The sequence below is a fragment of the Spirillospora sp. NPDC052269 genome (assembly GCF_040679435.1).
GTDB lineage: Bacteria > Actinomycetota > Actinomycetes > Streptosporangiales > Streptosporangiaceae > Spirillospora.
On sequence record NZ_JBFAUU010000003.1, the window covers coordinates 1 to 53,964 of the forward strand.

Consider the following 53,964-nt stretch of genomic DNA (forward strand, 5'->3'; position numbering starts at 1 on the left):
CAAGCTCCGCTGCTGCCCACACCGAGCCGGCCACCTCGCCAAGGCCATCCACGTCCTACAAACCCGCGAAGCCCAAACTCACTGAAAAAGGCTCAGTGCCTCCCCGGCGTTGGGAGCAGGAGAGGTCAGAAACGAGACGGGATACGGCTCGTCCAGCAGTCGGCCGCCATCGTCGCGGTGCACGGGAACGTTCGGGGACCAAATGACGCGGTGACTATAGAACAGGTCGGGAGAGTCGCGGTGGGCGGCGTAGTAGTCGGGAGCCTGCAGGAGGCAGGGATAGAGAAGGGCGTTGCGGCAGAGGTCCTCTTCTTGGGCCTTGGCACCGCCGAGATAGCCACCTCCGGGATTACGCGCAGAGGCGAAGTTCAAAACGGCGATCCGGTCGGCCCCGGCAAGATGCAGCCGTCGCGCGGCCTGGAGGCTGCCCTCAGAGGTCACCTCGAACGACGTCTGGCGATCGGTCGCCATGTGGGACACATCGATCGGCCCGTAGGGCGGATAGCTGACGGTGCCAGAAATCGCGGCCTCCAACGCCCGGCCCACGACGACTATCGCGCCACCGTCGGTCGCGTACTCGCCTTCGGCGACGATCTGCGCGTTGACAGCCGCGATCCCGCGCAACCTTCTGCTCACACGCCGCATGCTAGGCCGCAATCGCCCCGTCGGCCCAACGGGTTTCCGCCGGTCGTTCGCCACCAAAGCGATTCAGTCTTCGGACGGTGTCTGTACTGATCACTATGGTGCGGTGTCCGTGTGGCTAGCCTGACCGAGAAATAGCAGAGGGCGAAGGTTGAGTGGGGACTTTCCCGGGGCCGCGCGCCGGCACATCCGTGAATGCGCCTGCTGCGGCCGCCGCCGCCAATTCGCCGCACGCTGGCCTGACGGTAGTATCCGCCGGACCTGCGAAAACAAGGCGCTGCGCACCCGCGGCCCTGGCCACAGGCCGCGTTCCCCTCGCCCACGAGGAACCGCGACTCCTCCGGCGACCGCACCACGTGACCAGCGAGGTCAACTGGTCTCAGGCTCCCAAAGCCAACCTCGAGCAGGAAACGCGCGCAGGAACTCGGTGAGCGATCCCGCTTGGAAGATCGCTTCAGACCAGTCGTTGGCGCTGGCCTCCAGCAGGAGCAACGGCGGCGCTGGTTCCCCGAAGTCATAGACGAGGAGCTCGCGGCTTCCATCACCACCCACCGCGACCGCACCCGGGAACCGCGCCTGGATCTCCCCAGCGGTGTTGACGCCCACGACGTCACCGATCGCGAACAGCTCCAAGAAGTCGTTGGCGGGGCGAAAGAAATCCTTCACCTCGCTCTCGCCGATCACATGATGGCGATCGTGGTGCCGAAGTGCATCGTGCCGAGAGCCATCCTGGGCGTGATCACGAGCCCCACCCTCGTTGCTCGAGCGCACTCGAGGTCAAACCGCGAGCCGGCTGCAGAATCCCGGACGCCGGGGGCGGGGTACTGGGTTCGCGGTGGCCGTACTTCCCGACGGTCCAGAGTGTCTGGATTCGACTTCGAGCTTTCCTCCGGGGAAAGCTACTGCTACTTTCCTTGCAGGAAAGCGTGACATTCGGGAGGGTGGCATGGACGTTGAGCGGGCTGAGCGGGCGCTTCAGGAGGTACGCGTCCTGCAGGAGCGGGCGTTGCGCGCCGCCTATCCCCGGTTGCCGTGGTGGTCGGTGACCGGCCGCGGTGCGATCATCGCCGCGATGGGGCCGGTCGGGGATCTGTCCCCCAGCGGGATGGCGGTAGGCATGCCGGTGACGGGAATGTTGGGCGTTGCCGCCTTCAGCGCTCTCGGCGAGTTCACCGAGAGGCGGATCGGGGCCAAGGTCCGGACGTCCCGGCATTCGGTCCGGTCGGTCGCCGTCAACGTCGGAGAGATCGTGGCGATCCTTGTGGTGTTCGCCCTGGCCGCGTGGGGGACATCGAGAGCGGGTACGCCGATTCCGGTGACGTTGGCGTGTCTGGTCACCGGACTCTTCGGCATCGCCATTGCTCAGCCGGTACAGAAGGCGCGCTCTGCGACGATGCGATACTGACGGCCGATGGTCGAACCGTTCTTCAACGAGTACATCCATGTGCCAGCCAGGCTCTCGCTCCTTGCGTTGCTCGCGCCCGTCCAGTGGATGGAGTTCCGCATCGTTCGCGAAAGCCTCGACACGAGTGATTCCGCGCTGTCCAAGCAGATCAGCTCATTGCAGGACGCCGGTTATGTAGAGGTGAGCAAGGACCGCCTCCACGGAAGGCGCAGCACTCGCGTTCGCCTCTCCGAACAGGGGCGCGTCGCCTTCGGAGCGCACGCGGCGGCGCTGGAACAGATCGTCGCCGCCGCGCATCAGCGCCCGCAGAGCAGGCCGACCACCCCGCAGGAAGGTGCCTTCGTTTCCCACAAGGAACAGCGTCTCTGACCCGCCACCGCCTTCAACCTTCACCACACCCGGCGGCCCACGCCCAAGGAAAAGGTCCGCAAGCGGCGCTGATCGTGATGTCTCGGCCCAGGTCCTGGCGCGGGCTTCCCCGTAGCGTGAGGGCGTCGACGGACATCGGCAAGCCGTGTCCCGTGGCGCTCGATCCACAGGGTGATGAAGATCCAAGAAAGGGTGAAGGGGAATGGTGGAATCTGTTGCCGATCGTTTGCTCGACGCCATCAACAAGCACGATATCGATGCCCTCGAGGCATGTTTCGCGCCAATGTTCGAGTGCGACTGGCCAGCGCACCCCGCGCGCTCCTTCACCGGCTCGAAACAGGTACGTCGCAACTGGGAGGCGATCTTCGCATCCCATCCCACCGTCCAGGCCAGAATCTTCGGGCGAGCGCGAACGCACGATGACCTCTGGGCGGAGTGGGAGTTCATGAGTGACGTGGACAACGGGGTGAAGTTCTGGCAGCGCGGGGTCATCATCGTGAAGGTCGAAGGAGATCGCATCGCGCAGGCGAGGTTCTACATGGAGCCGGTCGAATGGCCACGGGAAGCGGATGGTGTGGGCGGTCCGTCGGATCCGCCTCGATAGGTGGACGCCGCGCCACCGGCTTCAAAGGAAGGGCTGTGACAGTGAAGGCCGGACGTACCTGAACATGCTCGGCGACCGCTTCCATGAGCGGGCCATGACCCGCGTGCCGGCGGACGCTGGACGGACTCGGAGCCAACACCGTTTCGTTCCGAAGCAGCGGTCGTCCATGTGCAGGCGGGTCGTCGGTGGCGGAAACCGCCGACGACCCGTCCGCATCGTGGGCCTCTACGTGGCAGTCCTCCAGCTCGTACCGTGCTGGGGCTACTTGTTGGGCCTGGTGAAGAACGTCTCCCAGGCGTAGGGGTCCTCCGGGAAGTCCTCCATCTTGACGATCTTGCCGCCCTGGACGGTGTAGTAGAGGCTGGCCGTGACCGGTTCGACCTTGCCGTCCCACGAGCGGTTCATGCGGGTGAACTCCTTCGCGAAGAAGCCCTCGCCGTCCGCGGTCATCGCTTCGACGTCGAGCTTGTAGCGGTCGCCCGCTGTGGCCATGACCTTGGCGCGGAACTTCTGGAAGCCGTCGAACCCGCGGTAGGTGCCAGAGATGTCCGACTTGCCAGGGATGGTGATGGCGATGTCCTTGCCGATCACCTTGCGGAGGCCTTCGAGGTCTCCCTCCCAGAACCTCTTGTAGAACTCCTTGCCGAACGCCAGGTTCTTCGCATCGGTGGCGTCACTGATGTCGATCCGTTGCGGCTGCCCCGCGGCGGGCGCCGTCGACGCCTTCTTCGGAGCAGCGCTCTGGCCTGCAGGGGCCGTCCAGTACGCGTCGTAGTACCGCTGGTCTTCCGGGATCGTCCACGCCTCGGAGAGCTTTCCTGCCTTGAACTTGTAGTTCATGGTGAACCGCAGCTGCCACATTCGGTCCGGGTCGAACCGGCGGTTGAGGTCGATGACCTCCCGCGTGAAGCCGTCGCCCCCGTTGACGGAGACGTGCGGTACCTGCAGGGCGAACCGTCCACCGTTCCAGGCCAGGATGTTCTTCATGAACGTGGACAGGCCGTCCGGCCCCCAGTACTCGCCCGCGTTCTTCCCCTTGCCGGGGACATGCATGATGAAGTCGGCCGTGACGAACCTCTTCGCCGCGTCGATGTCGCCCAGCGCGAAGGCTGCGTAGAAGTCCTGAAGCACCTTCGCGTTCTCCCGCGAAAGGCTGTCGACGGTCGTGACGCCGGCCGGTGCCGAGTCGGCCCCCTTGGGGGCGCGGACGTTCCGGTGCGAACCGTTGCTCGCCACGGCAGTGCCCATGGGTGCCAGTACGCCACCGACGATGGCAACACCTGCGACAGCGGAGATGAGCTTCTTACGCATGATCGATCCTCGGAGTCCTTGTTCTCTTTGGGGAAGGTGGGCCGGGGTGCGCACGGTCGGAGCACCGGAGCCGGATCTTGATCCCGACTCCGGTGATCACAACGTGCGCCACCACCGGACATTCCCTCCTCAACCTCGCCGCCCGGAAATCGGGGACGGCGACAGGGAGACAAGACGGCCCGTTCAGATGTGACCGATGTGAGTGAACTTCTCGAGGTCGGCCGGTCTCCGCAGGTCGTGACCCGGCCGTCGACAGTGGCGTCAGGCCCTGGGGCGGCCCGGAGCCATTCGGCTCGATCAGCCGATCGGTGGTGCGAGGTATTCCAGCGCATAGCCGTCGCCGGAGGAGGTCACGCGGGCGATGCCTGGTGAGTCGAGGTGGGCACCGGCGACGAAGTGGTGTGGTCGGGTCAGTTGCTCGAGGAGCCCCGCCCGCGCGGCGCGGGCCTGGGACTGGTCGCCGTCGAGCTCCCAGGACACGTTCGGCTGGTCGAACTGGAGCGTGGGGACGTGAACGGTGTCGCCCCAGACGAGAAGGTGGCCGGTGCTGCTCCTGACCTCGTAGACGGTGTGACCGGGTGTGTGGCCCGGCGTCGGGATCGCGGTGGTCCAGTCGTTGATCGCGACCTTCTCCGACACGGGAACGACCCGCCCGCGGACCGGCTCGAGCCGCCCCGTGAACACCGAGGTGTCGCCCACGCCGATCCACACGCGCTCGAGTTCGCTGAACGCCTCGGAACCGTCCGGCGCGATCAGGCCGCTCACGTGGTCTTCGTGGTTGTGGGTGATGGCCACATCGGTGACCCGCGCGCGGTCGATCCCCGCTTCGTCGAGCGCGTCGTAGATCAGTCCCATGGTGGGGTCGTGCCAGGCGTTGGACGCGCCGGTGTCGATGAGAACCGACCGCGTGCCGTCGGTGACGAAGAAGGCGTTGACCGACAGCCGCAGGTTGTCGCCCACCAGCGGGACGACGTCCGGCAGCTCATCGAGCGCGCACCCGTCCTCGTCGCGGAGCCGCGTCGGCGGCATGTCGATGTACCCGTCCCGCAGCGAGACCACCTGCAGGTCGCCGAATTCGAACGTGGCATGGTGCCGGCCACCCGAGATCAAACGCATGGAACCTCCGTCGTGTCGGGCGCACATCGCCTGTCTTCGATAGAAGACTTAGTCTTCTTTAGGAGAAACCGTACACTGTCGACGGCAGACACGCATCGATCGAGGAGCACGGTGGTCCAGCAAGACGGAAGCGCGGCCGAACCGCAGCACGGTGACGATCTGGCCGGCGCGTTCGGCGGCAACGTGCGGCGACGCCGCGAGGAGGCGGGCCTGACGCTGGAGCAGTTGTCCACGCAGTCGTCGGTCAGCCGGGCGATGCTGTCCAAGGTCGAACGCGGTGAGAAGAGCCCGACGATCGGCGTCGCGTCCAGGATCGCCCACGCGCTCGACGCGTCGCTCTCGGACCTGATCGGTGCGCCGGCCGCTGCCGAGTCCGCCGTGGCCATCGTCATGCGCAAGAACGACCGCCCCGTTTTCCGCGACCCGGAAACCGGCTTCGAGCGGCACATGGTGTCAGCGGCCCCGGGGGCGGGTGGGGCCGAGATGATCGTCCACTACCTCCCCGCGCAGGTCTCCACCGGCCTGCTGCCCGCGTATCCGCCGGGCGCGGAGAAGCAGGTCGTGGTGCTCGACGGCACCCTCACCGTCTTGATCGGCGGGATCAGCGAAACCCTGAACACAGGCGACTCCCTGTTCATGCAGGCCGACACGGCCCACGGCTTCGCCAACCGAACGAACGCTCCCTGCGAATACATCATGGCCATCTCGCGCAGAGCCTGATCGGCCGCAGCCTGCGCACCTGGGCGAAGCCGCCGGCCCGGGCATCGCCGGGCTCGGGCCCGTGGGCGTCCCGGAATGTCGGGCAGAACCGGCCAGGTTAGTGCGATACTCACTGTGTTCGCGCACTAATACCGGGCGTACGATCAGGCCTGTGCAGCTTCGCTATCAGTTTCGCCTGTACCCGACACAGGCCCAGTGCATCGAGCTGGCCAGGGCCTTCGGGTGTGCGCGGGTGGTGTTCAACGACGCTGTCGGCACCCGCCGGGCCGCGCACGAGGCGGGACTGCCGTTCGTCTCCGACACCGAGCTGTCCAAGCTGCTGATCACCGAGGCGAAGAAGACTCCTGAGCGGGCATGGCTGGGGCAGGTGTCGGCTGTGGTTCTTCAGCAGGCGCTCTCCGACGCGTGCGCTGCCTACCGCAACTTCTTCGCCTCGATCTCCGGCAAACGACGCGGCCCGAGGATGCGGCCGCCTCGGTTCCGGTCCCGCAAGGACAACCGGCAGGCGGTGCGGTTCACTCGCAACGCCCGTTTCAAGGTCGGTGTCAAGCTGACCCTCCCCAAGATCGGCGATGTCGCGGTCAAGTGGTCACGGCCGCTGCCCGCCGAACCCAGCTCGGTCACCGTGATCAAGGACGCCGCGGGCCGGTACTTCGCCAGCTTCGTGGTGGACGTCGGGAACGACCCCCTACCGGCCTGTGGAACCGAGGTCGGCATCGACCTGGGCCTGTCGCACTTCGCTGTGCTTTCCGACGGGACGAAGGTGTCCAACCCTCGGTTTCTGCGCCGAGCCGAGAAGAAGCTCCGCAAATTCCAGAAGGCACTGTCACGCACGCAGAAGGGATCCAGGAACCGGGCCAAGGCCCGCACCAAGGTCGCACGCCGGCACACCAAGGTCGCCGATGCGCGCCGCGAGTTCCACCACCAGCTGTCCACCCGGTTGATCCGCGACAACCAAGCGGTCTACGTGGAGGACCTGGCTGTCAACGGACTCGCCCGCACCAGACTCGCCAAGAGCGTCCACGACGCCGGATGGTCGGCGTTCGTGAACATGCTGGAGTACAAGGCGACCCGGCACGGCCGAGGGTTCGCCAGGATCGGGCGTTTCGAGCCGACGTCCCAGGTCTGCTCGGCGTGCGGGATCAAGGACGGCCCCAAGCCCCTCCACATCCGGGAATGGACCTGCCCGGCCTGCGGGGTGTGCCATGACCGTGACCACAACGCAGAAAAGAACGTACTGGCCGCCGGACAGGCGGACAGGATAAACGCCTGTGGAGCCGAGGTAAGACCAGCGTCCACGCTGGCACACGGCCACGAAGCAGGAAGCCAACGTGGTGCTGCATGACCCACACGGGACATGCCGCACGGACGAAAATCCCCCTCCATCAGGACGGGGAGCATGTCAATGGGTGAAGGTTCGCACCTCCGGCACCGAAACGCTCGCCGAGGCGCTCGACCGCATCCGCGCGATCCCGAGCGTGGCCGGCACGAGAACCACGATCGTGCTGCGCACCGTCCTCGAGCGGCCGCTGGGCCCGGACGCCGGACGGCCGCCGATCCCCGACAGCCCGTGAACACCGGGCAGGACGGCGCGTGAAGGCCGGGCCCGGCCGCCCCGGGGCACCGGTCCGGTCCCCGGCGCTCCGTCCCCTCTGAAGATTTCCGACGCATGAACACATGGAGGAAGCCGATGTTGCCGTGGTCAGCCGATCTCGCAGGCCGGTTCGAGCATCCGACGTTCGACAGCAAGGTGCTGCGGGGCAACCCTCTCGGTGACCCGCACGAGCGGCCACTGCACGTCTACCTTCCGCCCGGCTACGACGCCGAGCCCCAGCGCCGCTACCCGGTCGTCTACTGGCTCCCCGGGTACACCGGCCACGTCGGGATGGTGTTCAACCGCCCCCCGTTCCGGCAGGCCTACCCCGAGATGGTCGACGCGGCCTTCGCCGCCGACGGCACTCCCCCGGCCATCGTCGTCTACTTCGACGCCTGGACCTCGCTCGGCGGCAGCCAGCACCTGGACTCCCCCGCCACCGGCCGCTACCACACCTACCTCTGCGACGAGGTGGTGCCGTGGATCGACGCCAACTACCGCACGATCCCCGACCGCGACCACCGCGCGATCGCGGGCAAGTCCACCGGCGGGTTCGCCGCCATGGTCACGCCGATGCTCCGGCCGGACGTGTTCGGCGCGCTGGCCACCCACGCCGGTGACGCGCTCTTCGAGACCTGCTACCGGTCGGGGCTCCCCCAGGTGTTCCGGCTGCTGCGCAACGAGTACGACGGCTCGTGGGAGAAGTTCTTCGCCGACTTCCGGAGCCGCGTGCCCGGCACCAAGTCCAGCGACGTGGATCTCATCGAGATCTACGCCTACGCCGCCGCGTACTCCGCCGACCCGGACGGCACCGTCCGCATGCCGTTCGACGACATCGGCGCGCTCGTCCCCGAGGTCTGGGAGCGCTGGCTCGCCTGGGACCCGGTGCTCATGGCGGCGCAGCCGGAGCACGCCGAGGCGCTGCGCTCGATGCGCGCCCTGTGGATCGACTCCGGGACCCGCGACGAGTTCTTCCTGGACTCCGGGGCCATGGCGTTCCGGCGGGAGGTGGCCGCCGCCGGGGTGCCGGACGACCGCGTCCACTTCGAGCTGTTCGACGCCGGCCACTTCGGCATCGAGTACCGCTACCCGCTCTCGATCACCTGGCTGAGCAAGATGATGTCCGACTGACCGACGCCGGACGTCTGCCCGTCGAGCCGCGGGTTCGGCGTCCAGGGGCTCGTCGGCGGCCTGCCGGATCACGGCGGAGGGCTCGAGGTCGTCCGGGGGCGGTGTCACACCTGGCGCGTGTAGAGAAATCGCTTCCGCCGGGATTATTGGACACCCCGACTTTGCAACATGTATCTCCGACACTCGTAGGCCCGTCCGGCGGCGCGCGAGGGGTGTCAATTTCCGAAGCCGCGTGCACAGATGTCCAAAGTCCTCTGCACTATGCGCTGTGGGAGCCACCGCTGTTCAGCTGTTGGGTGCAGCGGGCATACACGGTGGCTTTCAGCTCCTCGATGGAGGGGCCGCAGTCTTCGTCCCAGCAGTCGGCAACGTCGTACATTCGGCCAAGCGGCAGCGCGATGACGCCTGACCTGTACGCGGTGAGCAGGTGCGGAGGTAGCGGTGCAGCGAGGTCTTCGGGATGCCGGTCGTGGCCGCGATGACGCCGAGGGAGTCGCCCTGAGGTACCGGCTCGTCGCCGTCGGACTGGCATAGTCGTCGGGTGGATCATCGCTCTCGGTTGTGGATACAGCGGCGGTTGCGCTCGTTGGCGTGGCTGGAGCTGTTGAACGTACCCCTGCAGGCGGTGGTGTGGTTCGGAGTGATCGGTCTGCCGTTGACCATGGCGAACGTCGTCGGGTTCGCGTTGTTCGTGCTGCTGCTCCTTGAAGGGGCCTGGTACTGGACGGCCAAGGTTCGGCAGATCGCAGCACCGGGCTCGTGTCTGCGCGGTGCTGGAGCCTTGGCGCTGGCCCGCGTGGGAAACGTCGCTGTGCTCGTCGCCGGGCTGCTGCTCATTGGCTGGGCAGCGGTGGCCGAGCCTGGGGCCGGTAGCTGGCCGGGTCTGGGGTTCGCTCTGTTCGCTGTGCTGGAGCATGTGAACTATTTCCACGTCCAGCTCATGTACGACACCACCGCGGACCTGCGATACCTGCGCGCGCATGGTCTGCGCCGCGCGCACCTGGCCCGCGATCTGGCTCTCCATGCGAGAACCACCGAGCGATACCGAACTCAAGGTGCCCGCCGCTTAGATCGCATTGAGGTTCCCCCCGTAGCGCGGCCACCTGGGGTGAGATGGGTCAGCCGGTGGCCTGCTGGGCGTGGTGAGGTGGCAGCCTCCATGTGCCGGGCCACGGTCAACAGGTCGCGGACACGGAAGTAGTCCGCTTGGTTGTCATGCCACAATGCGGGCTGGAGGCGTGTGATGAACTCGCTGAGGCACCGGGCCAGCGATTGACGCTGGTCGGGAGTGATGTCGCCGTCGAAATCAAGGCACACCTGTACGCATCGTCCCAGCTCCAGCGACGCCGGGTCGTCTTCGCGGATCAGGTTCGCGAGTCGACTCCGGTGCCAGAAACGCACGGCGTGCAGTGCCGCCTCCTGGCGGGCACCGTACCAATGCGCCGGAACGTAGGGGTTGGTGCCGTTGGGGTGAGGGCTTCGTTCACCCCGCCGCTTGGCCTGGCGACGATTGGCCGCGTAGGCCTGCTTCTCAGCGTTCCAGGCCGAACGGCTGACCTCCAATGCGGCCAGTGCGCGAAGCAGAGCGGCCTCGTCGGTGCTGAACGCTCCGGCCCTGGCCTCCAGGAAACTCAAGGTCGCCTCGAAGCCGAGAGGTCGGTACAGCTGCACGCAGGAGCGCAGCGCTGATACTCGCCGCCCGTACGGCAGGGCCGGATCGCGCACCTTGCGCGCGAAATTGCCAAAGCTCATCTGGCCGCGTCCCGAGCCCGCTCCAGCACCCGGTAGACCGTCGAGTCTCCGAGGAAGGACGCCTCCAGGAGTTCGCCGATGCCGTTGTCGTCGGCAGTGTGCTTCCGCATCGACGGCGCCTCCAACGTCACCACCAGCCCGACCGCGCAGCGGGACGCCACGCGCGGCCGTGGCTCGCATCCGGGAGCTGGGCCGTGGTCAGGTGGATGACCTCCGCGCGAATCGAAGCGGCCATCGCGTCACCGTTCATCATCACGCTGTTCGCCGTGGCCTCCTGTCGCGGTGGCCGGGTTGGTCGTGGCCGAGTCGCGACGTGACGCGGAAACGCGGTCCGATCGAACAAGGTCACCCGCAACCCCCAGGACCACCGCCAACCCGACGCCGATCACCCTAGCGACCGGCCGTCAGACCGTGGTCCCTTTCTGGCGTATTCCGGAAGTGGCCGCTATTTCATTTGAGGAAACTCGGATCAGCGTGCCTGCGACGGCGGAGTTGCTGGTCACGGCTATGCAGCCGGAACGTGTGGCGATGTCTTGGAGCCTACTGGCTGGCTGCTCGGGTGACTCATACCTGTTCTGACCTGGCAGTGGCGGGCCCGCTTACATCTGATGAAGAGTTCCTTCATCAGATGTAAGCGGCGGAGGGTGACCGAGTGACTCGCCGACTGCCGCCAGGCCGACATCGACGCCTGGTATGCCGACGGCTACACCCGCCGCCGCAACACCCACCAGTTCCTGCGCTGGGCCATGAACGACAAGGCGCTGCCCGCCATCACGATCCCTCACCAGCCCACCGCCAACCCCGCCCCGCTCAGCCAGCAGCGACGCCTTCAACTCCTACGCCGCTTCCTCACCGACGACCAGATCCCGCTGCTCACCAGGGTCGCCGCGGTGATCGTGCTCCTCGATGCCCAACCCGTCACCCGGATCCTGCGGCTCACCATCGACGACGTCATCCGCAACGGATCCGAAGTCGCCCTCCGGCTCGGCGACCCGCCCAGCCCCGTCCCCGAGCCCTTCGCCACGCTCCTGCTGGACTACCTCGACCAGCGGCTCAACCTCACCACCGCGACCAACCCCGGCACCCGCTGGCTCTTTCCCGGCCGCCGCGGCGGCCAGCCCATGACCAGCGACACCATCAGCCGCCGCTTTCGCAACCAGGGCATCAACACCATCAGCGGACGAACCTCTGCCCTGCATTACCTCGTCCTCCAGGCCCCAGCCCCGGTCATCGCCCGCATGCTCGGCTACACCGACCAGCAGGCCAGCCGCACCGCCACCGCCGCCGGAACCCCTTGGAGCCGCTACGCACCCGGCGACCACCACAGACAGTGACAACCGGCAGAGAACACAGACCACTCAATCACCGGGCCTTACCAGGGCCGTCCCCCTGGGACAGGAGGAGCCCGGCGACGGGCCGTTGCGGTAACCGGTAACCGCGCGGGGCCTTACGCCTTGAAGGGGTTGGCGGTGACGTCGACCACGCTCTGGCGCAGGTCCGAGGTGCCGAAGCGGTTGAAGTGCACCAAGGCGGCCAGCACCAGCAGGCGGTCCAGACGGGGGTCGTGGATCTTGACCGTGTAGGTGGCGCGCACGCCGGCGTGGCGGGCGAGCTCGAAACCCTGGGACTGCGCGGAGTGCCAGTGCATCTTGAAGGAGAGCGCGGCGTCCACCACGCCCCAGTCGAGCACCGGCAGCGCCCGGCGGGCCTTGTTGGTCGCGCCGACCGGCTCGCCGTTCAGGGTGCCGAAGCCCTCCTGGGTGACCGTCCACTCGTCCGGGCGCCAGGAGCGGTTCTTGTGCTCCACCCGGCCGATCACCCGGCGGTCGGGGGCGATCGCCGAGAAGTCGTTGACGTAGCCCACCAGCTGACCGAGCCCGGGGCCGGCGAACACCTGGTACGGCGGGCTGTGGTCGTACGCCGCGTCCTTGTGTACCCGAACCACCGGCTCCTGCTGCCCGTCCACGTGGACGAGGAAGGTGGTGTGGGACCGGCCGTAGTCGAGGGTGACCGTGAACTCGGTCAGCTGCTGGATCACCGGTAGCTGTCCTCTCGCTGCTCCTTGCGGCGCCTCGCGTCCTCGGTGGCCGTCCGGCTGAGGTCGTCGATGTCCGAGCCGGCCATGAGCTGCTCGCAGATCCGGCCGGCGATGTCCCGCTGCCGGTCGCTCTGGTTGCCCGGGAACTCCTCGGCGAGCCGGCCCGCCTTGGCGGCGCGCTCCTCGGCTTCCGGGTCCGGCTGCTCGTCGGTCTGGAAGCCTTCGTAGCTGTAGTAAGACATGTCCGTGCTCCGAGTTCTCAGGTCGCCGGGATCATACCGATGCGGGCGGCGCCCAGGGTCGAGGACCAGCCACCGCTCTTCTCGAACTCGAAGCCGCGCTGCTCCACGTCGCCCACCAGACTGCCGAGGGTGGGCATCGGCGAGTTGATGGCGTCCATGATCGCCCGGATTCCCTTGTGAATGCCGTCGATGGCCTTCTGGATGCCGTCGTAGATCTTCACGATGATCCGGATGCCGTTCACGATCTTCTGGACGATCTTGTAGATCTTGTACGCGGTGTAGATGCCCGCGCCCACGTCCGCCGGCGGATCCTCCGGGCCGAGGCCGACGGCCTCGATCGCGGCGTCACCGAGTCCGCCGATGCCCATGCTCCAGCGGAACAGGTACTCGTCGAATGCCTCGCCGGCCTGGCCCTGCCACTGGCTGCCCAGCTTCCAGGAGCCCTTCCGGACGGCGCCGGCCACGGTGTAGAGGCCGCCACCGAGGGCCTCGTAGGCGCACTCCCACACCCGCTCGGGCAGCGCGAGGATCGCGGCGCAGAGGTCGTCGGTCAGGTTGAACCCGATCGAGCACTTCAGCCGTCGACGGGTCACCCAGTCGACGAAACCGCGTGTGCCGCCGCCCGCATCGGTCCGGATCAGGACATGTTTGTGCAGGTGGTCGGGAATCTGCTGCAAGGCCAGACGCCCGGCGGTGATGTGGTCGGCGGCGGTGTTGGACCCGGCGTTCCCGGCCTCAGTAGCAGGGCGACGGCCTCCCCGGTCCCGCCGGGGCCGTGGTCGATGAACGCGGTCATCGGGTGGAACCCGAAGGTGCGCTTCCAGGTCGGGGCCGCCACTCCGGCTCGGCACGCAGGATCGCGATATCGGCCAGGCAGTCCCCGCAGAACGCCAGCATCAGCGCCAGGTCCGCGACGACCTTGCCCGGATCATGGACCGCCCGCGGCTTGCGCCACCGCCCGAGCCCTTCCGAAAGCGCCCGGTCATGCCCGGTCACACGGAGCGTCTCGGTCAGCAGCACCCCACCGGCCTGACCACCGATCCCCGACCCGTCCCAAGACACCGCGAGCCTGGCATGACGACCTGTACTCTTTGAACCGCGCCGGGATTGGTGGAGGCTCTGATACACCCCGTGTTGAGTGGAGTCGCGCGAGGCCGTCCGCAGGTGTCGAACGTGGAAAACGAGCTCCCGTAGCGTGGAATTGACCTCATCAGCCGACCTCATCGCGCTGGTCAGGGAGTTTCGTCAGGAGCCCGCACCGCCACCGCCGCCGGAACCCCTTGGAGCCGCTACGCACCCGGCGACCACCACAGACAGTGACAACCGGCAGAGAACACAGACCACTCAATCACCGGGCCTTACCAGGGCTGCCCCCCTCGAAGGTGGAGCGGGCGTCGGCGACGAGGCTGAGGGCGTCGCTGCCGAGGATGAGGTGGGTCGGCGGCTTCTCGGCGTCCACGACGGCGAGCAGGGCGCGGCCGAGGCCGGTGCTCTCGCTGGTGGTGAGGAATGTGCGGGGCATGTGTCCCTCCATGGAATTCAGAGGTGTCGGACGGCGGGGGCGTGTTCGGTATCGCCGTCAACAGCTGTTCGCGGGCACCTCGTTCGAGGTGGTGGCCTCGTCCGGATCGGCGGGACGTCGCGGCACCGCCGAGCCTTCGACGGACTTGGACCTGGTCAACCACAGGCCGGTGAGCGCGGCGGTGGCCAAGGTGATGGCGCCGGCCGTGACGAAGGCGCTGTTGAGGCCGGCCTCGAAGGAGGCGCCGTCGGACTGCCGGACGTGGACGACGGCTCCGAGCAGCGCCACGCCGAGCACCGCGCCGATCTGCCGGGTGGTGCTGCTGATGCCGGAGGCGAGGCCGCCTTCCTGCGGGCTGACCGCCTGGATGGCGGCGCCCGTGAGTGGGGACATGGTCAGGGCGAAGCCGATGCCGACCACTCCGAGCCGCCACCACACGTTCCCGTAGCCGGTGTCGGCGTGCACCATTCCCAGCGCCAGCAGCCCTCCTCCGGCCAGGGCCAGGCCGGTGGTGACCACGATCCGGAAGCCGTACCGGACGGCGAGCCGGCCCGCGAACGGGCTGACGATCACCATGGCGAGGGAGGTGGGGAGGGTCTGCAGGCCGGCGCGCAGGATCGAGCTGCCCTGGACGTACACGAAGAACTGGGAGAAGAAGAACGTCGAGCCCATGAGCGCGAACCCCACCGCGACCATGGCGGTGTTGGACACGGTGAACAGCCGCTGCCGGAACAGCCGCAGCGGCAGCATCGGCGCGGGGCGTCGCGCTTCGACGGTGACGAAGGCGGCGAGGAGGATCGCCGTGGCGGCGAAGCTCCCCAGGATGACCGGTGAGGTCCAGCCACGGACGCCGCCCTCGATCAGCCCATAGGTCAGTGCCCCCACCATGAGAACGGACAGCACCGTCCCCGGGATGTCGATCGCAGGGGCGCTCGGGTTGCGGGACTCGTCCAGGTGGCGCAGGCCGACCAGGAGCAGGATCACGCCGATGGGCAGATTGACCAGGAAGATGGCGGGCCAGCCGAAGGCTTCTGTCAGCACGCCGCCGGCCACGGGCCCTGCGGCCAGGCCGATTCCGCTGAATCCGGCCCACAGCCCGATCGCCTTGACGCGTTCTTGCGGGACGGGATAGGCGGCGACCAGCAGGGCCAGCGATGCGGGGCTCAGCGCCGCGGCCCCGATGCCCTGGAGCACGCGTCCGACGATCAGCCATCCGACCGAGGGCGCGAGGCTGCACAGCACCGATGCGGCCGTGAACACCACCCCACCGGCCAGGTACACGCGCTTGCGGCCGAACCGGTCGGCGAAAACGCCGCCGGACAGCAGCAGCATCGCGACCAGCAGCACGTACGCGTCGACGATCCACTGCAGGCCGGTCAGCTGAGTGTGCAGCCGGTGCTGCATGTCGGGCAGCGCCGCTCCAACGATCGTGTTGTCGAGCAGCACCATGAACTGGCCCAGACAGGTCACCGCGAGCAGCACGGCCCGGTTCGGTCGACCGCCTACGGACGCCGGTGATGCAGCCATGGGGATTCCTCTCAATCGAAGTCCTGCCTCTCGAGGGCCGTCGCAGGCAGCCTCTGACGCACTAACGCAGTGGATGACTGCGTTAGTGGACTGTAGAGAGGTTCGCCCGCAAACGCAAGTCGCAACTGCGTTAAGGTGGGGGCATGGACGAGGGACAGCGAGCCCGGCGGCCCGGCGGGCGCGCCGCCCGCGTCGGCGCGGCGGTGCACCAGGCCGTCACCGAGCTGATCAGCGAGCGCGGCTACGGCAACTTCACCGTCGGCGATATCGCGACCCGCGCGGGCGTGGCCGACAGCAGCGTCTACCGCCGGTGGGGCAATCTGGAGACCCTGCTCACCGACGTGGCGTTCACCCGCCTCAACACGCAGTCGCCGATGCCCGACACCGGGAGCCTGGCGGACGACCTGCACACGTACGCGGCCAACGTGGCCCGCGAGATCACCGGACCCGACGGCCCGGTGGTCCTGCACATGGCCGTCGCCCTGTCCAACAGTGGCCCGCAGGGGCTGCAGGCGCGTGACGACCTCCTCGCCAAACGCACCCGGCAACTGCAGTCCGTGTTCGATCGCGCCCGCGAACGCGGCGAGGACGCACCCGACGCGCTCGACTTCCTGGACCACGTGCTGGCCCCGATGTACATCCGCGTCCTGCTCGGCGTGGGCCCGCTCACCCCCGACTACGTGGACGGACTGGTCGACCGGTTGCTGTGACCTCAACCCGCCCTGCGGGATCAGAGCACGAAGGCGCCCCTTGTGCACGGTGCCAGGGTTCCGTGAGGTGCTCGCCGACACGCGCCCGCCAGCTCAGGCATCCGACCATTGGCCGACTCGCGCGTCCTGGCTGAATCCGTCGGCCGTCGGGGCTTCGCTGCGGACCGGGGCGAAGCCGACTTCCGACTCCAGTCCCGCGCGGTAGCGCTTCAGAGGTTGACCACGATCTTTCCGTGGACGTGGCGTTCTGCTTGCAGCCGGACGGCGTCCTGGATCCGCTCGATGGGGAAGGTGCCGGCGATCGGCACGGTGATCTCGCCGGTGACGATGGCGTCGGCGATCCGCTTCAGGTCCTCGGGCCGCGCGTTGAAGCCCCCGGCCGAGCGCACGCCGTCGGGCGGGTTGGGGCCGGCCGCGATCGTGGAGATCCTCTCCGCGGGGACGCCGAGCGCGAGCGCCGTCTCGGCCGTCTCAGTGCCGAAAAGGTCGGTCGCCGCACTCACACCGTCGGGGGCAATCACGCGCACCCGGTTCGCCAGGCCGGGACCGTAGGTGACCGGCTCGGCCCCGAGCCGCCGGAGGAAGTCGAAGGTTCCTTCGGCCGCGGTTCCGATCACCCGCGCGCCGGCCAGCCTGGCGAGCTGGACGGCGAGCACGCCGACGCCCCCGGCGGCTCCCCCGATCAGGACGGTGTCGGCGGCGTTCACGCCGATCGCCGCGAGCGCCGCCGAGGCGGTCAGTCCCGCCACCGAGAGCGTGCCCGCGACCTCGTCGCCGATCCCGTCCGGCGTGTGCAGGATCGAGTCCGTCGCGGGATCGACCACCGCGAAGTCGGCGGCGGCCCGGCCCACCGCGCCACCGTGGACGCGGTCGCCCACGGCGAAGCCGGAGACGCCCTCACCGACCTCGTCCACGACGCCGGCGAAGTCGGTGCCGAAGCCGGACGGAAGGGCGATGCCGAACCGCTCCGCCACCGCGGGCATCGAGGTGAGGATCCAGTCCATGGGATTGAGGCCGACGGTGGTCACCCGGACGCGGAGCTCGCCCGCCTTCGCGTGCGGTTCCGGGACCTCGCGCAGCTCCAGTACCTCGGGACCGCCGAACGTCTCGTGTACAACGGCTCGGCTCATGGCGTGCCTCCACGAAGAGTGATGGGACTTGGTCTCATCACCGTACATGATGATGGGACCAAGTCCCGTAAGCTGTCCTCATGGCCCGCTGGGAACCCAACGCATCGCAACGACTCGCCGACGCCGCCCTCGAACTGTTCGCGGAGCGCGGGTACGAGAACACGACCGTGCTCGACATCGCGAAGCGCGCCGGGCTCGCCAAGAGCACCTTCTTCCGGCACTTCCAGGACAAGCGAGAAGTGCTCTTCGGCGAGGACGCGCTGGTCGAGCCGCTCGTCACGGCGATCACCTCGGCGCCCACCGGAGCCACCCCGCTCGAAGCGATGGCGTCCGGCTTCGACGCGCTCGGACGGGACGTCTTCACACCCGATCGCCGCGCGTTCACCGTCCGCAGACGAGCGCTGATCGACGCCCACCCCGATCTCAGGGAACGTGAAGCCCTGAAGACCATGAATCTCACCGCTGCGCTGACGACGGCCGTGGAGCGTCGCGGCACACCCGCCCTCCTCGCCGGGGTGAGCGCACAACTGGGCACCCTGGCCCTGAAGGCGGCCTACGAGCGGTGGAGCGACCTGGGCAACACCGATGACTTCGGCGACATCGCCCGGCAAACCCTCAGCGAAGTGCAGGCCGCCGTCTCGGCCGTGTGAAGAGGCGCCCGTGAGACCGCTACCCGGTTGATCCGGTTGCCGTCCAGGAGTCGGCGAGCAGGCAAAGGTCTTCGAGGGCGGCTTCAACGCGCGCGTGGTCGCCGGTGATCAGCAGGTCGGTCTGCAGGCCGGCGTAGGCGCTGTTGAGGTAGGTCGCCTTGATCAGGGCGTCGTGGGGGCCGAGCCCGCGAGCGGCCAATGCCCTGGCGACGAATTCGGCCCGCTCGGTGAGGAATGTGGGCACCCGGTCACCGAGGCGCCCGGCCGCCGCCAGTCCCTCGATCTCATGGATCAGGCGGGTGTACGCGAGGTTGGCGGGCTCGATGTGGCGGTGCCAGGAGTCGCGGATGATCGACCCGATGCCTCGATCGGTGTCGTCCCAGCCTTCCGTGGCGTCGAGTTGCTCGTGCTGGATCTCGTCCAAGCGTGTCAGCAAGGCGGCCAGCAGGGCGTCCTTGTCGGCGAAGTGATGGGTGAGCACGCGCGTGCTGTGCCCCAACGCCTGCGCGATCGGCCGGAAGGAGAGTCCGGGCATTCCGGTTTGGGCAAGGTGGTCCAGGACCGCGTCGAGGATTTCGGTGCGGCGCTGCGGGTTGCGGGGTCTGGCCACTGCGGCGCTCCTGGGACGTGTCTCGAGGTCTGGTGCGCGGGGGTGCCGCTGTCGGAAAGTGGTGAAGTCTCCGGTAGAGCGGGTTCATCCACCAAGAAGAACCTGAATACCGGAGACCTCGTGGCCACCCTAGCGGTGACCAGCCGGGACGGACGGCCTCCGCGTTCGGCGCGGACGACCACCGGAAGCGTCACGCCGTGGAGTGCGGAATCAGCAGGCCCAGGCGCCACCGTGCGACAGCAACCCGGTTCGACGAACTCGCCGTCCACTGCCAGATCACCGTCCTCAACGACTGGCCCACTTCGCTTCGAATGCGCGCCCCAGTGCGAGCGATCCGAGTTAGGGAAACGTATGTTACGTTAACGCCCTATGGATGCCACACGCCGCCGATCTTTCGTCCAGCCCTGGCTTGTCGCGCTCGCCCTCACCGCCCTCGCCCTGCAGACGGACGACTTCGTCATCGTGGGGGTGCTGCCGTCAATCGCGCGTGAGCTGCAGGTCAGCGAGGCGGCGGCCGGTCAGCTGGTGAGCGTCTTCTCGGTGATGTGCGCGGTGATCGGGCCACTGGCCGCCGTCTTCACCGCTTCATGGCCTCGGAAACGTCTGCTCATCGGTGGCCTGCTGCTGTTCTGTGCCGCCAACTTCGCCGTTCCACTCGCCGGGTCGTACGCCGCGTTGATGGCACTGCGGATCCTGGCCGCACTCGCGGCGGCGGTCACCCTGCCCACCGTGTTCGCGGTCACGGCCGCGCATTCCCCGCCCGAGCGGCAAGGCCGGCACCTGGCCACCGTGATGACCGGCCTGACCGGCGCCGTTGTCATCGGAGTCCCGCTGGGCACCTGGATCGGCGCGGCGTTCGGATGGCACGCCACTTTCGTGCTCGGCGGCCTTCTCGGTCTGACCGCGTTGGTCTGCGTCGGACTCGCTGTGCCGGACGTTCCGCCCTCGCCGGCCGCCGGCCTGGCCGAACGGCTCAGTCCCTTGGCGCGCCCAGCCGTGCTCGGCGTTCTACTCGCGGCGGTCGTCGCCGTGCTGGGCAATCTGTTGTTTCAGACCTATCTCGCGGCCTTCCTCCACGACGCGGCCGACGTGACGCCGGCCATGCTGGGCGGGCTACTGGCGTTGACCGGTGCCGCGGGCATCGCGGGAGCACGCCTCAGCGGTTGGCTTGTCGACCGGTTCGGCCCAGGACGGGCGTTCACTGTCGCCGCGGTGGTCTTCACCGCAGCCATGATCGGACTCGCGTTGTGCTGGTCGCTGCGGCCGGCGTACCTTCCCCTCATCGTCGCCCTCCTGCTGGCCTGGTCGGCCGCCGCCTGGGCGGTTCCCCCGCCCATACAGGCCCGCGTCCTGACGTTGGCCGGACCAGACGCCGGGCCCCAAGCCCTGGCACTCAGCAGTAGCGCGGTCTACGTCGGAGCTTCGCTGGGGGCCGGTCTCGGTGGCTGGCTGCTCAGCACGCACGGCTCCGGAGCGCTCCCGCTCGCCGCTGTTTTGACCGCCCTGGCAGCTTTGGCCTTGTTCAACGGTGCCGGACGCATCGCCAGGGTGGGCATCGAGACAGCAGGGGGCCGGCCCATGGAGTGTCGAAGAACCAGGTGAAAGTCGGGGTGTCCAACAGTCTGGGCGGGACCGTCCTCGCCGGGGCGACTGACTGCTGGCGACCACGACCGCCAGTTGGAGATCAACGACCGTTCGTTCGTCCCATGCCTCACACCAGTCTGGCGGAGAGCGTGCTCGCTGTGCTGGTTTGTGCAGCGGCCAGCAGGCTCAGCGCGGAGGCGCGCGGTGCGGCGTCGGACAGTGCGAGTGCGGCGGGGACGCGGATCGGCGGATCGGGCTGGACGAGGGCGACGGCCGTGGAGTCCTGCGGGACGACGCCGGCGGGGAGCAGGGTCCAGCACTCTCCGGAGGCAACGGGTCCGGCAAGGAGGTCTTGGACTCGGGTCAGAGTCGGTCCCATGCGAGGGGCGAACCCGGCCGCTTGGCAGGCGGCCGTGATCAGGTCGTGGACGCAGGGGTTGTCTGCGCGGGCGGATCGGGCCAGGGGAAGCTCAGCGAGCGCGGCGATGTTGCCGGCGGTGCTGGCGTATGCGGTGGGGACGACCACGAGCAGCGGCTCGTCCCAGAGGTGATGAACCCGCACGCCCGGGGTGTCCGGTGGCGCCGTCACGAACGCGGCATCGAGGTCGTTCGCGGCGAGGGCGGCGAGCTGGCCGGTCGTTGAGGCGGAGCTCGTCACCTGGAGTGTGATGCCGGGGTGGGCGTCGCGGACGGCGGTGAGAGCGGCTTCGATACGAGGGTTGAAGACGAGGTTGCTGCCGATGCGCAGCAACCCGGTGCTGCCAGCGGCGATGTCGGCGGCGGCAGCGGCGGCGCGGTCGATGCCGCGTAGCGCGCGGCGTGCGTGGACAAGGAATGCCTGGCCGTCCGGGGTGAGCCGGGCCCGACGGTGGGACCGGTCGAACAAGGTCAGTCCGAGTTCGCGTTCCAGCCGCGCGACCTGCTTGCTCACCGCGGGTTGAACGATGTGCAGGGCCTCCGCGGCCCGGCCGAAGTGTTCGTGCTCGGCGGCGGCGACGAAATAGCGCAGCTGCCGGACCTCCATCACCACCACCTTCCTCACCTCGATCGATTCCCTTTGGTGATTGTTCCACGTATGGGTTGGCCGTTGATCGGCCCTGGTGAGACCGGCTGGAGTAGAGCGTGCGAGTCGACGTCAGCAGCCAGCGTGAAGGGGTCAATGATGGAACCGGTGCATGTGTCAGGAGAGGACGTCGCGGCCACGGCAACGACGATCGTGAACGCGAAGGTGTTCGACGGGACGAAGTCGCAGGATTGGACCTCGGTCCGGTTCGCTGACGGACTGATCACCCAGTGCTCGGCCACCCCGGCCGCCCAGGAAGGCGACGAAGTGATCGACGCGGCGGGCGGGACCGTGCTTCCCGGCCTGATCGACGCGCACGTGCACCTCGTTCCCGGCGCCCTCGCGCAATCGTTGAACTTCGGCGTCACCACCGTTCTCGACATGTTCAGCAGACCCGACCTGATGGCGGGGGCCAGGGAGCAGGCCGGCTCCCGTCCGGACGTGGCCGATGTGCGGTCCTCGGGTGTCGGCGCCACCGCGCCCGGTGGGCATCCGTCGATGATGTACGCCCCGTTCCCGACGTTGACCGCCGCCGACCAGGCCGAGCGGTTCGTCGCGGAACGGATCGCGGAGGGCTCGGACCATCTGAAGATCATCTCCGGAACCGGGGGCCTATGGCCGTCGCTGGACTCCGAGACCATCAAGGCACTGGTCACTGCCGCGCACGCCCGCGGCCTGGTCGTCGTCGCTCACGTGAGCTCGACGGCCGGTGTCGAGGAGGTCGTGTCCGCCGGTGTCGACGTGGTGGCCCACGTCCCCGCGGACGCCGGGCTGGACAAGGCCCTGGTAGACCGCATGGCCGAGGCCGGAATCGCGGTCGGTCCGACGCTGGCCACCATCGAGAACACCCTCGGTGAACCGGGTGGCGCCGCGGTGGCAGGGGACCCGCGGCTCGCTGAGGCGCTCGGGGACGCCTGGGCACGCCGGTTGACCTCGAGCGCCTCGGGACGGCGTGGCCGGGGAACGCCGCCCTACTCGCGGGCCGAGGACAACGTGCGGCGACTGACCGATGCAGGCGTCACTCTGCTGGCGGGCACCGACGCCCCGAACCCGGGGACGGTGTTCGGAGCAAGTCTGCACCGGGAGCTGGAACTGCTTGTCCGGTGCGGCATCAACCCGGTGCAGGCCCTGGCCGCTGCCACGGCCGAACCAGCACGAGTGTTCGGCCTCGCCGACCGGGGACGTGTCGCGCCGGGGCTACGCGCGGACCTGGTCCTCGTGTCCGGTGACCCACTGAAGGACATCACCGCGACGCGCGCGATCGAGCGCATATGGCGCGCGGGCACAGCCTGCGATCGACGCGCCTTCGTCGCGAGCGCCGCCGAAGCCGAGCAGCTCGACGCTTTCGACGCCCAGGTCGCCAAGGCCGTGGCAGCCGTCCGCGAACGCAGGTCCGACCTCGCCCCGAGGAAAGCCCCCTGAACGCCCGTCCCGCACCTATGGACCACCCAGATGTGGCCGACGGCAACACCTTGCCGTACCCGCCGGCAACGCTGGGGCCGCCCACGCCCGAAGGCCGCGTGATCAACCCGGGGAAGGTCGCGTGTCAGCGCCCTAAAGATGGCCAGGCTCACCGGTATCGACGAAGTGGACGACTGAACGGCGGACCAGGTCGAGAAACTCGCGCAGACTGTCGGTCACCTTGTCGAACTCACTCCCGGTGGAAGCCGCACTGGAGCGGTAGACAGATCCTCCGGCATCAACGGCGAACCAGATACCTGCGCCATCGGAAGCGATCAGCACGCCCTTCGCGTCATCGGCACCACTGAGCGTCACCGGTTCGTAGGAACGCAGGTGATCGAGCACGAGTCCGGCCGAGTGGAAGAAGTACGCGTTCCCGACGTCCGTCAAGACGACCTCGCCGATGGAGCGGTAGAAGGTGACCAGATCGGCAGGAGTCAGGCGCTCTCGCGCAAGCTCCGCGACCACAGACCGACTATCAGCGTCCGGTGGCTTGATCTCGTTGGCGCCTGGCGGATAGCCGTACCTCTCCTCGAACGTGCTCATCAGCGTTTCAAGCGCAGCACCAACCTGCGATTGCCACTGGGACAGCCACCCAGCCGAAAGCGGTTCACCTCGCATCAGCTGATCCTTTCAAACCACGCGACCGCAGCCCCAGCACCGCCTGCCGAGGGCAGGCAACACGATCAGGCAAGGGCCAGGACCATTGCAGGGCCGCCCGGGTTCCGGCGTATCGGAGCGACGGCTGGCGCTATGTCCACGTTCTGCGACTCGCTATCGCCAACGAGCGTGTCGTTCCTCCCGTCGGGGCGCCCCGTTGTTGGCGAATAGCGGGCGGACGGCCGTCCTTGCGGGAGACCTCGTCGGGCCCCTCCGGCGTTGGCTCCCCGATGTTCTTCGCATCCTCTCCCCCATCGCAGCGAAGGGCACAAGAGGCGGCTTGCCCGTCTTCGTTCTGGTGCGTGCACGGCAGAGGGGTCCACGGCCGCCGAGGGAGCGATCAACGAGCTACGGCTCGTCGAGGACGATGTCGTGCGTCGCTTGGAGGGCTAGGAAAGCGCACAACTGTGCAGCCTCGGTGAGCAGCGCGTCGCGGTCCTCTCGGCAGAGCTTGGTGAACGGCTGGATGCGCAGTGATCGGTTCTGGATCTGCCAGGTGCCCTGCCACATGCCGTCGACCAGGAAGGTGCCGGTGGTCGCGCCGTTGCCCGGCGGGAGCGGCACCGGACGGTTGCCGAGGATCACTCGGGTGCGGTCGTTGTGTGACAGCAGCAGGTTGTCGTACTCGGGCAGGAACCGTGGCGGGGCAGGCGTGTGCTCAGAAGGACGGGGTGCCTCGGGCAGGTCGTGCAGCGTCTGCCCGTCCTGTCCGCGGAACGTCCGCAATGGCAGCCGCTCCACCACCTCGCGTAGCCGGGTCAGCCCGGACCACATCTGGATGTCGGCGACCTGCGCCGGGCCGAACGCGCCGAGATAGCGCAGTACCAGCGCGTCCACCGGCACCGACCGCAGCGGCGCGCCGAGCCAGCTCTCCACTGGCGCCCATGCCGCGGGGCCGTTCTTGCCCCAGACGCCCCGCGGTGGCACCTGGCACAGCGGGATGTGATGCGTCGCCGCGTACGCCAGCGCGTTCGGATCGGCGTCCGGCCAGCGCTCCGCAAGCAGTTTGCCCAGCTCGGCGCGAGTGCGCGGCCGCTCCTCCAGCAGCCGCTTCGCCTGCCTGAGCAGTGCGTCCCGGTCCACTCCCTCGGTCCCGTGGCGAAAGTGCCCGCTGAACTGGGCGGCGTGCAGTGGATGGAACAGCAGGCGCCAATCCAGACAGTCGCGCGCGCTGACGAGATGCACGGTGTTGCGGATCAGGTGCAGCCGTACCACCTGGCGCTGCTCGGTCAGCTTCGCGAGCTCGTCCGCCGCGAAGTCCTGGAGCCGGGTCCACAGTCCCACGTACGGGGCGAGCGGCGCCTGGGACTGCATCCCGCCCAGGTGCTCGATCGCGTCGATCGCCGGGGTCGGCGTGCGTTCCAGCAGGTGCTGGCGAGCCAGCGTGGCCCGGTTGAGGCGACGCCGGCTCAGCACGTCGGTCACTTCAGTGGTCCGAAGAACGCCTGCAGGTCCGCGGCCAGCTGGGCCGGGGCCTCCATCGCCGGGAAGTGCTTGCCGCGCTGGAACTCGGTCCAGTGTGCGTCGGACGGTGCGGGGACCAGCTTTCGCACGGTGTCGTCCGCTCCGAAGACCGCGAACGCCTGCGGTACGGCCGCCGGCGCGCCCCAGTCCGAGGAATGCGCCTGCTCGTACAGGGTGTGCGCGGCGGTGACGCCGGAGCCGGTGAACCAGTACAGGCTGACCGTGGTGAGGAGCTGGTCGCGGTCGATCGGCAGATCGGTCCACTCGTGGAACTTCTCGGCGATCCAGGCGAGCTGCAGCAGCGGTGAGTCGACCAGGCCGTAGCCGATGGTCTGCGGCCGGCTGTTCTGGATCGCCAGGTACCCGGAGCCTTCCTTGGCGAACGCGTCCATCCGGTCCAGGATCAGCTTGTCGACCGGGTCGTCCTCGTCCAGCCGGTCCGCCATTCCGGGCAGGAAGGTGGCGACGCTCGCAGCGGTCAGCGGATCGGTCACCACGTGGACGCCGATGACCCGCCCGGCGTCGAGGCCGGCGACCAGGCCGGACACACCGGCGCCGACGTCGCCGCCGTGCACGCCGTACCGCTCGTAGCCGAGCCGGCGCATCAGCTCGACCCAGGCGCGAGCGGTGCGCCCCATCGCCCAGCCCGTCCCGCCAAGCGGGGTCGAGAGGCGTACCCGGGCAGGGACGGGGCGACGACATGGAAGGCCTGGCCCGCAGCCGGGTTGACCAGCGGCTCGATCAAGTCCAGGAACTCGGCGACGGAGCTGGGGAAGCCGTGGGTGATGAGGAGCGGTTTGGCGTCGGGCCGGTCGGATCTGACGTGCAGGAAGTGGATGCGCTGGCCGTCGATCTCGGTCGTGAACTGCGGGTACCGGTTGAGTCGCGCCTCCTGAGCGCGCCAGTCGTACTGCGTGCGCCAGTACTCGGCGAGTTCCTTCAGGTAGGCCAGCGGCACGCCGCGGGCCCATTCGACGCCGGGCGACTCGCCGGGCCAGCGAGCGTGGACGAGTCGGTCGTGCAGGTAGTCGACGTCGGCTTGGGGGATCTCAATGCGGAAGGACTGGATGCCGTCGCTCGTGGCGCTTCTCCTCGTCGACGGGGGCCGAAACGGCTCCCAAGGGGGCTTAGCTGGAAGCTCTCTCGCTCACGTGAAGAAGCCTAGGAATAATCAAGGAAAGGATCGTTCCTGACATCGGTCGGCTGCGCGAGCTGGGCTATCCGGTCGACGCGCGGCCGGGTGTGGCCGGCGGGTACCGGCTCGGAACGGGCCATGCGCTGCCACCGCTCCTGCTGGACGACGAGGAGGCAGTGGCGGTCGCCGTCGGATTGCGTACCGCTGCGAACGGCTCGATCGCGGGCATCGAGGAGACCTCGGTGCGTGCGCTGGCGAAGCTGCAGCAGGTGCTTCCCTCGCGACTGCGCCACCAGGTCAGCGCCCTCCAGTCGTACGCGCTGCCAGTGCCGTCGCGTGGCCCGCAGGTGGATCCGGACGTGCTGACCGTGATCGCGAGTGCCTGCCGGGACCACGAGCGGCTCCGGTTCGACTATCGGACGCATTCCGGCGCGGCCGGCCGGCGCTCGGTCGAGCCGTACCGCCTCGTGAACGACCGGCGGCGCTGGTACCTGATGGCCTGGGACATGGACCGGGACGACTGGCACACCTTCCGTGTCGACCGGATCGAGCCCCGGACGCCGGCAGGCCCGCGCTTCACTCCCCGTGCGCTACCGCCCGACCAGAAGATCGCGGCGCAGGTGGCACGCGGAGTCGGCGAGGCGACCTGGCGGTACCGGGCACGGGTGATCGTGCACGCGCCCGCGGCGTACGTGCGGGATCGGCTGCCGATCCCCATGGAGGTGGAGCCCCTGGACGAGAACCGGTGCGCGTTCGAGCCAGGCTCGGACCATCCGGAGATGCTCGCCCTCTACCTGGGGCTCCTGGACGCGGACTTCACGATCGTGGACTCACCGGAACTCGTCGACGCGCTGCACAACCTGACCAAGCGCTACCAGCGCGCGATCGACGCCAGCCAGCAGACTTCCGCCAGTTGCCCGGACGGAGGCCACCCTCACCGCCAGCACGAGTCTCCACCGTGACCAGAACAGAGCTGATCTTGTCCGCACACGACCAATATGTGGCGTGCCCGACCTGCCTGTGGCGGGGGTAGTGGATCTGTTGGAGGGACCGCGGCAGTGCTGCGCCGTTCCGTGGAGGCGTGGCGGGGCGTTTGGTGTTCTCGCGCTTGGTGGTCAGGATGGCTGGACTTCGTCGAAGACTGCGATGGCTTCGGCGGGGTCCGGACTCACGAGGCGGTTCAGACCGGCCATCGTGATCTCCGCCCACTTGCCGGCCCGTGGCCGCATCTGTTCCTCGAAGGCGCGGACGGCCTCGTCCAGATCGTCAGGACCGGCGGCGATGGCCTCGGCGAGTTCGGCGCCGTCCAGCATCGCGAGGTTCGCGCCCGCCCCAAGGGGAGCCATCAGATGCGCGGCGTCGCCCAGCAGCGTCACCCCGGGGACGTGGGGCCAGGCGTGGGACGCGGGCAGGACGTAGAAGGGGCGGTGGACGAAGGCGGTGCCGTGGCGCAGGAGGTCGAGGACGGGAGCGGCCCAGCCGTCGAACAGCCCCAGCAGCCTCGATAGCACGGCCTCGACGTCGGCCGAGTCCTGGTTCGTGTGCCAGTCCAGCGGCGCGCGGAACTTGGCGTACACCTTGACGTGGCCGCCGCTGTTGCGCTGGGCGACGATGGATCGGTTCGCGCCGTACACGGCCACGGAACCGTCGCCGATCAACCGGGCGAGGTCGGGGTGGCGGGTGTCGACGTCGTCCAGGGAGGTCTCGACCGAGGTGACACCGGTGTAGTGCGGGGTCACCGACGAGACCGCCGGACGGATCCGGGACCAGGCGCCGTCCGCGCCGACCACGAGGTCGAACGTCTCCTGCCGCCCGTCCGCGAAACGGACGAGCACGCCGTCCCGGGTCCCCGGCGCCACCTCCGTCACGCCCCGCCCCCACTGAACGTCGAGGGGGCCGAGTAGCAGGTCACGGAGTTGCCCTCGGTCGATCTCGGGGTTGGCCTGCTCATCTGGACGGGGTCGCCAGTCGCGCACCACGGTCCCGTCCGTGTCCAGGATGCGCATGGCCTGCCCCTCGATGCGGGACAGCGACTGGAACTCCCCCAGCAGCCCCGCCTTGTCCAGCGCGAGCTGGCCCAGCCCTTCGTGCAGGTCCAGCGTGCCGCCCGGGGGACGCGCGTCAGGGCCGGGATCACGTTCGAGGACGGTGACGGGGTGATCATGGCGGTGCAGGACGCGGGCGAAGGTGAGGCCGGCGGGGCCGCCCCCGACTACGGCGATGCGATGTCTCATGTCGATACACTGTATTTGTTCATGACGGCGTATCGCAACAGTACGGTGGTGACCATGACTGTGTGGGACCGGCCGGAGCCGCCGACTCGCCCCGTGCCGCTCGACCGTGAGCGGATCGTCGCCGCCGCCATCGCGCTCGCCGATGAGGGCGGGTTGGAGGCGGTGTCGCTGCGCAAGGTCGCCGCCCGGCTGGACGCCGGCCCGATGCGGCTCTACGGATACATCTCCTCCAAGGAGGACCTGTTCGACCTCATGGTGGACGAGGTCCAGGCCGAGATCCTCCCCGAGGAACCTCCCGGTGACTGGCGGGAGGCGCTGCGCGTCCTCGCCCACCGCACCAGGCGGGCCGCCCTCCGTCACGAATGGCTCGCCGACCTGCTCGGCGGCCGCCCGACCCTGGGCCCGAACGGCTTCGCGGTGACCGAGGCCACGCTGGCCGCCCTCGACGGCCTCGCCGACGTCGACACCGTCATGCGCGCCGTGGAGACCGTCGGCGCCTACTTCACCGGCGCGATCCGGCGCGAGATCGCGAACCTGCGGGCCGAGCGCGCCACGGGCCTGTCCAAGCGCGACTGGCAGCGCGCCTCCGGCCCGCATCTGACGAAAATGCTGGCCACAGGCCGCTTTCCGGCGCTGTCCAAGGCCGTGTACGACGGCACGGACGTGGACGCCGAGACGTCCTTCGCGACCGGCTTGGAGTGGGTCCTCGACGCCGTGGCCGCCAAACTCAACCGGCCGTCCGCGTGACGCTCAGCAATTGCCGAAGGGAGCGCTGTCCACGGACCGCGCTCGCTTGCGCCGCCACCTCTTCATGGTGTGGGCACAAACCCGTTCGGCGTCCGGCCGTGATGCCGGCCGGAGCTGTCTGATACTCGCGGGAGGCGCCGTCAGGGCAGGAGGTTCAGGCGTGCTGCGGCACCTCGTCCTTCAGCATTCCGCGTAGCTGCTTCCGCAGCTCTGGACTGTCGGTGTGCCCGTGCGCGGACACCGCGTGCTCGACGGCTGCCCGCAACACTTCGCTCTCCTCGCCGGAGATGGTCAGCGTGCAGTCGATATCGCTCGGGAAATCCCTGCAGTCGGCTACCTTGCGCATGTCGTACCTCCCTCTCCGCCAGTCTCGATCGACCGACGGACGGCGGTGAACACGTGAAGCCCCGTATGAGGAAGGTCCGGCCGCTCCGCCGGGTCATCTCCCGGGGCCGGTCACGTTCTCCAGCCTAAATGCCCTGGTCAGCAGGGGCAAGGTGGGTGCCCGCCATGTTCCACGGCGAGCCGGGGCCGGCCCGGTGGCGGCACGCGGAGGGAAGTTCCGGCAGGAACATCGCCGAACTCGATGCCGAGATGGCGCGGCTGGCGACCCTGCGCGCTGAGCCGGTCGGCATGCTCACCGAGCCGGATGCGTTCCCGTCCCAAGGCGCCAGGACGGGAACGCAACCACCTGCCAGGTGTGCCCGGGCCCTCCGTGGTCCGCGACGGCGAAGGCTCGGTCGTGCTGTGCTCCGGACATCACCCAGGCCTACTCGCCACCGGGCAAGGCTTCACCAGGTGACGGGTAGTGCGGCGAGGCCGCCGGTGAGGCGGTCGTTGCGGAGGTGCAGTTCGTCTCGCGGGACGGCGAGTTGGAGCTTCGGGAGCCGGGTGGGGATGCGGGTGAAGGCCTCCTGGAGTTCGATGCGCGCGAGGCCGGCGCCGATGCAGTAGTGGGAGCCGTGGCCGAAGGTGAGGTGCGGGTTGGAGGTGCGGGTGATGTCGAAGACGCCGGGGTCGGAGAAGACGCGAGGGTCCCGGTTGGCGGCCTGCGGGGCGAGGATGACGGCGTCGCCGGTGGGGATGGTGGTCTGACCGAGGGAGACGTCGGTGTGGGCGTAGCGCGGCAGGCCACCGGTCGCGTTGAGGCTGGACAGACGCAGGATCTCCTCGACGGCGTTGGGGACCAGGGCGGGGTCTGTGCGGACGGCGTCCAGCTGCTCGGGGTGGGTGAGGAGCATCAGAAGGCCGAGGTCGAGGCGGACGACGGTGGTCTCGTGTCCGGCGAACAGCAGCATGGCGGCCATACGGGCGATGTCGGCGTCGACGAGGCCGTGGTCGTCCTGGCCGGCGAGCAGATCGGAGATGACGTCTTCGCCCGGGTTGTTCCTCTTGTGGGGCAGGAGGTCGTGGACGTAGGCGATGAGGTCGTCCTGGGCGGCCTGGGCCTTGGCGGGATCGGTGAGGGAGGTCAGCTCGTTCGCCCAGTGGCGGAAGAGGTGGTGGTCCTCATAGGGGACGCCGAGGAGTTCGCAGATCACCATGACCGGCAGGGGAACGGAGAACGCCTGGTGCCAGTCGGCGGGCGGGGCGGGCAGTTCGTCCAGCAGATGGTCGACCAGGTCTCCGACGTGGGGGCGGAGTGCGTTCATCCGGCGGGCGGAGAAGGCGGGGGTGAGCAGCCGCCGGTACTGGCGGTGGCGGTCACGTTCGGTGTCGTGGTCGCCGGCGGGGCCTCCTAGGATCACCGAGGCCGACACCCGTGCGGCGCGCTCGGGGGTGGGGTGGGAGCGGCCGAGGCGGTCGTCGCCGAACAGGGCGGTGACATCCTCGTGCCGGGTGACGAGCCAGGCGGGGTCGCCTGCGACGGTGCGCACCTGGGTGACCGGCTGCTCGTCCTGCAGTTCGCGGTAGCGCGGCGCGATGTCGAGGATGTCGTCGGCGGGCGGGAAGGGCAGGTGTTCCATGGACTCGCTCCTCACTCAGCGGGTCGGAGACAGTGCGTCGGGTGGGCCGGGTTCGGTGGGGCGGCCTGCGCGCGGTCGTAGGGTCCATACCCCGAGAGGGGCGAGGGTGAGGCCGAGCAGCGGCGAGATGGTCACCATGACCGTCGCGGGCAGCACATAGGACAGGCCTACCCGCGCGGCGGCCTCCACTAGCAGTGCGATGCCCCAGATCGCGGTGATTCGACGGGCCTCGGTCCGGACGGACGGCGACTGCCAGGTGCGGTCGTAGGCGGCCTGGGCGTCGGGCCGGTCACCGACGAACAGGCGCCGCCTGAGCGTGAAGATCAGCGGCTTGGACGCGAGCAGCGAGCCGAGGAAGACCATCCCCAGCGCGCCCGTGGTCAGGGACTCCTTGACCAGCAGGATCCGTCCGTCGTGGAAGGCGAGCGCGGCGGTCAGGCCGATGGCGATCGACGTCAGCGACAGCACGGCGAACGGATCGACCTTTCTGCCCCGCGCCAGGACGAGCACGCCGCCCGCTGCCGGGAAGAGCGCCGCGACGGCCAGGGCGTCCACGGTGCTCATGCCGTTTCTGGCAAGGACCAGGTAGGCGACCAGTGGCGCCACGATGTTCCACCGCACGGACGAATTCGTCAGCAGCCTGGGCCTGCGCCGGGTGATCTCGTTGGCCACCTCGGCCTCCTTGTGTATACATGGCTGTGTACACTTCGGAGTGTACACATGGCGGGGTGCCATGCATGCGAGGGTGGCGATGTGACTGAAACCGGACAGGCTCCGCACGGCAGACGGCTGCTGCCGCGAAACGAGCGGCGAGCCCAGCTGATCCGCGCCGCGGCCACGGCCTTCGCCCGCCAGGGGTTCGCCGAGACCGGCCTGGAGGACGTCGCCCGCGAGGCGGGTGTGACGCGGGCGATCATCTATCGGCATTTCGCCTCGAAGACCGACCTGTACCAGGCCGTCCTCGATGACACCCAGGAGCGCCTCCGCGCGCGCCTCGGCGCCCCCGACACCTTCGGTGAGGAGACGGTTCCCGCGCTGGTGGACGCGGCGTGCGACGACCCCGACGGCTTCCGCCTGCTGTTCCGGCACGCCCAGCGCGAACCCGAGTTCGCCGCACACATGGAGGAACGGAACCGCGTCGCCGCCCAGGCCACCGAGAACCACCTGCACGAAGCCCTGCCGGACGCCGCTCAGCGGCGCTGGATCGCCGGCCTGATCCCCAAGCTGACCATCGAGCTGATCCTCTCCTGGCTGGACGCGGGACAGCCGACCAGCCGGGACGAACTCGCACGGACCATCCGCGCGACGTCGCGCGCGCTCACCGGCCGATGAGCCCGCACAACCTGTCATGACCTGGGCTCACCGACGCCGACCGGCCGTCCCCGTGCGGGCCCGCCGGTTCTTGATGCCGGGGCTTCGATGTATCGCAGGCGTATCGAAAACCTCATACGCCACAGCAATGGTCTTCCGTCTTCAGTGGAGGCATGGGCCGCGGTAGGCCTCTGCGACGGTCGGTTTGCCGATCGGGAACGGATCGTGATCATGGACTCGAATTCCGCGCGTGGCGTCGACCGGCGGCGGCTGCTCGGGTGGGGCGGGCTGGCGGCCGTCGGCGGGGTGGCGGCCGGAGTGCCACTGGTGGGCGCCCGCCGCGGGCATGCCGTGCCTGCGGGACAGGAACGTGCGGCGCTGACCGACCTCGGTGTCCCGCCGGACACCCGTCCCGGCGGGGCCTACGACCGGTACGTGGCGAAGCTGGCCGCCGAGGGCAAGTTCTCCGGCGTGGTGCTGTTGTCGCACAAGGGTCGGACGGTGCTGTCGCGAAGCTACGGCATGGCCGACAAGGAGAAGGGGATCCGCAACCACGAGGGCGTCGCGTTCAGCCTCAGTTCGGCGGGCAAGCCGTTCGGCGCGGTGGCCCTTTTGCAGTTGGCGCAGCAGGGCAAGGTGAAGCTGTCGGACACGGTGGGCACCCATCTGAAGGGCTTCGCCAACGACATCGCCGAGAAGGTGACCATTCACCACCTGCTCTCCGGCACATCCGGGCTGTCCAGCCCGGATGAGGACGTCAAACGCGTCTTCCGGAGCCAGGGTGAGGTGCACAAGTACTACGAGCGGCGGGCCCGGCAGGCGAAACTGGTGGGCGTCCCAGGCGTTCCCGACACCGCTCACGCGGAAGCGGAGATCACCATTTCCGCGCTGATCGTGGAGGCCGTGGCCGGCACGACGTACTGGGACTACGTCGAGGAGCACATCTTCAAGCGCTGCGGCATGACCGGCTCGGCGTTCTACACCAGGCCGCAGTGGCTCACCGACACCCACATCGCGCACCCGTACGTGACGCTGGCCGGCGGCAGCCAGGTCGACGCCGTCCGCAACCTGGGCAAGAGCAGCCCGAACCCGATGACGCTCGGCAAGAACCCGGGCCGCGCCTTCATCAACGCCCCCGGGGACGGCGGCTTCGCCACCGCGCCGGATCTGGTCCGGTTCGCGCACGCGCTGGGCGACGGCACGCTACTGGACCGGCCCTGGGCCGACGTGCTCACCGGGGCCAAGATCCCTCACGGACCGACGTCGTTCGGCGCGTACGGGATCACGGCCTCCATCTTCAAAGGCCAGTGGAGGTACCAGCGCGGCGGAGGCGACCCCGGTGTCGCAGCCAACTGGGACATCTACCCGTACAACGGCTGGGTCGGCGTCATCCTCGGCAACATCGACGGTGTGCCGCTCCAGGACATGATCGGACGGGAGACGCAGGCCATCACCGGGGCCGCACCCGGCGGAGGGCCGGGCGGCGGGTCAGGCGGCGGCTGAGGTGATCGGCGGCTGACCCGATGAGAAAGGCCCTCCGCCTGCCCGGCATGCCGGGCAGGCGGAGGGCCTTTCTCATCGCCGGCCGGCTACACGAGTCCTACGACACCCGGCATCGATGGATGCACCCGACACCGCGGTGAGGTCGGCGACGGCTCAATGAGGGCATTGTGGATAGTTGATGTCGACAATAGGCTAGTGTTGATCACATGAAGCTCTCCCAAGGCGTTGAGTGGGGTCTGCACTGCGTGGTGCTGCTGGCGCGCATGCCGGCGGACACCGTCGTGCGCCGCGCCGACCTCGCCGACTATCACGGTCTGGCCGAGCCCACTCTGGCCAAGCATCTGCACTCCCTGACGCGGGCCGGGGTGCTGCACGCCGTTCCGGGGCCCAAGGGCGGCTACCGCCTCGGCCGTCCGGCGGCCTACATCAGCGTGCTCGACATCGTCGAGGCGATCGACGGCTCCTCCCAGTTGTTCGTCTGCACGGAGATCCGCCAGCGCGGTAGCGGCGCCCTCGCCCCCGACCAGTGCACCGGCCCCTGCCTGATCAACGCCGCGATGGGCGAGGCCGAACGCGCCTGGCGGGATTCGCTGGGCTCGTTCACCATCGCCGACCTCGCCGCCCGGATCCCCACCCCTGTCAACCACTGAGGAATCCGCATGAAACTCCACTCCGTGCTACCCACGGGGTCGGCCCGCAAGCCGGTCCTGCTGCTGTCGCTGGGCACCTTCGCGCTGGGCACCGACGCGTTCGTCATCAGCGGTGTGCTTCCCGTGATGGGCCGCAGCCTCGGCGTGGGCGTCGCCGAGGCCGGCCAGCTGATCACGATCTTCTCCGGCGTCTACGCGCTGGCCGCTCCCGTTCTCGCGGTGCTGACCGGCAACTGGAACCGGCGTACCGCGCTGTTCGTGGCCATGGCGGTCTTCGTCGCGGCCAACCTGCTCGCCGCCGTCGCCCCCAACTACCCGATCATGGTGATCGCCCGGGTGCTCGCCGCGTTGGCCGCGGCGTTGTTCACTCCCGCCGCCACCGCGGCCGCCGTGACCCTCACCGCTCCCGCCGAACGCGGACGCGCGCTGGCGACCGTGCTGGGCGGCCTGACCGTCGCCAACGCCCTCGGGGTGCCGCTGGGAACCCTGATCGGCCAGACGGCGGGGTGGCGTGGCACGTTCGTGTTCGTCGCCATCCTGGGCGTGATCGCGCTGGCCGGTCTGGGCCTCACCCTCCACTCGATGCCCTCCCCCGGAGTCGCCTCGTTCGCACAGCGCCTGGCCGTGGCCCGGATTCCCGGCGTGCTGCCCACCCTCGTCGCCACGGCGCTGGCGATGGCCGGCGTTTTCGTCCTCTACTCCTACCTGGCCTGGTTCGCGGACCACACCGCGGGCGTCACCGGCAGCGAGCTGACCGTGCTGTACCTGGTCGCCGGGATCACGGCGGTGCTGTCGAACCTGGCCGCGGGCTGGATGATCGACCACATGCCGCCCACCAGGGTCGCGGCGATCGGCATGACCGGCCTGCTGGTCTTCACGCTGGTGTTCGCCGTGCTCGGGGTCACCGGGACCAACCTGGTGGTGCTGTCGGTGGTGCTCGGGCTCTGGTCGTTGATCAGCTGGCTCTACAACCCGGCCCAGCAGCAGCGACTGCTCGGCGCGAGCGGTCCCGGAGGTCCCATCGCGCTGTCGCTGAACTCCTCGGCGATCTACGCGGGTCAGGCCGTGGCCGGAGGCGTCGGCGCGTTCGCCGTGGCGAGGGGCGCGAGCACGCTGGCCCTGGTGGCGGCCGCCGCGGTCGCTCTCGCACTCCTGGCGCTGCACGTCTCGACCCGCCGATTCGCCACCGCCCCCGTGCCGGCGGAGGCACCCGCGGCTGAGACTGCGAGCCGGTGAGTAACCTCGACGCTGGCCGTCCGCTCATCACGAGCGGGACGGCCAGCGTCGAGGTTGCTCACCCTGAACGCCAACGCCTTGCCTACGAGGCCGAGCAGGTGCGCGCCGACCGGCTCCGCGCAGCCGACGCCGCGTTACCAGCGTTCCCAGCCTGGTGATCGACGGTCGTCCGCCGGTCTCGGGTGTCCAGCCGGTCAACGACCTGCGCCGACTGCTCGAGCACGGCCCGACCATCCCAGCCCATTAACCCTTTGCCCGCGGCATGAGCGGGACCATAGGCTCGCAGCCCATGCAAGCGATTACCGAACGTGACCTGCGGGCCTGTTTCGTCAACTGCTCCAAGGGTGACGCCAAGCGCCTGAACCTCCCCAGGGACTTCGCGGAGACACCCTGGGACGATCTTGAATTCCTCGGCTGGCGGGATCCCAAGGCTCCGGACCGCGCCTACCTGGTCACCGAGACGGCCGACCGTCTCGTCGGGATCGCGCTGCGCTACGCGTCCGCGCCCGGCAAGGCGCGCGGGTTCAACTCGACCAGCCTGTGCTCGTTCTGCCAGACCGTCCACACCGGTGGCGGTGTCGCGTTGATGAGCGCGCGACGCGCGGGCGAGGCCGGCAAGCAGGGCAACACCGTCGGGCAGTACCTGTGCGCCGATCTGGCCTGCTCGCTCTATGTGCGCGGTAAGAAGCAGACCCTCCTGGGCGACGCTCACGACGACGGCATCCCGCTTGAGCAGAAGACCACCCGGATCATGACGAACCTGAACGCCTTCATCGCCCTGGTCGTCGCCTGACCAGCGGATCCGCAGAGGCGCCTTCAACCAGGTCTTCAACCACGGGCCGCGTCTGGCCACCCGTCCAGCACCTGCAGTCGATGAGATGACCGGCAGCGAGACCAGCTCGCTGCCGGGGCTTCGGTATGTCACGAACACGGAGGTCGCATGGTCGAGGGCTGGCACGGCTGGGTCGGGACGACCCGGGGCGTCGTGCTCATCACGGTGGCCGCGCTGCCGTTGGCCGTCCTGGCGGTGTGGGCTCTGGCGCGTCGCCGGAGGGCCGCGGGCGTTCCCTCGGCCCGGGCGCGGCGCATGTCGCTGGCCGAGGTCGGCATCGTCTACGGGACGGTGCCGTGGATATGGATGATCATGTTGCCGGGCGAGCACCCGGGCACCGCCCCGGGCCGGGTGAGCCTCATCCCCCTGCGGGACCTGATCGCGGTCCTCTCGGGCAATCCGGTGATGGCGACGGTCCAGGTCGTCGGCAACATGCTGGTGTTCGCCGCGCTGGGCTTTCTCGCCCCGCTTCGGTTCACGGCGCTGGCGTCGGTGCTGCGGATCCTGGCGCTGGCGGCGGGCTGCTCGACCCTGGTCGAGGTCGCACAGTACGTCCTGCGCCTGGACCGCGTGTCGTCCGTGGACGACGTTCTCCTCAACGCCGGCGGCGCCGCGCTGGCCGCACTGGCCTCGCGCCGCTTGTGGCGCGCCACACCGCCCAACACATCCCCGGACCGTCCCCGCTCCGCCTCGGCAGCGGGACGCTGAACCGCCTGAGGCACGCGGCTCAACGACCGAGAAAGTCGGGGCTCAGGAGCAACCTGCATGGGGCTGCGGAGTCTCTGGTACATGAATGTGAACGTGATACCCGCTGACAGAGCGCGCGGGCAGACGACCACCGTCGATGAGGCGGCCAGGGTCGTCACTGAGCTCTATCGGGAGCATGCGCTCGGGTTGATGCGGCTCGCCGTGGTGATGGTCGGCGACCAGGCCACCGCCGAGGACGTCGTGCAGGACGCCTTCGCCGGCCTGTACCGCCGCTGGGCGAAGGTGCGTGAGCCGGACCGGGCATTGGCCTATGTGCGGTCGGCGGTGTTGAACGAGTGCCGGAACGCCCGGCGGCGCAGGCGGAGAGCGGTTTGGCACGAGCATGTGCCACCCGCGTGGTCGGCCGAGGCCGCCGCGATGATCGGGGAGGAACGTCGCGAGGTTCTCGCCGCGCTGCATCGGCTGCCCGCCAGGCAGCGGGAGGCCCTCGTCCTGCGGTTCTTCTGCGAGCTGTCGGAAGGCGAGATCGCCCGCGCGATGCGGGTGAGCCGGGGCACCGTCAAGTCGACCACGTCCCGGGCGCTTGCCTCGTTGGGACGGATGCTGGAGGAGGACGCGCGATGAACACCACGGAAGGCAGACTGCGGGACGCACTGAGCGCGGCCGGCGCGATGGTCCAGTCGTCCGACGTTCCCATCCTGAATCTGGAGGCCCGACGGCGCGGGGCAGGGGTTCGTCCCAGGCGCGGACGGCGGCTGGCGTTGCGGGTTGGGGTGCTTGGGGCGGCGAGTATGGCCGTCGTGGCCGGGGTCTCAGTGAGTGGGACGTCCGACAAGCCGCGCAATGCCGCAGCGGCAGAGGCACTCGCGCCACCGCCTGGCTACAACGTTTCGGTCTTTCTGTGTTCGCGGACATCGGCGAATCGGCTCTGCGAGGGGAAGGACGTCACGCGGGAGCAGTTGACGCAGATCGAGCAGGCGATCAGGGCTGTTCCCGGCGTCCGCCAAGTGCGGTACGAGCCGCGGGTGGAGGCTTTTCGGCGGTTCAAGGAGCGGTTCAGCGGGGTTCCTGGTTTCCAGGATGTGCGGGCCGGCGACATCCCTGACTCCTACCGGGTCCAAGCGGACGCGTCGGCGCGGCCGGGACTGCTGCGCGTGATGGACGGGCGTCCCGGAGTGGATCAGGTGATCGCTGAGTGACCTCCGCCCGCATGTTCGGTGGGAGCGGGAGGGGTCAGCCGCGGTAGGCGGCTTTTGCGGTGTGGGCGAAGGAGGGGATCAGGGGGTTGGTGTCGTTCTCGTTCCATGCCGCGACCACGCGGCTTGGCGTCATGTCGGTGAGTGGTACCGCGGTCAGGCCTTCGGGCATGTCGTGTCCGAGGGGGGTCATGCCGACCGTGCCGTTCCAGAGCACGGCGTGCCGGCACTCCTGGACGGCCCGCACCACCGGTCCCTCGCGGGGCTCGCCTCCGTTCCAGTAGGACCACCACAGTGGGTCGGTGCCGTCCGGGAACTGGAACCAGCGCCGGTCGGCCAGGTCGGCCAGCTCCAGGTGCGTGCGGCCGGCGAGGGGGTCGTCGGCGCGGAGTACGGCACCGACCGGGTCGGCGCGCAGTTCGTGGACGGTCAGGCCGGTCTCGTCGAACGGTGCGCGGGTGAGGGCGATGTCGACCAGTCCGGAGCGCAGTCCGCAGGTCGGGTCGGTCAGGTCGGCTTCGCGTATGCGGACCTCGATGTCCGGGTGCCGCTCGCGGAAGGCGTTGGCCAGCCGGACGGCGTCCAGGTCGGTGCCGTCACCGAGGAGGCCGATGGTGATGGACGTCGGACGGGCCTCCGCGGCCACGCGTGCGCGGATCCGGTCGGCACGGGAGAGCAGGTCGCGGGCCTCGTCCAGCAGCACCGTTCCGGCGGGTGTGAGGGTCACGCCCGCGGCGGAGCGGTGCAGAAGGGTGGCGCCGAGGCGGGTCTCCAGCTGTTTGATCGCCCGGCTCAGCGGGGGCTGGCTCATGTGCAGCCGTGCGGCGGCCCGTCCGAAGTGGAGTTCCTCGGCGACCGCGACGAAGTAGCGCAACGTCCGCAGCTCCATGCTGCGACGATACCCGCGGAGCATCGGGGGCTTTCGCATCGGTCTTGGACGAGCGGAGCTCCGCGGCGGTGGAATCGCAGCATGAACAACGCGCTTCTTCCCGATCCCGTCGTGCACGTCGCCGGTGCCCAGGAGATCGCCCCGGACGTGCTGGTGATCCCGGACCGCGGGATCCAGCTGGTCCCCAACATCGGCATCATCGGCGGCGAGGAGGCCGTCCTCGTCGTCGACACGGGGATGGGCACCGCCAACGCCGAACAGGTCCTCGCCTTGGCGTCCGAGGTGGCCGGCGGGCGGCGGCTGTACCTGACCACGACGCACTTCCACCCCGAGCACGCCTTCGGGGCGCACGTGTTCGACGGCGCGGCCACCTACGTCGCCAACCGTGCCCAGGCGGACGACCTGAGGACGAGAGGTTCGGGCTACCTGGAGATGTTCCGCGGCTTCGGCGCGCCGGTCGCCGACCGTCTCGACGGCGATGTCCGCGTGCCGTCGCCCGACGTGGTCTACGACGACGGGCACGTCCTGGACCTCGGTGGCCGGACCGTGCGCCTGCGGCCCACCGGCCAGGGCCACACCAAGGGCGACCAGGTGATCGAGGTGCCCGACGCCGGTGTGCTGTTCACCGGTGACCTGGCCGAGGCCGGGCAGTTCGCGATCTTCCCCTGGTTCCCGCCGTACGACACCGACGTCTCCGGGCTCGGCTGGCTGGCGGTGATGGAGCGGCTCGCGGTGGACGGGCACCGGGTGGTGGTTCCCGGCCACGGCGAGGTCGGCGGCCCGCAGGTGCTCGCCGACGTCCGCGACTACCTGCGCGAGCTGCGCGACGAGACCTGGCGGCGACGTGACTCCGCGATGGACGAGGGCGCGATCCTGGCCGAGGTGCGGGCCCTGCTGATCGAACGGCACCCGGAGTGGGGCGGACGGGAGTGGATCGAGAAGGGCGTCGGCTGCCTGTGCGCCGAACACGCCGCACAGGCCCGCCAGGCGGGAGGCGTGGGCTGATGATTTCGCGGCGGACGCCGTCCGCGTCCTAGGTGTTCGCGGCGGGGCCTCGTGCCCCGTCGAGGACGAGGTCGAACAGGCGTCCGAGCTGCGTGCGTCCGCCCGCGATGTCGGTGGCCAGGACCACGCCGACGACGGCCGTCACCAGGACCTCGGCCCGCAGGTCCGCCCGGAGCGTGCCGATGCCGACGCCCGCCTGCCGCGCGACGTCGCCCGAGTCGGCTACGGCGCGATGCAGCTCACCCACGGCGGCCGTGTGGCGCCTGAGACCGCCATCGCCATGCTGCGGCAGGCCGCCGGATCCGGCGCGAACCACATCGAGACCGCCTGGATCTACGGCGCCGGAGCCTGCAACGCGTTCATCCGCGAGGCGCTCGCGCCCTATCCGGAGAACCTGGTCGTGGCGACGAAGCTGGGCGCCGACGTCACCGCCGACGTCCGACTCGGGCCGGACGTGGTGGCGCGCCTCGACGCGCTGGCCGGCTGACACCGCGGCGGGCCTGGTGGCCCGCCGCGGTTCCCTCCCCGTTAGCCCGTCAGTCCCTGGGGATCACGGTGAAGGTGAATCCGGTGCTCGTCGGACGGCGCAGCGAACTCTCGCACTTGATCCGGCGCAGCACCTCGCTTCGGCTGAGGCCGAGCCGCCACGCGATGAGCCGGTCCGGGCGCACCGGAACGGGATCCTCGAAGGTGACCTCGATCTGGACCGGCCATGCCTCGTCGAGGGGTACCGGCGAGGCGTCCAGCAGCCAGGCCCCCTCCCAGTCCAGGGCGAAGCGGTTGCGCCGGGCGAGCCGGGGATCCAGCAGCGTGGACGCCACCAGTTCCGGATCGTTGACGCGGTAGCCGTGGAACTCGGCCGGATCGAGGGATCTCACCGGCACCCGGTCGTGGACGGTCAGCTTGCTCGTCCGGTCGCAGGACATGCAGTGGACGAGCAGCCACACGTCCAGCAGCTTGCCGTTGGAGTTGACGCGGAACCTGCCCGCGCCGGTGGTGGCGGACTCCGCTCGGCAGTCCACGCACCGCGATGACAGCAGCGGCAGCCTGGTCCGGCGGACGACCCAGGGCAGCACGATATGAGGTTGTGAAGACATGAGCTCTCTTGACCTGACACGAGGCCGATTACGCGCGACCTCGAACGCTGAACGACCGGGCGCGCACGAGGGCAACCCGGCGGAACCGACGGTGAACGTCGGCTACAGGTGAGCGAAAGGTGTCAGGTCTAAAGAGCAGGCGGGGTCACGCGGTCATCCTTTGTCTTCACTGCGACGGGCCGCAGGCAATCTAAGGGAACGCGAAAGGAAGCCTCAAGCGGTTTTTCCGGCCGAGACGTCATCAGTACAACGACGGCCCCTCAGCGGCGAAGGCGAGGGTGCCGCCGCTGAGGGACGACCAGCAGGCCGCACGCCCGCCCAAGGCTCGCCTCAGCCCGGCAGCTCCGTCTCGAGCAGCGTCAGTTCCTCTGCGCTCAGCTTGATCTGGACGGCCCGCGCGGAGTCCTGGATGGAGGCCGGGCGGCTGGCTCCCGGCACCGGGATCACGGCCGGGGACCGGGCCAGCAGCCAGGCCAGGGCGAGTTGTTGCGGGCTGACGCCGCGCTCGGCGGCGACGCGGTGGAAGGCGGTGCCTCCCGAGGTCGAGCCGGAGGGGCCGTCGAGGGAGCTGCGGGAGATGCCGCCGAGCGGGCTCCAGGGCAGGAAGGCCAGGCCCAGCTCGGTGCTCAGCCGCAGCTCGGGCTCGCTGTCGCGGACCGCGGGCGAGTACCGGTTCTGCACCGAGACGAGCCCGTCCCCGAGGATCTCGTGCGCCTCGCGGATCTGGGCGGTGGTCACGTTGGAGAGTCCGGCGGCGCGGATCGTGCCGGCGTCGAGCAGCTCGCGCAGCGCGCCGACGGAGTCGGCCCAGGGCACGTCCGGGTCGGGCTTGTGCAGCTGGTAGAGGCCGATGGCCTCGACGCCCAGACGCTCGGCGGACGACTCGGCGGCGCGCTTGAGGTGTTCGGGGGTTCCGGTGACCGTCCAGCTTCCGTCGCCGGGTCGTCCGCGTCCGCCCTTGGTCGCCACGAGGACGTCGGAGGTGTCGCCGCCGTAGCCCGCCAGGGCGCGGGCGATGAGGAGCTCGTTGTGCCCCTCCTCGCCGGCGTGCCAGTGGTAGCTGTCGGCGGTGTCGATGAGCGTGACACCGGCGTCGAGGGCGCCGTGGATGGTGGCGATGGCGCGCCGTTCGTCCGGACGGTTCTCGATGGACAGCGGCATGGCGCCCAGGCCGATGCCGCTGACGTCGGTGTTGCCGATGCGGCGGTACTGCATGGTGACCTTGTTCCTCAGCTGGTGGGGACGGCGGATGCGGCGATGGCCTCGGCGACGGCGCCGGGCAGCCACTCGGTGGTTCGGGAGAAGGGGAAGCCCAGGTCCCGGGCGCGCGCGTTGCTCATGGCGTAGTGCCGGTCGAAGGAGAACGGTGAGGCGGTCTCGTCCGGGGCGACGGTTCGGTGCACGGGCCGCCGCCCGGTCTGCGCGGCGATGACGGCGCACAGGTCGTGCACGTCGAGCGGGCCGTCCGAGCAGGCGTTGACCGGGCCGGTGAAGTCGGTGGCCGTGGCCGCCCACAGCAGCATGTCCGCCAGCTCCTCGTAGTGGACGAAGACGGTGGGCAGCGCCTCGGCGCGCACGGCGATCTCCTCGCCCCGGACGATGCGCTCCACGTAGTACGCGAGCCGTCCGGTGAAATCCTGCGCGCCGCCGCCGAGCACGTGGGCGCTCCGGACGGAGGCGAACCCGAACCCGGTGGCTTGGGTGAAGACCGCTTCCGCCTGGCGCTTGCCCTCGGCGTAGTGCGTCTCGAGGTACGCCTCGTCCTGCCAGGGAAGGTCCGTCGACACCAGCCACGTGGCCGGGTCCACGGTCGACTCCGGCACCGGGGTGCCGACAGGCACGGACGTGAGCGCGGCGGTCGCCGGGTCGTAGACCTCGATCGTGGAGGTCATGACGTAGCGCCGGGTGCGGCCGGAGAAGGCGCGGACGGCGATCGCCGCCTGCACGGGGGTGTAGCAGACCTGGTCGACGACCACGTCGAAGGCGCGGGTCCCGAGCGCGGCGCGGAGGGCGGCCTCGTCGTCGCGGTCGACGACGAGGTGCTCGACCCCGGCGGGCGGCCGGACGGAGCCGCGATTGATCAGGGTGACCCGGTGGCCGGCCGCCAGCAGGCGCTCCACCAGCACTCTTCCGACGTACCGGCTTCCGCCGATGACGCAGATCTCTTTTTGCATGCCTCCATCCTGGAGACCTAGGGTCACCAGCAGAAGTACCGGCCTGCTGGACGCGTATTAAGGAAAACTGTTGATCGACGTGCAGCGGCTCCGCGTCCTGCGGGCGGTGGCGGAACACGGCAGCTTCAACCGGGCGGCCACCGCCCTGCGTCTCACCCCCTCGGCCGTCTCCCAGCACGTCGCCGCTCTGGAACGCAGCCTCGGCGCCCAGGTCGTCACCCGTAGCACCCGCGGCGTCGTCCTCACCCGGGCCGGGCAGATCATGTTCGGCGCCGCCGAATCGGTCGCCGCCGAGCTCGAACACGCGAAACAGCAGGTCGACCGGCTCAGCACCGGACGTACCCAGGTCACCATCGCCACCTTCACCAGCGGCGGACGGCTCCTGCTCCCGGGAGCGCTCGACCACCTCACGACCGTCCACCCCGACACCGTCGTCCACGTCAGGGAGCACGAGCCCGAGGGCAGCCTGCCCCTGGTCCGACAAGGCGCCGTGGACCTCGCGCTCGCCTACTCCTTCGACGGCCCCCTGCCCGGACGGCAAGGACAGGGCCACAGCCTGCGCTGGACTCCGCTCATGGACGACCCGCTGCACGTCGTCCTGCCCGAAGGGCATCCGCTGGCCGAGCGCGGCGAAATCGAGCTGGCCGAACTCGCGGCCGAACCCTGGGTGCTCGGCTGCCTCAAGACCGAGGCGTACCTCCGCCGCTACGCCGAACGCGCCGGCTTCTCCCCCGACGTGCGCGGCACCACCACCGACTACTTCTTCGCCCGCTCGCTCGTCGCCGCGGGAATGGGGATCTCCCTGGTCCCGACCATCGCTCTGACTCCCCAGGTGCCGGGCCTGCGCACCGTCCCGATCACGCCGCCGACCCCGACCCGGCGCATCGGCGTCGCCACGATCAGCCGCCACCGCGACCACCCCCAGGTCGCGACCCTCATCCAGGCCCTCCGCGCCCAGGCCGCAGCCCTCAGCGAGGGGTGAACCCGCCCCAGAGCGCGGCGGAGGGGGCGGTCTCGACCTCGGCGCGCCAGGTGGTCGAGGCCGCGGGGACAGCTGCTCCCGACTACGCGTCCGTGCTCTGGATCGGGCGGGCGTGGCCGAGGTAGGTGACGATCGGCTTGCCGTCCGGCTCGAGGACGAAGTCGGTCATGCCCGGGATCGCCTCGTCGTCGATCCTGCCCGCGCGGCGCGCCATGGTGGCCCGGACGAGGTCGAGGACGTTCTTCGGCTTGAACGAGCAGACGTCCTCGTTCCGCAGCCCGTGGGCGGCGAGCGTCGCCGCGACCTCCCCGGGCGTCCGCAGGCGAGCGGCGCTGTAGCGGTCAGGAGGCATGATCCGGGTGAGTGGCAGCGCCTGGAAGGCTCCGAGGTAGATGAGCCTGGAGACGGGCGTCCGGTTCACGGTGTCGTAGAAGAGGACGCCGTCCGGTCGCAGCAGCCGGGCCGCCTGCGCGACGACCCGGTCGAGGTCGCCGGTGATCTCGAAGGTGTCGGCGTAGAAGAGGACGTCGAAGGACGCGTCGGCGAGCCCGGGATCCTCTGCGGGCCCGGTCGCGAACTCCAGGAACCCGCCGTCCTCCGCGCCGCCCGCCTCCCGGGCCATCGCGGTCGCCTCGGCGGACGGATCCAGGGCGACGACGTCCAGCCCGAGTCCCGCCAGCCCGCGAGCGAGGAGCCCTCGTCCGCTGCCGACGACCAGGGCGGACCGTCCCGCCGGTTCGATCCCGAGCCGGCGCAGGACCGAGCTCACGTACTCGAGCCGGACGTCCTGGAAGGTGAGGGCCCGGATGTGGCGGCCGTCGATGGCGCCGGCCGTGCGCGAGTCGAGTTCGATGGTCGGTCCCATGAGGCTCCTCCGCGTGAGTTTCCTTAGGGAACCGACACTAGTCCCCTTAGGGAACTCGCATACACTCAGGGGGTGACCAGGACCCCGCTCACCGACGTCGCGTGCTCGATCGCGCGTGCCACCGACCTGTTCGCGGACGCGTGGACGGCGCTCATCATGCGGGACGTCCTGGTGGGCGTGAACCGCTTCGACGACCTGGCCCGCGACCTCGGCATCTCGCGGAAGATCCTGGCCGCGCGGCTCTCCCGCCTGGTCGGGGAGGGCGTCCTGACGCGCGAGCGCTACCAGGAGCACCCTCCCCGCGAGCACTACCTGGCGACCGAGAAGGGCAAGGACCTGTATCCCGTCCTGCTCGCGCTGATGCGATGGGGCGACCGCTGGTACGGGGAGTCGGGACCGCCCGTCCACATCCGCCACCTGGAGTGCGGCCACGACACCGAGGCCGTCACCACCTGCGGCCACTGCGGCGACGAGCTCACCGCCGACAACACCACCCAGCTGCCCGGCCCCGGCGGCCGCATCGGCCCCGGAACCCAGGTACTCGGCCCCCTCATCGCCTCCCGCCGCCCACCGGCGTGACCGCCATGGCGACTGCGATCCGGTGCTCGTCGCGGCGCCGCGCCGCTTGACCGACGCACTCGGCGCCCTTCGGCGGGGACGACCCTCTCCTATGAACGGTCAGGGGCGGCCTCGTGGGTCCAGATGAGGCAGTCGTGCCAGGTGTCGTGTTCGGCGTCCGGGTGGGTCCAGGTCCGGCAGTGCTTCGGGATGAGCTGGTCGAACTCGAAGCCGATGCGTTGGGCGAGGCGTTGCGAGGGTTCGTTGCCGGGTTCGATCTCCAGCCAGATCCGAGGGACGGCGAGGACGTCGTGGGCCCACCGGGTCGCGGCGCGGGCGGCATGGGAGGCGATGCCCTTGCCCCGCTCCTCAGGCTGTAGCCAGTACGCCAGTTCGATGCTCCCCGGACGGTCCGGGATCAGCCCGATCGCACCGAGAAGCCGTCCGTTCCGGATGACACCGAGACTGAATTGCCCTTCTTTGGCCGGAGCCCAGTCGGCCAGTGCCGCTTCGGCGTCGCTTGGCGAGTAGGGGCCGAGGTGGGGGCCCCACAGGGATCGGCCTGGTTCTCCGCTCGTGGCCTCGACCAGGAGGGCGACGTCGGGACCGTCCAGGGTGCGGAGCCGCAGGCCGTCGTCCTCCAGCTCCAGGTCCATGAACAGCGTCGAGCGCTCGACGGACGCACTGGAACTGGCAATGTAGTTGGTGTTCATGCCCATGTGGCCTACTATGCAGACAAGGAAGGTAGGTGGTCAAGTGCGTTACATCGCCTACATTGGCAACATGGCCAAGCTGACCGTCGAACTGGTCAACGGCGATGACCCCAGTGACCTGCGACGGGAGTTCTTCCGTCAGCACCGCGTCGCCGACCCGGACGCCGAGGAGCTCGCGGCGCTCCTGCCGCTCCTCCGCGACGCCGTCGCGACCGTGGCGGACGCGGGTTCGATCGCGCCCGTCAACCTCCTCCTGGAGAGGTTCCCGCCCAGGATGATCGTGAGCACCCATGACGAGACCGGCGAGCCGCACCTGCACTTCGCTCACGACGGCGAGGACCCCACGTCCTGGCTGGGACGCGGCTGCGCCGCCGCACTCGCCCACGTGATCTGCGGGGATCCGCACGTCACCGTCGGCCGATGCCAGGCGGACGGATGCGAACGCTTCTACGTCGACGACTCCCGCAACCGCAGCCGCCGCTTCTGCTCCAACACCTGCGCCAGCCGGACCACGGTCGCCGCCTACCGAGCCCGCCGGAAGAACCGCACGGCCGCGGGCTGACCGGGGGTGTGCCGCTCAGCCGGCGGTGACCACGATGCGCGAGCGCCCTGTTCGAGCTCGGGCTGCGCCCCGGCGACGTCCTCGCGGCCCACACCGGGGTGCGCGTCGTCCTCTGACCGGAGGTCGGTCCTGAGGTGATCAGGGGACCCGCGGCGGCGCCGCGAACCGCTCCCGCAGTTCCCCCTTGCGGATCTTTCCCGTCGCGGTCCTCGGCAGGTCGTCGAGCACCTCCAGGCGCTGCGGCCAGTAGGTCCTGGTCATCCCGGCCTCGTCCAGCACCCGCTGGAGTTCCTCGAGGCTGACCGGCGTTTCCGGACGGGCCGGGAGCACCACGGCGGTGATCGTCTCGTCCTCGTGCTCGTCGCGGACGCCGATGACGGCGACGTCGGCCACCTCGGGGTGCTGTCCGATGATCGCCTCGAGGTCGGTGACCGGCGCGATGTTGGCGTTGCGCAGGATCATGTCCTTGGCGCGTCCGGTGATGCGGATGCCGCCCCTGCCGTCGGGACGGGCCAGGTCCCCGGTGTTGAACCAGCCGTCCGCGTCGAGTTCCGCCTCGTACAGGTGTTCCCGGCGGAAGTAGCCGACGCACTGCGTCGGGCCGCGCACCCACAGGACGCCCTCGCCGTCGGTGCGGTCCGAGAGGGCGTCGATCCGCAGTTCCATGCCCGAGATGGCGCTGCCGTCGCTGTGGGCGGCCCAGTCGTCGGGGTCGTCCGGGCGGGTGACGGTCACCGGGCCGTTCTCGGTCATGCCCCAGAGCGAGTGCAGGCGGAGTCCGAAGACCTCCCTCGTCTCATCGATGAAGTACGGCGGGATCGGCGCCGAGCCGACGATCAGGCAGGCGAGCTCCTGGATGTCGCGCGGCCGGGCCCGCTGCTCCTCGATCAGGCTCAGCAGGACGAAGGGGGCGCAGTAGGAGTAGGTGACGCCGTGCTCGGCCATGTAGTCGAGGGCGTCGCCGGGGGCCTTGGCGTCCTGGAAGGCCATGGTCCCGCCCAGCATCAGCGGCAGCAGCATGCCCTGCACGAGGCCGGTGTAGTGGGTGTACTGCGCGGTCGTGTACATGACGATCTTGTCGTCGAACCCGAAGACGTCCGCTGTGCCGCGCATGGACGCGTACAGCGTGTTCTGGGTGTGCAGGACGCCCTTGGGCTCGCTCGTCGTGCCCGAGGTGAACAGGATGAGGTAGGGGTCGTCGGGGCCGAGTTCGCGGTCGTCGAGCAGGTGGCCGTGCCGCTCCTCCCAGGCGGTTCCGAAGAAGAACGACTCGAACTCCTCCGTGCCGTCCGGGCCGGCGCCGTCGGCGACGAACACGCGCTCCAGGGACGGCAGTTCCGCGGCGAACTCCGCGCCCAGCTCGCCCAGCCTGTCGCCGTTGTCCTCGACCATGGTGATGAGCACCCGGGCCTCGGTGACGCGGAGCATGACGTCGAGTTCGCGGCGCCGGTAGGTCTTCACCAGCGGGCTGTACACGACACCGGAGCGGATGCAGGCGAGCGTGAGCGCGGCGAGTTCCCAGCGGTCGGTGAGCTGGGCCGCGAGGACGTCGCCGGGGCGCAGTCCGAGCTCGACCAGGGCGCTGGCGCACCGGTCGACGGCCGCGGCGAGCTCCACGTGGTCGAGGCGGGTCGTCACCCCGTCGGACTGGCGCCGGACGATCAGCGCGGTCTTGTGGGGCGTGTCCCGCCCGGAGCGCCGCAGGTCGTCGAGGAAGGTCTCGTCCCGCCACCAGCCCTGGTCGCGGTAGCGCTTGGCGGCTTGTTCGGAGATCTCGGCCATGTCTGCTCTCCCGTCTGTCCTCGGCGAGGACTCGGTGTGGTCGAGCCGGTCGTTCGGGTCCGCCTGGAGTGAAGATCCATGATCTTGATCGGTTCGTCCAGGCTCACGGGCGGCGGAGGTCAGGCCGCTGGTCCGGGGCGTTCCGGGTCGACGATCTGGACGCGCAGCTCGGACGAGTAGCGGCGGCCCTCCGCGTCCTCCACCCACGCCTCCTCGGGGCCCGGCAGCAGCTCGGTGAACGTCACGGGGACGCCGTCGCCGGACGCGTCGCGGGCCGAGCGGACCATCGAGGCGAACGCCGACACCGACCGGGGGCCGGTGAAGTCGACGTAGGTGGGCTTGACCTCCGTGCCGACCTTGGCGAACACGCGCTCCGGCAGTCCGAGCGAGGCCCGCAGGCGGCGGGCCGCCAGGTACTCGGGGGCGGCGCCCTTCTTCGGGGCGATGCCCGTCTCGCCGACGGTCGTCCGCCAGGTCTCGCGGACGACGACCAGCCGGTCCAGCGTGACGCGCGGGTGGTGCGCGCCGGTGCCGATGCGCTTGAACGCCTCGGCGCCCAGCCAGCCGTACAGCAGCGAGAACATCTCGCGCAGCGGGCGGCGCAGCCCGTCCGGGCCGACGGTCTCCAGTGCGCCGTCGCGGTCGGCGACGGTGAGCGTGACGATCGGCAGGACGCGTCCGGGGTCGGCGCCCGGCGCCGCCGTGAACGCGAGCTGGCGGTCGCTGGTGCCCAGCACCGGGGCGACGCGCGCGGTGTACTGCGGCCACCAGGTCGGGTACAGGGGGCGGAACTGCGGGCCGATGTCGGCGGCCGCGGCCTTGCGCAGCTTTTCGGGGTCGGGATGCCGGTCGGTGAAGACGGCGTTGTCGAGCGTGGGCCAGGCGGTGTGCATCTCACCGAGCACCAGTGTGAACTCCCCCGCCGCCAGCGCGTCGACGCCGGATGCGCCGATGTGCAGGTCAGGGCTGTGGATGCGGGCCGCGGCCCAGCCTGGACGGTCGGCCGCGAACAGCCGGGCGGCCTGGTCGGCGAGGTCGGCGCTGTCGAAGTGCAGGCGGCTTTCGGGGTGTGGACGGCGTTCGCCGTGCTCGGTGGCCTCGACGCCGACCAGGTCGTCCCAGCGGCGGGCGAACTCGGCGGCGACCGCGTCCGCCGGACGGTCCGGGCCGCTGAGCAGCGGCTGGGCGGCATCCCAGAACAGGGGCATGGGCACGCCGTCCGCGCCCGGTTCGAGGAGCCGTTCGTAGAGCTTGCGGAAGGCTTCGTCGTACGCCTCCACCAGGACAGCCGAGACCCAGCGCGCGGCGGGCAGGAGCACGCGCCCGAACGGTCCCGACAGCGCTTCCAGGATCGGCCTGCCGAAGGAGATGTCCAGGTCGCGGACGGTGTCCTCGAAGCAGACGCGCCGTCCCGCGTACATCTGCCCGTCCCGGCGCCGCGGTTCGGCCCCGGTCACGGCCGTGAACTCGGCGTCCAGGTCGTCGAGGGCGTCGGCCAGGGCGTCCGCGTCCCCGGCGGCGGCCGCCACGGCGGCGCGGGCATGGTCGAGCCGGTCGAGCCCGGCCAGTGCCCGTTCCCGGGCGCGCGGATCGGGGATCGCGGTGAGGGCGTCGCGCAGGACGGACTCCGCCCGCGAGTTGTAGGGCATGTTCACGCCCCGCCAGACGACCCCGTCCTCCTCCAGCCGGTCGAGCACCGCGGCGTGCCGCAGGTCGGGGGCGATCTCGGCCGCGGCCCGGACGCCGTCGCACCGCGCCAGCACCGCCGCCTCGACGTCGTCCAGGGGCACGGGATCCTTGCCCGGCTGGAGGAGGTGCCCGTCCCGGACGGCCAGGTGCGGGTGGATCCCGGCGGGCAGCCAGGGCGCCACGTCCGGGTCGGCGAGCAGCGAGGCGACGAACGCCTCCAGCACCCAGAACTCGTAGGAGACCTGGCGGGACCGCACGAGTGCCGCGCCCGGCCGGGCGGTGACCGCGGGGGCCGCGTCCGGGTCGAGCGTGCCCCAGGTGACCGGGCCGAAGAAGCCGATGGTGTCGTTCTTGCCGCAGTAGCGCTGCCAGTAGCGGACGACCGCGCTCTCCCGCGCGCGCCGCCGGTGGCGGGCGCGGCGGAGCTCCTTCCCGGTCTTCCCGTCCTCGCGGGACGCCTCGGGCTCGGCCAGCCTCGCCAGGTAGCGGGCCGCGGCGAGGTTCTGCCAAGTCAGGGCCTCGCGGAAGAGAGGGTCGGTGGCCACGTCCAGGGCGGCGCGGGACGCGTCCGCGAGAGCGCCGTCCAAGGCCTGCGTGAACTCGGCCTCGCTCGCTCGGCCTTCCAGGAAGGCGTCCGCGGCGGCCGCGCATCCGGGCGCGGAAAAGAAGGTGAGCCCGTCTGCCGGAAACCCGGTCGTCCGGAGGATCACGTCCTCCCAGACCGCCCATTCGGTACCGGGAAGTGGAATTGAATGTTCAATGTCACCCACGCGGCCTCCTGCCGACGCCGGAAACGGATTTCCCCCCGACGATGATCACCATAATGTGATCTTCGTCCGCCGTCACCACCCCCGGAGGTGCGAATGCGCTGCGACGGCCTGTTCCTCACTGCTCTGGCCCATCATCTCCCCGCGCCCGCGAACGTGGCGGAGGCGGTCTCGGACGGCCGCTACGACCCCGCCGACCTGGCCGCCGACGAGTACGTCTCCATCACCGTCGCCACGGACGAGGCGCCGCCCGAGATGGCCGTCGCCGCGGCGCGGGCGGCGCTCCGGCGGGCGGGGACGCCGCCGTCGGACATAGCGCTCCTGCTGCACGCGTCCGCGTGGTTCCAGGGCCTCGACTACTGGCCGGCCGCCTCGTACGTCCACCGCGAAGTGCTCGGCGACGACGGACGGTACGCGCCCGCGCTGGACGTCCAGCAGATGTGCGGCGGAGCGATGGGTGCGATCGAGCTGGCGGCCTCGTACCTGCTCGCCGACGCGTCCCGCCGCTGCGCCCTGGTCACGACCGCCGACCGCTTCGGCGGCCCCGGCTTCGACCGGTGGCGCGCGGACGTCCCCGGCCTGGTCTACGGGGACGGCGCCGCCGCGGCGGTGGTCGGACGAGAGGGTTTCGCCCGATTCCTGTCAGTTTCGACGGTTGTGGACACCGCGCTCGAAGGCATGTACCGGGGCGACGAGCCGTTCGCGACCGCGCCCGGCCGCACGGTCGACGTCCGGGCCCGGCGCGCCGCGTTCGCCGCCGCCGACGCGCGGCGACTGTCCGGTCGCGTGGGCGAGCGGATCACCTCGGGCCTGGTCGAGACCGTGGCCCGAACTCTGGACGAGGCAGGGCTGAAGCTCGGCGACGTCGACCGGGCCGTCTTCCCGAACGTCGGGCTGCGCGTGCTGCGGACCCGGTACGCCGAGCCGCTCGGCTTGGACGTCGCGCGCACCACCTGGGACTGGGGCCGCCGGACCGGCCACGTCGGCGCGGCCGACCAGCTCACCGGGCTGACCCACCTCGCCGAATCCGGCCTGCTCGAGCCGGGCGATCGGGTGCTGCTGGTCGGGATCGGCGCCGGATTCTCCTGGACGTGCGCCGCCCTGGAGGTCACCGGAACCCCCGCCTGGAATGGCTCTCGGTAACCGGTCGCGCCGGATGGTTCCTTTCTGAAGAAGATCATGTTTACATGCTGACTGATCAATTCGCGCCGGTCCTGTCCCAAGGGGTCGTGGTTGCCGATGAGAGTCCTCTACATAACCGGTTGGTGCCGAAGCGGAAGCACGGTGCTGGGCAACGTCCTCGCCGAAGCTCCGGGTGTCGTCCACGTTGGTGAACTGCGTTTTCTCTGGCTGAACGGAGTCCTCGGAAGCGGCAGCAACGCCCGGTGCGGATGCGGCCTGAACCACCGCGAATGCCCGTTCTGGTCCCGTGTGCTGGAGGCGGTGCGGCCGGACGGGCGGACGCTCGACCAGCATGCCGCGGACGTCGTGGCGTGGCAGGAGGCCCACCGCACCCGGCACACCTGGCGAACGCTCCGGGACTTCCCGCCGGTCCGCAACACCGCGCCGGTCCGGAACACCGCGCCGGTCCGGAACGGGCAGCGTGACGGGTGGCCGGCCACGCTCGCCGCCACCTACCGGGCGATCGCCGAGGTCTGCGGCGCCCACACCGTCGTCGACAGCTCCAAGTACGCCTCCGACGCCGCCCTCCTGTCCTCGCTGCCAGGGATCGACGCGTCCTACGTCCACCTGATCCGCGACCCGCGCGCCGTCGCCTGGTCCTGGATGCAGCCCAAGGCGTACACCGGACACCGCTCCGCGCTGAACAGCACGCTGCACTGGGCCGGCTTCAACCTCGCCGCCGAGGCCGTCGGCCGGACGCACCGCGCGGACGCGCTGCACCTGCGTTACGAGGACCTCGTGCGCAACCCGTGCGACGCCGTCGGCGACATCCTCAAGCTCATCGGGCACGACGGTCCCAACCCCGTCGCCGCCGATGGAACGGTCGAACTCGGCGGCAACCACACCGTCACCGGCAACCCGAACCGGTTCGGCCG

Annotated in this window: 60 protein-coding genes and 1 pseudogene (1 of these 61 only partly in view); 30 read left to right on the forward strand and 31 right to left on the reverse strand. The window is 69.8% G+C overall.

Translation table 11 applies throughout. From position 1 onward, the window contains the following. Window positions 1–85: pseudogene (locus tag AB0L06_RS06455) on the forward strand (IS5/IS1182 family transposase); the annotation flags it as partial. On the opposite strand, the gene AB0L06_RS06460 reads toward AB0L06_RS06455, so the two are convergent. Beyond that, window positions 79–636 (reverse strand): TIGR02452 family protein, encoded by a 558-nt coding sequence (locus AB0L06_RS06460; protein ID WP_500229887.1) that lies wholly within the window; start codon window positions 634–636, stop codon window positions 79–81. The pseudogene AB0L06_RS06455 and the gene AB0L06_RS06460 overlap by 7 nt on opposite strands. 375 nt (window positions 637–1,011) lie before the next feature. Further along, window positions 1,012–1,326, reverse strand: a complete 315-nt coding sequence (locus tag AB0L06_RS06465; protein ID WP_500229888.1) for a hypothetical protein — start codon at window positions 1,324–1,326, stop codon at window positions 1,012–1,014. A gap of 262 nt (window positions 1,327–1,588) precedes the next feature. Here AB0L06_RS06465 and AB0L06_RS06470 point away from each other — a divergent pair, with 262 nt between their 5' ends. The 3 genes from AB0L06_RS06470 to AB0L06_RS06480 all read left to right on the forward strand — a co-directional run bounded on the left by AB0L06_RS06470 (window position 1,589) and on the right by AB0L06_RS06480 (window position 3,020). Then, window positions 1,589–2,047, forward strand: coding sequence for a hypothetical protein (locus tag AB0L06_RS06470; RefSeq protein ID WP_500229889.1), 459 nt, complete (start codon window positions 1,589–1,591; stop codon window positions 2,045–2,047). Window positions 2,048–2,053: 6 nt separating this feature from the next. Then, complete coding sequence (locus AB0L06_RS06475; protein WP_500229890.1) at window positions 2,054–2,416, forward strand: transcriptional regulator; 363 nt, start codon at window positions 2,054–2,056, stop codon at window positions 2,414–2,416. A gap of 202 nt (window positions 2,417–2,618) precedes the next feature. After that, entirely contained in the window at window positions 2,619–3,020 is a 402-nt protein-coding gene (locus AB0L06_RS06480; RefSeq protein WP_500229891.1) for a nuclear transport factor 2 family protein, read from the forward strand. A 261-nt stretch (window positions 3,021–3,281) separates the two neighbouring features. Here the strand turns inward: AB0L06_RS06480 and AB0L06_RS06485 are convergent, their stop codons facing one another. Continuing rightward, the gene (locus tag AB0L06_RS06485) at window positions 3,282–4,331 is read right to left on the reverse strand and encodes a nuclear transport factor 2 family protein (protein ID WP_500229892.1); all 1,050 of its coding nucleotides are present in this window, start codon (window positions 4,329–4,331) and stop codon (window positions 3,282–3,284) included. Between the two features lie 297 nt (window positions 4,332–4,628). After that, a complete protein-coding gene (locus AB0L06_RS06490) occupies window positions 4,629–5,447 on the reverse strand; it encodes an MBL fold metallo-hydrolase (RefSeq protein ID WP_500229893.1) in 819 nt (272 codons plus the stop codon). A gap of 12 nt (window positions 5,448–5,459) precedes the next feature. Between AB0L06_RS06490 and AB0L06_RS06495 the strand changes: the two genes are divergently transcribed. The 4 genes from AB0L06_RS06495 (at window position 5,460) to AB0L06_RS06510 (ending at window position 8,892) form a co-directional block, all read left to right on the forward strand. After that, window positions 5,460–6,167: a helix-turn-helix domain-containing protein gene (locus AB0L06_RS06495; RefSeq protein ID WP_500229894.1), complete on the forward strand. Its 708-nt coding sequence runs from the start codon at window positions 5,460–5,462 to the stop codon at window positions 6,165–6,167. A 151-nt stretch (window positions 6,168–6,318) separates the two neighbouring features. Further along, complete coding sequence (locus AB0L06_RS06500; protein WP_500229895.1) at window positions 6,319–7,512, forward strand: RNA-guided endonuclease InsQ/TnpB family protein; 1,194 nt, start codon at window positions 6,319–6,321, stop codon at window positions 7,510–7,512. 64 nt (window positions 7,513–7,576) lie between these two features. Next, entirely contained in the window at window positions 7,577–7,741 is a 165-nt protein-coding gene (locus AB0L06_RS06505) for an Lrp/AsnC ligand binding domain-containing protein (protein ID WP_500229896.1), read from the forward strand. 116 nt (window positions 7,742–7,857) lie between these two features. After that, window positions 7,858–8,892 (forward strand): alpha/beta hydrolase, encoded by a 1,035-nt coding sequence (locus tag AB0L06_RS06510; protein WP_500229897.1) that lies wholly within the window; start codon window positions 7,858–7,860, stop codon window positions 8,890–8,892. Between the two features lie 1,050 nt (window positions 8,893–9,942). On the opposite strand, the gene AB0L06_RS06515 is transcribed toward AB0L06_RS06510, so the two are convergent. After that, window positions 9,943–10,644 (reverse strand): hypothetical protein, encoded by a 702-nt coding sequence (locus tag AB0L06_RS06515; protein ID WP_500229898.1) that lies wholly within the window; start codon window positions 10,642–10,644, stop codon window positions 9,943–9,945. 746 nt (window positions 10,645–11,390) lie between these two features. Here AB0L06_RS06515 and AB0L06_RS06520 point away from each other — a divergent pair. Continuing rightward, window positions 11,391–11,978 carry a site-specific integrase gene (locus tag AB0L06_RS06520; RefSeq protein ID WP_500229899.1) on the forward strand — a complete coding sequence of 196 codons (588 nt, stop codon included), beginning with the start codon at window positions 11,391–11,393 and terminating at the stop codon, window positions 11,976–11,978. 113 nt (window positions 11,979–12,091) lie between these two features. Here AB0L06_RS06520 and AB0L06_RS06525 read toward each other — a convergent pair whose 3' ends face one another. The 6 genes from AB0L06_RS06525 to AB0L06_RS06550 all read right to left on the reverse strand — a co-directional run bounded on the left by AB0L06_RS06525 (window position 12,092) and on the right by AB0L06_RS06550 (window position 15,973). Then, window positions 12,092–12,682: a hypothetical protein gene (locus AB0L06_RS06525; RefSeq protein WP_500229900.1), complete on the reverse strand. Its 591-nt coding sequence runs from the start codon at window positions 12,680–12,682 to the stop codon at window positions 12,092–12,094. Further along, the gene (locus AB0L06_RS06530; RefSeq protein WP_500229901.1) at window positions 12,679–12,924 is read right to left on the reverse strand and encodes a hypothetical protein; all 246 of its coding nucleotides are present in this window, start codon (window positions 12,922–12,924) and stop codon (window positions 12,679–12,681) included. Before AB0L06_RS06530 ends, AB0L06_RS06525 begins: the two co-directional genes overlap by 4 nt. A gap of 17 nt (window positions 12,925–12,941) precedes the next feature. Then, entirely contained in the window at window positions 12,942–13,517 is a 576-nt protein-coding gene (locus tag AB0L06_RS06535) for a hypothetical protein (RefSeq protein ID WP_500229902.1), read from the reverse strand. A gap of 199 nt (window positions 13,518–13,716) precedes the next feature. Then, window positions 13,717–14,148, reverse strand: a complete 432-nt coding sequence (locus AB0L06_RS06540) for a transposase (protein ID WP_500229903.1) — start codon at window positions 14,146–14,148, stop codon at window positions 13,717–13,719. A 124-nt stretch (window positions 14,149–14,272) separates the two neighbouring features. Next, window positions 14,273–14,446 (reverse strand): hypothetical protein, encoded by a 174-nt coding sequence (locus AB0L06_RS06545; protein ID WP_500229904.1) that lies wholly within the window; start codon window positions 14,444–14,446, stop codon window positions 14,273–14,275. Between the two features lie 57 nt (window positions 14,447–14,503). Then, a complete protein-coding gene (locus AB0L06_RS06550) occupies window positions 14,504–15,973 on the reverse strand; it encodes an MFS transporter (protein ID WP_500229905.1) in 1,470 nt (489 codons plus the stop codon). Between the two features lie 143 nt (window positions 15,974–16,116). On the opposite strand from AB0L06_RS06550, the gene AB0L06_RS06555 reads away from it, so the two are divergent. Then, window positions 16,117–16,683: a TetR/AcrR family transcriptional regulator gene (locus AB0L06_RS06555; RefSeq protein WP_500229906.1), complete on the forward strand. Its 567-nt coding sequence runs from the start codon at window positions 16,117–16,119 to the stop codon at window positions 16,681–16,683. A 209-nt stretch (window positions 16,684–16,892) separates the two neighbouring features. Here the strand turns inward: AB0L06_RS06555 and AB0L06_RS06560 are convergent, their stop codons facing one another. Further along, on the reverse strand, window positions 16,893–17,813 hold the full coding sequence (locus tag AB0L06_RS06560) for an NADP-dependent oxidoreductase (RefSeq protein WP_500229907.1): 921 nt from the start codon (window positions 17,811–17,813) through the stop codon (window positions 16,893–16,895). An 80-nt stretch (window positions 17,814–17,893) separates the two neighbouring features. On the opposite strand from AB0L06_RS06560, the gene AB0L06_RS06565 reads away from it, so the two are divergent. After that, window positions 17,894–18,463 (forward strand): TetR/AcrR family transcriptional regulator, encoded by a 570-nt coding sequence (locus AB0L06_RS06565; protein ID WP_500229908.1) that lies wholly within the window; start codon window positions 17,894–17,896, stop codon window positions 18,461–18,463. A gap of 19 nt (window positions 18,464–18,482) precedes the next feature. Here the strand turns inward: AB0L06_RS06565 and AB0L06_RS06570 are convergent, their stop codons facing one another. Then, a complete protein-coding gene (locus AB0L06_RS06570; RefSeq protein ID WP_500229909.1) occupies window positions 18,483–19,073 on the reverse strand; it encodes a TetR/AcrR family transcriptional regulator in 591 nt (196 codons plus the stop codon). 369 nt (window positions 19,074–19,442) lie between these two features. Here AB0L06_RS06570 and AB0L06_RS06575 point away from each other — a divergent pair, with 369 nt between their 5' ends. Continuing rightward, window positions 19,443–20,675: an MFS transporter gene (locus AB0L06_RS06575; RefSeq protein ID WP_500229910.1), complete on the forward strand. Its 1,233-nt coding sequence runs from the start codon at window positions 19,443–19,445 to the stop codon at window positions 20,673–20,675. A 109-nt stretch (window positions 20,676–20,784) separates the two neighbouring features. Here the strand turns inward: AB0L06_RS06575 and AB0L06_RS06580 are convergent, their stop codons facing one another. Then, a complete protein-coding gene (locus AB0L06_RS06580; RefSeq protein ID WP_500229911.1) occupies window positions 20,785–21,681 on the reverse strand; it encodes a LysR family transcriptional regulator in 897 nt (298 codons plus the stop codon). On the opposite strand from AB0L06_RS06580, the gene AB0L06_RS06585 reads away from it, so the two are divergent. Beyond that, window positions 21,631–23,142 carry an amidohydrolase family protein gene (locus tag AB0L06_RS06585; protein ID WP_500229912.1) on the forward strand — a complete coding sequence of 504 codons (1,512 nt, stop codon included), beginning with the start codon at window positions 21,631–21,633 and terminating at the stop codon, window positions 23,140–23,142. The genes AB0L06_RS06580 and AB0L06_RS06585 overlap by 51 nt on opposite strands. A 132-nt stretch (window positions 23,143–23,274) precedes the next feature. Here the strand turns inward: AB0L06_RS06585 and AB0L06_RS06590 are convergent, their stop codons facing one another. From AB0L06_RS06590 to AB0L06_RS06605, 4 genes are all read right to left on the reverse strand, one after another. After that, a complete protein-coding gene (locus tag AB0L06_RS06590) occupies window positions 23,275–23,802 on the reverse strand; it encodes a hypothetical protein (RefSeq protein WP_500229913.1) in 528 nt (175 codons plus the stop codon). A 387-nt stretch (window positions 23,803–24,189) separates the two neighbouring features. After that, window positions 24,190–25,266, reverse strand: a complete 1,077-nt coding sequence (locus AB0L06_RS06595) for a winged helix DNA-binding domain-containing protein (protein ID WP_500229914.1) — start codon at window positions 25,264–25,266, stop codon at window positions 24,190–24,192. Next, window positions 25,263–25,943: a hypothetical protein gene (locus AB0L06_RS06600; RefSeq protein ID WP_500229915.1), complete on the reverse strand. Its 681-nt coding sequence runs from the start codon at window positions 25,941–25,943 to the stop codon at window positions 25,263–25,265. Before AB0L06_RS06600 ends, AB0L06_RS06595 begins: the two co-directional genes overlap by 4 nt. Continuing rightward, window positions 25,910–26,374 carry an epoxide hydrolase N-terminal domain-containing protein gene (locus AB0L06_RS06605; protein WP_500230380.1) on the reverse strand — a complete coding sequence of 155 codons (465 nt, stop codon included), beginning with the start codon at window positions 26,372–26,374 and terminating at the stop codon, window positions 25,910–25,912. The genes AB0L06_RS06600 and AB0L06_RS06605 overlap by 34 nt, the downstream gene beginning before the upstream one ends. A 173-nt stretch (window positions 26,375–26,547) precedes the next feature. Here AB0L06_RS06605 and AB0L06_RS06610 point away from each other — a divergent pair, with 173 nt between their 5' ends. Then, on the forward strand, window positions 26,548–27,402 hold the full coding sequence (locus tag AB0L06_RS06610; RefSeq protein ID WP_500229916.1) for a helix-turn-helix transcriptional regulator: 855 nt from the start codon (window positions 26,548–26,550) through the stop codon (window positions 27,400–27,402). Between the two features lie 153 nt (window positions 27,403–27,555). On the opposite strand, the gene AB0L06_RS06615 is transcribed toward AB0L06_RS06610, so the two are convergent. Beyond that, window positions 27,556–28,674 (reverse strand): FAD-dependent oxidoreductase, encoded by a 1,119-nt coding sequence (locus AB0L06_RS06615; RefSeq protein WP_500229917.1) that lies wholly within the window; start codon window positions 28,672–28,674, stop codon window positions 27,556–27,558. Between the two features lie 54 nt (window positions 28,675–28,728). Here AB0L06_RS06615 and AB0L06_RS06620 point away from each other — a divergent pair, with 54 nt between their 5' ends. Then, window positions 28,729–29,421: a TetR/AcrR family transcriptional regulator gene (locus AB0L06_RS06620; RefSeq protein WP_500229918.1), complete on the forward strand. Its 693-nt coding sequence runs from the start codon at window positions 28,729–28,731 to the stop codon at window positions 29,419–29,421. 154 nt (window positions 29,422–29,575) lie between these two features. Here AB0L06_RS06620 and AB0L06_RS06625 read toward each other — a convergent pair whose 3' ends face one another. The 3 genes from AB0L06_RS06625 to AB0L06_RS06635 all read right to left on the reverse strand — a co-directional run bounded on the left by AB0L06_RS06625 (window position 29,576) and on the right by AB0L06_RS06635 (window position 32,060). Then, window positions 29,576–29,767: a DUF1059 domain-containing protein gene (locus AB0L06_RS06625; RefSeq protein WP_500229919.1), complete on the reverse strand. Its 192-nt coding sequence runs from the start codon at window positions 29,765–29,767 to the stop codon at window positions 29,576–29,578. 445 nt (window positions 29,768–30,212) lie between these two features. Beyond that, window positions 30,213–31,388, reverse strand: coding sequence for a cytochrome P450 (locus AB0L06_RS06630; protein WP_500229920.1), 1,176 nt, complete (start codon window positions 31,386–31,388; stop codon window positions 30,213–30,215). Between the two features lie 15 nt (window positions 31,389–31,403). Continuing rightward, complete coding sequence (locus AB0L06_RS06635; RefSeq protein ID WP_500229921.1) at window positions 31,404–32,060, reverse strand: VC0807 family protein; 657 nt, start codon at window positions 32,058–32,060, stop codon at window positions 31,404–31,406. An 81-nt stretch (window positions 32,061–32,141) separates the two neighbouring features. Between AB0L06_RS06635 and AB0L06_RS06640 the strand changes: the two genes are divergently transcribed. From AB0L06_RS06640 to AB0L06_RS06675, 8 genes are all read left to right on the forward strand, one after another. Further along, the gene (locus tag AB0L06_RS06640; RefSeq protein WP_500229922.1) at window positions 32,142–32,720 is read left to right on the forward strand and encodes a TetR/AcrR family transcriptional regulator; all 579 of its coding nucleotides are present in this window, start codon (window positions 32,142–32,144) and stop codon (window positions 32,718–32,720) included. A 210-nt stretch (window positions 32,721–32,930) separates the two neighbouring features. Continuing rightward, a complete protein-coding gene (locus tag AB0L06_RS06645) occupies window positions 32,931–34,202 on the forward strand; it encodes a serine hydrolase domain-containing protein (protein WP_500229923.1) in 1,272 nt (423 codons plus the stop codon). Between the two features lie 206 nt (window positions 34,203–34,408). After that, window positions 34,409–34,852, forward strand: coding sequence for an RrF2 family transcriptional regulator (locus AB0L06_RS06650; RefSeq protein WP_500229924.1), 444 nt, complete (start codon window positions 34,409–34,411; stop codon window positions 34,850–34,852). 9 nt (window positions 34,853–34,861) lie between these two features. Continuing rightward, on the forward strand, window positions 34,862–36,088 hold the full coding sequence (locus tag AB0L06_RS06655; protein ID WP_500229925.1) for an MFS transporter: 1,227 nt from the start codon (window positions 34,862–34,864) through the stop codon (window positions 36,086–36,088). Window positions 36,089–36,377: 289 nt separating this feature from the next. After that, window positions 36,378–36,881, forward strand: coding sequence for an FBP domain-containing protein (locus AB0L06_RS06660; protein ID WP_500229926.1), 504 nt, complete (start codon window positions 36,378–36,380; stop codon window positions 36,879–36,881). Between the two features lie 147 nt (window positions 36,882–37,028). Next, on the forward strand, window positions 37,029–37,628 hold the full coding sequence (locus AB0L06_RS06665) for a VanZ family protein (RefSeq protein ID WP_500229927.1): 600 nt from the start codon (window positions 37,029–37,031) through the stop codon (window positions 37,626–37,628). A 57-nt stretch (window positions 37,629–37,685) separates the two neighbouring features. Continuing rightward, window positions 37,686–38,252, forward strand: coding sequence for a SigE family RNA polymerase sigma factor (locus tag AB0L06_RS06670; RefSeq protein WP_500229928.1), 567 nt, complete (start codon window positions 37,686–37,688; stop codon window positions 38,250–38,252). Continuing rightward, window positions 38,249–38,827 (forward strand): permease-like cell division protein FtsX, encoded by a 579-nt coding sequence (locus AB0L06_RS06675; protein WP_500229929.1) that lies wholly within the window; start codon window positions 38,249–38,251, stop codon window positions 38,825–38,827. The genes AB0L06_RS06670 and AB0L06_RS06675 overlap by 4 nt, the downstream gene beginning before the upstream one ends. 34 nt (window positions 38,828–38,861) lie before the next feature. On the opposite strand, the gene AB0L06_RS06680 is transcribed toward AB0L06_RS06675, so the two are convergent. Further along, the gene (locus tag AB0L06_RS06680; protein WP_500229930.1) at window positions 38,862–39,713 is read right to left on the reverse strand and encodes a LysR family transcriptional regulator; all 852 of its coding nucleotides are present in this window, start codon (window positions 39,711–39,713) and stop codon (window positions 38,862–38,864) included. An 81-nt stretch (window positions 39,714–39,794) separates the two neighbouring features. Here AB0L06_RS06680 and AB0L06_RS06685 point away from each other — a divergent pair, with 81 nt between their 5' ends. Continuing rightward, window positions 39,795–40,718 (forward strand): MBL fold metallo-hydrolase, encoded by a 924-nt coding sequence (locus tag AB0L06_RS06685; RefSeq protein WP_500229931.1) that lies wholly within the window; start codon window positions 39,795–39,797, stop codon window positions 40,716–40,718. A 28-nt stretch (window positions 40,719–40,746) separates the two neighbouring features. On the opposite strand, the gene AB0L06_RS06690 is transcribed toward AB0L06_RS06685, so the two are convergent. After that, complete coding sequence (locus AB0L06_RS06690) at window positions 40,747–40,965, reverse strand: hypothetical protein (protein ID WP_500229932.1); 219 nt, start codon at window positions 40,963–40,965, stop codon at window positions 40,747–40,749. A gap of 9 nt (window positions 40,966–40,974) precedes the next feature. On the opposite strand from AB0L06_RS06690, the gene AB0L06_RS06695 reads away from it, so the two are divergent. Further along, window positions 40,975–41,205, forward strand: a complete 231-nt coding sequence (locus AB0L06_RS06695) for an aldo/keto reductase (protein WP_500229933.1) — start codon at window positions 40,975–40,977, stop codon at window positions 41,203–41,205. A 49-nt stretch (window positions 41,206–41,254) separates the two neighbouring features. Here the strand turns inward: AB0L06_RS06695 and AB0L06_RS06700 are convergent, their stop codons facing one another. From AB0L06_RS06700 to AB0L06_RS06710, 3 genes are all read right to left on the reverse strand, one after another. Further along, window positions 41,255–41,794, reverse strand: a complete 540-nt coding sequence (locus AB0L06_RS06700; RefSeq protein WP_500229934.1) for a DUF1062 domain-containing protein — start codon at window positions 41,792–41,794, stop codon at window positions 41,255–41,257. Window positions 41,795–42,145: 351 nt separating this feature from the next. After that, on the reverse strand, window positions 42,146–43,030 hold the full coding sequence (locus AB0L06_RS06705) for an aldo/keto reductase (protein WP_500229935.1): 885 nt from the start codon (window positions 43,028–43,030) through the stop codon (window positions 42,146–42,148). Between the two features lie 14 nt (window positions 43,031–43,044). Continuing rightward, window positions 43,045–43,989: an NAD-dependent epimerase/dehydratase family protein gene (locus tag AB0L06_RS06710; protein ID WP_500229936.1), complete on the reverse strand. Its 945-nt coding sequence runs from the start codon at window positions 43,987–43,989 to the stop codon at window positions 43,045–43,047. Between the two features lie 79 nt (window positions 43,990–44,068). Here AB0L06_RS06710 and AB0L06_RS06715 point away from each other — a divergent pair, with 79 nt between their 5' ends. Beyond that, complete coding sequence (locus tag AB0L06_RS06715) at window positions 44,069–44,971, forward strand: LysR family transcriptional regulator (protein WP_500230381.1); 903 nt, start codon at window positions 44,069–44,071, stop codon at window positions 44,969–44,971. 82 nt (window positions 44,972–45,053) lie between these two features. Here the strand turns inward: AB0L06_RS06715 and AB0L06_RS06720 are convergent, their stop codons facing one another. Then, window positions 45,054–45,836 (reverse strand): class I SAM-dependent methyltransferase, encoded by a 783-nt coding sequence (locus tag AB0L06_RS06720; protein WP_500229937.1) that lies wholly within the window; start codon window positions 45,834–45,836, stop codon window positions 45,054–45,056. 72 nt (window positions 45,837–45,908) lie between these two features. Here AB0L06_RS06720 and AB0L06_RS06725 point away from each other — a divergent pair, with 72 nt between their 5' ends. After that, window positions 45,909–46,415 carry a winged helix-turn-helix transcriptional regulator gene (locus AB0L06_RS06725; RefSeq protein WP_500229938.1) on the forward strand — a complete coding sequence of 169 codons (507 nt, stop codon included), beginning with the start codon at window positions 45,909–45,911 and terminating at the stop codon, window positions 46,413–46,415. An 89-nt stretch (window positions 46,416–46,504) separates the two neighbouring features. Here AB0L06_RS06725 and AB0L06_RS06730 read toward each other — a convergent pair whose 3' ends face one another. Then, window positions 46,505–47,113 (reverse strand): GNAT family N-acetyltransferase, encoded by a 609-nt coding sequence (locus AB0L06_RS06730; RefSeq protein WP_500229939.1) that lies wholly within the window; start codon window positions 47,111–47,113, stop codon window positions 46,505–46,507. 64 nt (window positions 47,114–47,177) lie between these two features. On the opposite strand from AB0L06_RS06730, the gene AB0L06_RS06735 reads away from it, so the two are divergent. Further along, window positions 47,178–47,669, forward strand: coding sequence for a CGNR zinc finger domain-containing protein (locus tag AB0L06_RS06735; protein WP_500229940.1), 492 nt, complete (start codon window positions 47,178–47,180; stop codon window positions 47,667–47,669). Window positions 47,670–47,807: 138 nt separating this feature from the next. Here the strand turns inward: AB0L06_RS06735 and AB0L06_RS06740 are convergent, their stop codons facing one another. Beyond that, a complete protein-coding gene (locus tag AB0L06_RS06740) occupies window positions 47,808–49,451 on the reverse strand; it encodes an AMP-binding protein (protein WP_500229941.1) in 1,644 nt (547 codons plus the stop codon). A gap of 119 nt (window positions 49,452–49,570) precedes the next feature. Beyond that, on the reverse strand, window positions 49,571–51,910 hold the full coding sequence (locus AB0L06_RS06745) for a lantibiotic dehydratase (RefSeq protein WP_500229942.1): 2,340 nt from the start codon (window positions 51,908–51,910) through the stop codon (window positions 49,571–49,573). A gap of 93 nt (window positions 51,911–52,003) precedes the next feature. On the opposite strand from AB0L06_RS06745, the gene AB0L06_RS06750 reads away from it, so the two are divergent. Next, window positions 52,004–53,050 (forward strand): ketoacyl-ACP synthase III family protein, encoded by a 1,047-nt coding sequence (locus AB0L06_RS06750; RefSeq protein WP_500229943.1) that lies wholly within the window; start codon window positions 52,004–52,006, stop codon window positions 53,048–53,050. 96 nt (window positions 53,051–53,146) lie between these two features. Continuing rightward, window positions 53,147–53,964 carry the 5' portion of a sulfotransferase gene (locus AB0L06_RS06755; RefSeq protein ID WP_500230382.1) on the forward strand. It continues 124 nt past the right edge of the window, so only the first 818 of its 942 coding nucleotides appear in the window; the start codon lies at window positions 53,147–53,149; its stop codon lies beyond the right edge, outside the window.

Bases quoted from the DNA above. Each gene is read 5' to 3' on its own strand.
- AB0L06_RS06470 (WP_500229889.1), top strand. From the start codon at position 1,589: ATGGACGTTGAGCGGGCTGAGCGGGCGCTTCAGGAGGTACGCGTCCTG.
- AB0L06_RS06475 (WP_500229890.1), top strand. From the start codon at position 2,054: ATGGTCGAACCGTTCTTCAACGAGTACATCCATGTGCCAGCCAGGCTC.
- AB0L06_RS06480 (WP_500229891.1), top strand. From the start codon at position 2,619: ATGGTGGAATCTGTTGCCGATCGTTTGCTCGACGCCATCAACAAGCAC.
- AB0L06_RS06485 (WP_500229892.1), bottom strand. From the start codon at position 4,331: ATGCGTAAGAAGCTCATCTCCGCTGTCGCAGGTGTTGCCATCGTCGGT.
- AB0L06_RS06490 (WP_500229893.1), bottom strand. From the start codon at position 5,447: ATGCGTTTGATCTCGGGTGGCCGGCACCATGCCACGTTCGAATTCGGC.
- AB0L06_RS06510 (WP_500229897.1), top strand. From the start codon at position 7,858: ATGTTGCCGTGGTCAGCCGATCTCGCAGGCCGGTTCGAGCATCCGACG.
- AB0L06_RS06515 (WP_500229898.1), bottom strand. From the start codon at position 10,644: ATGAGCTTTGGCAATTTCGCGCGCAAGGTGCGCGATCCGGCCCTGCCG.
- AB0L06_RS06520 (WP_500229899.1), top strand. From the start codon at position 11,391: ATGAACGACAAGGCGCTGCCCGCCATCACGATCCCTCACCAGCCCACC.
- AB0L06_RS06530 (WP_500229901.1), bottom strand. From the start codon at position 12,924: ATGTCTTACTACAGCTACGAAGGCTTCCAGACCGACGAGCAGCCGGAC.
- AB0L06_RS06540 (WP_500229903.1), bottom strand. From the start codon at position 14,148: ATGAGGTCGGCTGATGAGGTCAATTCCACGCTACGGGAGCTCGTTTTC.
- AB0L06_RS06545 (WP_500229904.1), bottom strand. From the start codon at position 14,446: ATGCCCCGCACATTCCTCACCACCAGCGAGAGCACCGGCCTCGGCCGC.
- AB0L06_RS06550 (WP_500229905.1), bottom strand. From the start codon at position 15,973: ATGGCTGCATCACCGGCGTCCGTAGGCGGTCGACCGAACCGGGCCGTG.
- AB0L06_RS06555 (WP_500229906.1), top strand. From the start codon at position 16,117: ATGGACGAGGGACAGCGAGCCCGGCGGCCCGGCGGGCGCGCCGCCCGC.
- AB0L06_RS06560 (WP_500229907.1), bottom strand. From the start codon at position 17,813: ATGAGCCGAGCCGTTGTACACGAGACGTTCGGCGGTCCCGAGGTACTG.
- AB0L06_RS06565 (WP_500229908.1), top strand. From the start codon at position 17,894: ATGGCCCGCTGGGAACCCAACGCATCGCAACGACTCGCCGACGCCGCC.
- AB0L06_RS06575 (WP_500229910.1), top strand. From the start codon at position 19,443: ATGGATGCCACACGCCGCCGATCTTTCGTCCAGCCCTGGCTTGTCGCG.
- AB0L06_RS06580 (WP_500229911.1), bottom strand. From the start codon at position 21,681: ATGGAGGTCCGGCAGCTGCGCTATTTCGTCGCCGCCGCCGAGCACGAA.
- AB0L06_RS06590 (WP_500229913.1), bottom strand. From the start codon at position 23,802: ATGCGAGGTGAACCGCTTTCGGCTGGGTGGCTGTCCCAGTGGCAATCG.
- AB0L06_RS06600 (WP_500229915.1), bottom strand. From the start codon at position 25,943: ATGGGGCGCACCGCTCGCGCCTGGGTCGAGCTGATGCGCCGGCTCGGC.
- AB0L06_RS06615 (WP_500229917.1), bottom strand. From the start codon at position 28,674: ATGAGACATCGCATCGCCGTAGTCGGGGGCGGCCCCGCCGGCCTCACC.
- AB0L06_RS06620 (WP_500229918.1), top strand. From the start codon at position 28,729: ATGACTGTGTGGGACCGGCCGGAGCCGCCGACTCGCCCCGTGCCGCTC.
- AB0L06_RS06625 (WP_500229919.1), bottom strand. From the start codon at position 29,767: ATGCGCAAGGTAGCCGACTGCAGGGATTTCCCGAGCGATATCGACTGC.
- AB0L06_RS06630 (WP_500229920.1), bottom strand. From the start codon at position 31,388: ATGGAACACCTGCCCTTCCCGCCCGCCGACGACATCCTCGACATCGCG.
- AB0L06_RS06645 (WP_500229923.1), top strand. From the start codon at position 32,931: ATGGACTCGAATTCCGCGCGTGGCGTCGACCGGCGGCGGCTGCTCGGG.
- AB0L06_RS06650 (WP_500229924.1), top strand. From the start codon at position 34,409: ATGAAGCTCTCCCAAGGCGTTGAGTGGGGTCTGCACTGCGTGGTGCTG.
- AB0L06_RS06655 (WP_500229925.1), top strand. From the start codon at position 34,862: ATGAAACTCCACTCCGTGCTACCCACGGGGTCGGCCCGCAAGCCGGTC.
- AB0L06_RS06660 (WP_500229926.1), top strand. From the start codon at position 36,378: ATGCAAGCGATTACCGAACGTGACCTGCGGGCCTGTTTCGTCAACTGC.
- AB0L06_RS06665 (WP_500229927.1), top strand. From the start codon at position 37,029: ATGGTCGAGGGCTGGCACGGCTGGGTCGGGACGACCCGGGGCGTCGTG.
- AB0L06_RS06670 (WP_500229928.1), top strand. From the start codon at position 37,686: ATGGGGCTGCGGAGTCTCTGGTACATGAATGTGAACGTGATACCCGCT.
- AB0L06_RS06675 (WP_500229929.1), top strand. From the start codon at position 38,249: ATGAACACCACGGAAGGCAGACTGCGGGACGCACTGAGCGCGGCCGGC.
- AB0L06_RS06680 (WP_500229930.1), bottom strand. From the start codon at position 39,713: ATGGAGCTGCGGACGTTGCGCTACTTCGTCGCGGTCGCCGAGGAACTC.
- AB0L06_RS06685 (WP_500229931.1), top strand. From the start codon at position 39,795: ATGAACAACGCGCTTCTTCCCGATCCCGTCGTGCACGTCGCCGGTGCC.
- AB0L06_RS06705 (WP_500229935.1), bottom strand. From the start codon at position 43,030: ATGCAGTACCGCCGCATCGGCAACACCGACGTCAGCGGCATCGGCCTG.
- AB0L06_RS06710 (WP_500229936.1), bottom strand. From the start codon at position 43,989: ATGCAAAAAGAGATCTGCGTCATCGGCGGAAGCCGGTACGTCGGAAGA.
- AB0L06_RS06720 (WP_500229937.1), bottom strand. From the start codon at position 45,836: ATGGGACCGACCATCGAACTCGACTCGCGCACGGCCGGCGCCATCGAC.
- AB0L06_RS06730 (WP_500229939.1), bottom strand. From the start codon at position 47,113: ATGGGCATGAACACCAACTACATTGCCAGTTCCAGTGCGTCCGTCGAG.
- AB0L06_RS06735 (WP_500229940.1), top strand. From the start codon at position 47,178: ATGGCCAAGCTGACCGTCGAACTGGTCAACGGCGATGACCCCAGTGAC.
- AB0L06_RS06740 (WP_500229941.1), bottom strand. From the start codon at position 49,451: ATGGCCGAGATCTCCGAACAAGCCGCCAAGCGCTACCGCGACCAGGGC.
- AB0L06_RS06750 (WP_500229943.1), top strand. From the start codon at position 52,004: ATGCGCTGCGACGGCCTGTTCCTCACTGCTCTGGCCCATCATCTCCCC.